Genomic DNA, 55,612 nt, shown 5'->3' with positions numbered 1-55,612 from the left:
AGTACTCCAGGGCGGAGCCGATCCAGCCGCTGGCTGTGGCCTTTCTGGACTGGTGCTTGCCTTGCGGCTCGCCGGGTAATGCAGTGCTGCTCATGGGGTGTCTCCTGTGGCTGGATCGGTCTGCGGGGATGGGGGCTGCTGGGCCTGTGATGCCATGCGTGCGGGCGCGTTGACCGCGCCATACGCGTCGTAGGAAGCGACGCGTTGCACCACCTCGAAGAACAGGCCGTTCTTCTCGAAGCTCTCGGTGTAGATGTGGAGGTAGTCGCCGGCCGGCGAGCGGTCGAACAGCACGCCGGCGGCGCGCATGCGCGCCACCAGGGCGGCGTCGAGGTCGATGCGGGTGGCCAGGTCGTCGTGGTAGTTGCCGGAGATCGGCACGAAGCGCACGCCGTTGGCGCGCAGCCGCGCCACGGTCTCGAAGATGTCCTCGCAGCGCAGCGCGATGTGGTGCACCGCGCCGCCGCCGCCCGCGCGCACCGCCTGCGCGGTGCGGGTGCGCTGGCTCAGCGACACGTTGAGCACCAGGCGCACCGTGCGTTCGGCATTCGCCACGCCGCGGCTGCGGATCAGGCCGAAGGGGTCGGCCAGCTCCAGGCTCTCGCCGGGCTCCAGGCCCAGCACCGCGCGCGAGAACAGCACCCAGGTGTCGAGCTGGTCGACGGCCAGGCCCAGCGCGACGTGGTCGATGGCCTGCAGGCCGGCGTCGTCCTGATCGGTGTCTTCCAGTTCGAAGTCCGCCGCGTAGAGGCCGTGCGCGCCCAGCGCACTGTCCACGAAATGCACCAGGTTGCCGCCCGGCACCACGATGGCCGGCACGGTCGCCTCGCCCGGCCCCGTCGGGCTGTGGTGGCGCTTCGAATGCATGGCGGCGGCCCGCGCCGCGGCCGCTTCGGGCTCGGGCGTGCGCAGGCCCAGCGCGCAGACCGACACGCCATGGGCTTCGAAGCGTTCGCGCGCGAAGGAGTCCGGCTCGGCGTTGACGATGAAATGGATGCCGCCCTGCCGGTAGAGCGTGACGGCCTTGGAGCGGTGCCGGCCGATGCGGCTGAAGCCCAGCTGCCGCAGCAGCGCGCCGAGGCCCTCGGCCGCCGCTTCGTCGACCGCGAACTCGATGAAGGCGATGCCGTCGAGCACCGGCCGCGGCGGCGGGCTGAACAGCGTCACGCCCGGCGGCGGCGCGTCCGCCATGCGCTCGCGCACCTGACTCTCGAGGTACAGCAGCGAGCGCATCGCATCCACCACCGTGCGCCGGTTGGGCGTCTCGCGGAAAACGTCGTTGAAGATCTCCAGCGACAGCGGGCCGGTGTAGCCCGCACGCAGCGTCTGCTCGAAGAAGTTCACCACGTCGAAGTCGCCCTGGCCCGGGAAGGAACGGTGGTGGCGCGCCCACTGCAGCACATCCATCGCCATCAGCGGCGCATCGGCCATCTGCAGGAAGAAGATCTTCTCGCCCGGGATGTCGGCGATGCCGGCCGGATCGTCCTGGAGCGACAGCGTGTGAAAGCTGTCGAGGATCAGCCCCAGCTGGGGATGGTCGGCGCGGCGCACGATGTCCCAGGCCTGGCCGTAGCGCGAGGTCGCGCGGCCCCAGGCCAGCGCCTCGAAGCCCACGCGCAGGCCGCGCCGCGCGGCGCGCTCGGCCAGCGCATGGAGCTGCGCGGCGGCCAGCGCCGGGTCGTCGAGGGTCAGCGGCGAGGTGTTCGAGCAGCACAGCACCAGCGACGCGCCCATGGCCTGCATCAGGTCGAACTTGCGCTCGGCGCGTTCCAGGCTGCGGCGGAACAGCGCCTCGGGCATGCCCTCGAAATCGCGGAAGGGCTGGTACAGGTCCACGGAAAGCCCGAGGTCGGCCGCGATGCGCCCCAGCTCGGCGGCGTCGCCGTTGAACTGGATGAAGTCGCTCTCGAACAGCTCGAAGCCGTCGAAGCCGGCCGCGGCGATGGCTTCCAGCTTCTGGCGCAGCGTTCCGCTGAGCGACACGGTGGCGATCGAGCGGTGCATGTCAGCCTTGGGCGAGGTCCGGGCCGGCGGCGGCCAGGGTGAGAAAGGACGGGTGGGTGTTCATCTGTGGGAGGGACTGTAAGAAGTCGATCGCTCCGCCACAACGGCCCGAGTCGCCAAGGCGATCGATGATCGATCGCATGCGTTCAGAATACGCACGAAACTCGGGTAAGACCTAGGCCATGACCCCCACCGACACCGCCACGCCGCCCATCGACCGCAAGCTGCTCATCGAGGGGCTGGGCAAGGGGCTGCGCGTGATCGAGGCCTTCTCCGACGAGCGCACCCGCATGACGGCCACCGAGGCCGGCGAGCATGCGGGCCTGACGCGCACCGCCGCCCGGCGCTACCTGCTGAGCCTGGTGCACTACGGCTACGCCGAGACCGACGGCAAGCACTACTGGCTGCTGCCGCGCGTGCTGCGCCTGGGCCAGGCCTACCTGGAAGGCGCGCGCGTGCCGCGCCTGGTGCAGCCCTACATCCAGCGCGCGTCGATGCAGTGCGGCGAGACGCTCAACATCGGCACGCTGGACGGCCACGAGGTGGTCTACCTGGCGCGCAGCAACCCGCCGCGCATGGTGTCGATCGGCTTCCATCCGGGCGCCCGGGTGCCGGCCCATGTGGTGTCGCAGGGCTTCGTGCTGCTGTCGACCTTCGACGACGCCGCGCTCGACGCCTGGATCGCCGAGCACAGCTTCGACAGCTTCACCGGCGCGGCACCGGTCGATGCGGCGCGCTTCCGCGACAGCGTGCTCGCGGCACGTCAGCTCGATTTCTGGCAGGCCGAGCGGCACCTCGACGTCGGCCTGTGCGGCCTGGCCGTGGCGCTCAAGGACCGCAAGGGCCGCTGCAAGTACGCGCTGAGCGTGACGGTGCAGCGGCAGCTCTACCCCGACGATCAGCTCACGAAGAAGCTGTTGCCGGTGCTGCGCGAGGTGGCCGAGGCGATGCGCCCGATCATCTGAGGCCTCAATACCGCAGCTGCGCCACGGCGCGCAGCGCCTCCGGCGTGGCGCTGCCGAAGCCGAAGAACTCCAGGTAGGCCGGGATCATCTCGAACAGCATGTCGGTGCCGACCTGCACCGCGCAGCCCTTGGCCTTGGCGGCCTGCAGCAGCGGCGTGTACTCGGACTTCATCACCACCTCGCCGACGAAGGTGCGCGGGTCGATGCGCTCGACGTCGAAAGGCAGCGGGTCGCCCTCCTTCATGCCCAGCGGCGTGGCGTTGACCACCACGTCGAAGCCGGCCGGGTCCTTCGAACCGGTGCGCACGCCCAGCTGCGGGTAGTGCGCGCGCAGCCGCTCGGCCAGCGCCTGCGCCGAGGCCTCGCTGACGTCGAACAACGCGATCTCGGCGGCGCCGGCCGCCGCGATGGAGGCCGCGATGGCCGAGCCCACGCCGCCGGTGCCCGACACCAGCACCCGCGTGCCCTGGAACAGCCGGCCCTTGCGTTCCACGCCGCGCACGAAGCCGGCACCGTCGAACTGGTCGCCCAGCAGCGTGCCGTCGGGCCGCAGCAGGATGGCGTTGCAGGCGCCGGCGATGCGCGCGGTCGGCGTGACCTCGTCGACCAGCGCCATGGTCGCGATCTTGTGCGGCATGGTCACGAGCGCGCCGCGCAGGTTGGTCAGCCGCGCCAGCGAGGCCAGCATGGCTGCATAGTCCTCGGGCTTGACCCCCATCGGCACCACCACCGCGTCGATGCCCTGCTGGTCGAACCAGGGGTTGTAGATCATCGGCGCCTTGAAGGCTTCGGTGGGGTAGCCCAGGTGGGCGATGAGCGTGGTCTTGCCGGAGATCATGGGGGGTCGGAACGAGGAAGTGGAGGGAGGGATTCAGGTCCCGCTGGGGCGCAGGTAGCGCAGCGGCTGGCGGATCTCGGCGTGCATGGCCTCGGGGTAGATGCGCTCGCGCAGGAAGTCCGAATCGGCCGCCAGCGACTGCGCGACCGCTTCGTGGCCGAAGTAGCGCAGGTAGTGAGGCATCTGCTGGATCAGCATCTCGAAGCCCGCCTGCGCGTGCAGGCCGCGGGCCCGCGCCGCCCGCACCACCGGCGTCGGCTGGCCGCGCAGCAGGATGTCGAACAGCGCGGCGTGGCGGTCCATGCGCGTCACGTCCACCGGCAGCGGGTCGTTCGCGTCCAGGCCCAGCGGCGTGGCATTGACGACCAGGTCGTAGCCCTCGGGCGCGTTGCTGTCGACCGCCACCACGTCGGCGTCGAAGAAGGCGTCGAGCTTGGCGGCCACGCCCGCGGCCTTGCCGGCCGAACTGTCGTAGAAGGCGATGTGCGCCGCCCCGCCCATGCCGCCGCCCTCGACCAGCGCCACGCCCACGGCCGAGGCGCTGACGCCCGCGCCCAGGATCAGCACGCGCTTGCCGCGAAACGGGATCGCGTAGTGGTCGAGCGCGCCGATCAGGCCCTCGCCGTCGAACAGGTCGCCTTCGAGGCGGTCCTCCTCGGTGCGGCGCACGATGTTGATCGAACCGGCCACCCGGCCGATCAGGCCGCAGCCGTCGAGCAGGTCGATGGCCAGCGGCTTGTGCGGCGGCGCGATCAGCATGCCGCGCACGTTGCGCGCCAGGAAGGCGGCCGCGAAGAAGACCGCGAAATTGCGCCGCGGCACCTGCATCGGCACCAGCACCGCATCGATCTCGAAGCGCTCGAACACGGCATTGAACATCCGCGGCAGCCGGACGTTGCGCACCGGATCGCCGGGGATGAGGTAGGCCTGTGTGTTGCCAGTGATGCCAGGGGTCATGGATCGGTCCGTCGGGTCAGTGGATCGTCGGTCGCTGCGGGTACAGCCGCAATGTAGGGCGACCGGGGTCGGTGTGTCGAGGCGCAAGGCGGCCACGGCGATCGATCATCGTGCACATCCGATCGCTGATCGAACAGTTCGAGGGTTTGTCCCGCCTCGCCTTCGAGGGCTCACAACGAAAAAACCCGCACGAGGCGGGTTTTTTGCAGGGGAAGCGGGGCTTCAGTTGTTGGCCGTATGGAAGCGCGACTCCGGCACCACCTTGACTTCGCCCGGCAGCGCGCTGATGTAGCCCGCGAGTTCCTTGAGTTCGGCATTGCTGAACTTCTTGGCCTGGCCGCTCATCACGCCGTTCGAACGGCCGACATGGGCCTGGTTCTCGGCCTTGTACGACTTCAGCGCGACGAACAGGTAGTCGGCGTGCTGGCCGGCCAGCTTGGGCACGGTGCCGTCGTTGGGGGTGTTGAAGTTGGCGCCATGGCACTTGGTGCAGGCGTTGTCCTTGTCGCGCGAGATCAGCGCCTGGACGCGTTCGCTCGGCTGCTTGGCGGCGGCGGCCGGCGGCGCATCGCCCGCCTTGACGCCCAGTTGGCTGTAATAGGCCGCGAGGTCGGCCATGTCCTGCTCGGTCAGCGAGTCGGCGATGGCGCGCATCGTCGGGTGCTTGCGGTCACCGGCCTTGTAGGCCGCCAGTGCCGAGCTGATGTACGTCGCGCTCTGGCCCGCGATCATCGGCACCTTGTGGATCTCGGGGAAGCTGGCCTGGTAGCCGACGATGCCGTGGCAACCCACGCACATGGCGGTCTTCTTGGCACCGTTTTCGACGCTGCCGGTGACGGCCTGAGCCTGGGCCGAGAACGTCACGCAAGCGACAGCCAGGGCAAACATCGTGGTCAACAACTTGTTCATTTTGCGCGCACAATCTCGTGGAAATTCGGTTTTTTCAGATCAACATTTGATTATATGCGGGGGCTTTTCACGGCCCCGAGCCAAGGCGACAGTGCCGGCCGGCAACGCATGCTTGAATGGTCGCTTCATCCACCCCCAGCTCGATGTCATCCATGAAATTCAAGGGCTCAGACAATTACGTTGCCACCCAGGACCTGATGCTCGCGGTCAACGCCGCCATCACGCTCAAGCGCCCGCTGCTCGTCAAGGGCGAACCGGGCACCGGCAAGACGATGCTGGCCGAGGAAGTGGCCGCCGCGCTCGACCTGCCGCTGCTGCAGTGGCACATCAAGTCGACCACCAAGGCGCAGCAGGGCCTCTACGAATACGACGCCGTGAGCCGCCTGCGCGACTCGCAGCTGTCCGACGTGGACGGCGGCGAGCGGGTCAAGAACATCGAGAACTACATCGTCAAGGGCGTGCTGTGGCAGGCCTTCACGGCCGACAAGCCGGTGGCGCTGCTGATCGACGAGATCGACAAGGCCGACATCGAATTCCCGAACGACCTGCTGCGCGAAATCGACCGCATGGAGTTCTACTGCTACGAGACGCGCGAACTGATCCGCGCCAAGCACCGGCCGGTGGTGTTCATCACCTCGAACAACGAGAAGGAACTGCCCGACGCCTTCCTGCGCCGCTGCTTCTTCCACTACATCAAGTTCCCCGACGCCGACACCATGCGCAGCATCGTCGACGTGCACTTCCCCGGCCTCAAGCAGGAACTGCTCGCGGCCGCGATGAAGACCTTCTACGACGTGCGCAACCTGCCCGGCCTGAAGAAGAAGCCCTCGACCTCCGAGCTGCTCGACTGGCTCAAGCTGCTGGTGGCCGAGGACATCCCGCTCGAGGCGCTGCAGAGCAAGGACGACAAGGTCGCGGTGCCGCCGCTGGTGGGCGCGCTGCTGAAGAACGAACAGGACGTGACCTTGTTCGAGAAGCTCGTCTTCATGCAGCGCAACAACCGCTGAGGCCGCGACCATGAACGGCACGACCCCGCATCCGCCGCGCCAGCTGCTGATCCTCGGCGTGGCCCAGGCCGTGGGCTTCGTGCTCGGCGCGCTGCTGGGCCGCGGGCTGGGCCTGCTGTTCGGGCTCGACGCCTTCGGCAGCGCGGGCTATGACGGCCCGGGCATGCTGGGCATCGCGCTGATCGGCGCGGGCGGCGGCGGCGGCGTCCAGCTGGGCCGCACGCTGTACCGCCGCAAGTACGGCGACCCGCGGGCCTGAGCCGGAGCACGCGCCATGGCCTTCGTCGAACCCGTCACCCTGAAGTCCCGCGGCATCGCGCTGGTGCCGCTGGCGCTGTCGCATGAAGACGGCCTGCGCGCCGCCGCGGCCGACGGCGAACTGTGGACGCTGCGCGTGACCTCGGTGCCCGAGCCGCAGGACACGCGCGCCTACATCGAGACTGCCTTGCAGATGCGCGAGGCCGGCAACCGCTTCGCCTTTGCCGTGACCGACGAGGCCACCGGCACCGTGCTCGGCTGCACCAGCTTCCACGACATCCTGCCGGCCGTGAAGCGGGTGGAGATCGGCTACACCTGGTACGCCGCGCGCTGCCAGCGCACCCATGTCAACACCACCTGCAAGCTGCTGATGCTCACGCATGCCTTCGACACGCTGGGCTGCCGCACCGTGGGCTGGCGCACCGACAACTTCAACTTCGCCTCGCAGCGCGCCATCGAGCGCCTGGGCGCGAAGAAGGACGGCGTGATCCGCGGCAACGCGCTGCGGCGCGACGGCACGGTGCGCGACACCGTGATGTACAGCCTCGGCGCGGGCGAATGGCCCGAAATCAAGGCGCAGCTGCTGTACCTGCTCGACAGGCCGCGTCCTGCAACCCATACCAAGGAGTGAGCTGCGATGCTGATCGACTTCTTCTACACCCTGCGCGCGGCCAAGCTGCCGGTGTCGGTCAAGGAATACCTGACGCTGCTCGAGGCGCTGCAGTCCGACGTGGTCGGGCCCAACTCCGATGACGCCTACGGCATGGACGACTTCTATTACCTGAGCCGCACGGCGCTGGTGAAGGACGAGAAGCACTACGACAAGTTCGACCGCGCCTTCGCCGGCTACTTCAAGGGCGTGGAGATGCTCACGGACTTCACCAAGGAAGTCCCGCTCGACTGGCTGCGCAAGACGCTGGAGCGCGAGTTCAGCGCCGAAGAGAAGGCCAAGATCGAGAAGATGGGCTGGGACGAGCTCATGGACACCTTGAAGAAGCGCTTCGAGGAGCAGAAGGAACGCCACCAGGGCGGCAACAAGTGGATCGGCACGGGCGGCACCTCGCCCTTCGGCCACGGCGGCTACAACCCGCAAGGCATCCGCATCGGCGGCGCCGGCAAGAACAAGAGCGCGGTCAAGGTCTGGGACCAGCGCGCCTACAAGGACTACGACGACACGCAGGAACTGGGCACGCGCAACATCAAGGTCGCGCTGCGGCGCCTGCGCAAGTTCGCGCGCGAGGGCAACATCGAGGAACTGGACCTCGACGAGACCATTGCCAAGACCGCGGCCAATGCCGGCTACCTCGACATCAAGATGCGGCCCGAGCGCCACAACAACGTCAAGGTGCTGCTGCTGATGGACGTGGGCGGCACCATGGACGAGCACATCCAGCGCGTCGAGGAGCTGTTCTCGGCCGTCAAGACCGAGTTCAAGCACCTGGAGTTCTACTACTTCCACAACTGCGTCTACGACTTCATGTGGAAGAACAACAAGCGCCGCTTCTCGGAGAAGTTCGCGACCTGGGACATCCTGCGCAAGTACAACAAGGACTACAAGCTGATCTTCGTGGGCGACGCGACCATGAGCCCCTACGAGATCCTGCAGCCCGGCGGCAGCGTGGAATACAACAACGAGGAAGCCGGCGCCGAGTGGCTGCAGCGCCTCACGCACAGCTTTCCCAAGTTCGCCTGGATCAATCCCGAGCCGCAGGGCGTGTGGCAGTACCGCCAGAGCATCTCGGTGGTGCAGCAGCTGATGTCCAACCGCATGTACCCGCTGACGCTCAAGGGCCTCGAGGAAGCCATGCGCATGCTGTCCAAGTAGGACGCCGCCCCCTCTTCGCGTACCACCCCCGGCGCGCGCCGGGACGGCCATGGCTTGATGTCAGAATGGGGCCGATGGTCAGGGTGGTCCTCTTCAAAACGCCGGCGCGCATGCCGGCGTTGCTTCTTGCAAGCGTCCTTCTTCTTTTGCAAGGGTGCAGCTTGCTGCCATCCAAAAAAGACGCCACGGAGGACGGCACGCAGGCCGTCACGGCCGACAGCTCGGTTTCGTCCGGCGCAACCGATGCCGCGGAGAAGCGAGAAGCCTTCACGCTGGAAGTGCACGGCCCCGACGCGGTGCGCGACTACCTGGCGCTGCACCTCGAGATCCAGCGTTACACCCGCCTGCCCGACCTCGGTGCCACCGAGCTGTCGCGCCTGATGGTGGCGGCCGAGGCCAACGCGCGCGAGCTGCTGGCCACGTTGGGCTACTTCACGCCGACGCTCACGCTCGAGCTCAAGGAAACCCCCGAAGAGAAGACACCGCGCAAGGTCGTGGTGACGGTCGAGCCGGGCGAGGCCACGCGCGTGAAGGCGGTGGACATCCGCTTCAGCGACGCGATCGCCGCCGACCCGCGCGCCGCGGCGCAGCGCGAGGCGATCCAGTCGGCCTGGACGCTGCAGAGCGGCCAGCTGTTCACCCAGCAGGCCTGGGACAACGCCAAGGCCGTCGGCCTGCGCAGCCTGACGTCCAAACGCTACGCCACGGGCAGCATCGCCAACAGCCGCGCGAACATCGATGCCGACCGCGGCGAGGCGCAGCTGGGCATCACCTACGCCTCGGGCCCGGCCTACCGCTTCGGCCCGGTCGACGTGCGCGGCGCCCAACGCTACGACGCCGACGGCGCGCGCCGCATCGCCCGCGTGCCCACCGGCGCCGACTACGACCAGCAGAAGCTGCTCGACGCCCAGCAGCGGCTGGCCAGCAGCGGCTACTACGACTCGGTCTTCCTCACGCTCGACACCGACGGCACCGACCCGCAGGCCGCGCCCGTCATCGCGCAGGTGCGCGAGGCGCCACTGCAGAAGGTGGTGCTGGGGGCCGGCTTCACCACCGACGGCGGGCCGCGCCTGTCGATCGACCATGTGCACAACCAGATGCCGTTGCTCGGATGGCGCGCGGTGTCCAAGCTGTCGGTCGACCGCGAGACCCAGTCGCTGGGCACCGACTGGAACGGCATCCCCGGCGACGACGGCTGGCGCTGGTTCGGCTCCGGCCTGCTCAAGCGCGAAGTCTCGGGCACCTACGACGTCGACAGCGGACGGCTGCGCGCCGGCCGCGGCCGCACCGGCGACCGCATCGACCGCAGCCTGTTCCTGCAGTACGACTACGCGACCAACCGCGGCGACGGCGCACCGCCCTCGGCCTCGGCCATCAGCGCCAACTGGACCTGGACCGGCCGCTACTTCGACAGCAACGACGCGCCCTCGCGCGGCCAGGGGCTGGCGCTCGAGCTCGGCCTGGGCCAGACGCTGATCGGCGAACGCGCGCCCTTCGTGCGCAGCTATGCGCGCTGGCTCGGCATCCTGCCGCTGGGCAAGGTGCAGGGCACCGACGGCACCCAGGCGCGCAGCAGCCGGCTGCAGTTCCGCGCCGAGGCCGGCGCCGTGGTCGCCAAGGACAGCGCGCAGATCCCGTCCACGCTGATGTTCCTGACCGGCGGCGACACCACGGTGCGCGGCTACAGCTATCGCCAGATCGGCACCGAGCGCGCCGACGGCACCATCGTGGCCGGTCGCTACATGGGCGTGGCCAGCGTCGAATGGCAGCGCCCGATCGTCTGGAACGGCAAGCTCAGCGACTGGGAAAGCGCGGCATTCGTCGATGCCGGTTCGGTGGCCGACCAGGTCGGCGATCTCAAGGCCAAGGTCGGCGTGGGCGTGGGTGCGCGCTGGCGCAGCCCGGTCGGCCCGGTGCAGGCCGACGTGGCCTACGGCGTCGACGTGAAGAAGTTCAGGCTGCACCTGCGGCTGGGCTTCACTTTCTAGGCACATCGTCGGCATGGCATCGAACGCAACTCCCGCACCCACGCCCTCGCCGGTCGTCGCGGCGCCGCCGCGCCGTTCGCGCACGCGCCGCGTGCTGCGCGCCGCGGCCTGGAGCGTCGGCGCGCTGGTCGCCTTGCTGGTGCTGGTCGTCGCGGCCGGCTGGTGGTGGCTGGGCTCCGACCAGTCGCTGGCCTTTGCGATCTCCAAGGCCGCGCGCTACATGCCGGCCGGCCAGACGCTGCAGAGTCGCGAGGTCAGCGGCTCGCTGCGCACCGGCGGGCGCATCGGCTTCCTGCAGTGGCAGAGCCCCACGCTGTCGGTCGAGGTGCACGACGCCACCATCGGCTGGACGCTCAAGCCGCTGTTCCAGCGCAAGGTGCAGCTCGGCGAAGTGCACGCCACGCAGGTGCTGATCGAGCGCCGCGGCCCGCCGCCCGAGAAGACCGATGAACCGCTGCAGCCGCTCGAGCAGCTGGTGCTGCCGGTCGATGTCGACCTGCCCTTCCGCATCGACACCGTGCGCTGGGCCGGCCCGCCCGTGGTGGAGGTCAAGAACCTGGCCGGCCGCTACGGCTACGCCCAGCGCCAGCATGCGCTGACCGTCGACGGCGTGGACGTCGCCGACGGCCACTACAGCGCGCGCGTCGGCCTGCAGGGCGACGCGCCGATGGCCATCGACGCCGCGCTCGAAGGCAAGGTGCGCGCGCCGCTGGCCGAAGACCGCGCCATCGAAGTCCAGGCCCAGGCCAGCGTCAAGGGCACGCTGGCCGGCAGCGCGGCGCGCCTGGCCATCACGGCCGAACTGCAGCCCACCGAACAGGACGAGAAGAACCCGATGCAGGCCCAGCTGCGCGCCAACATCGCGCCCTGGCTGCCGCAGCCGGTGGTCGATGCCGACGCCGACCTGCGCAACGTCGACCTGGCCCGGCTCTGGCCCACCGCCCCCGCCACGCTGCTGAGCGGCACCGTGCAGGCCGGCCCGGGCGCGGCCGGCAGCGACGTGCAATGGCAGGCCAGCGCCGACATCCGCAACGCCCTGCCCGGCCCTTGGGACGAAGGCCGGCTGCCGCTGGAGCAGGTCGAGGCCCGCACCAGTTTCGATGGCAACACCTGGACCGTGCCGGCCGCCACAGTGCGCACCGGCGGTGGCCGCATCGACGCCGAAGGCGAATGGCGCGCCGCGCCCGCGCCCTGGCAGGTGACGGCCACCGTGCGCGGCGTGCAGCCCGGCGGCCTGCACACGCAGCTGGCAGGCGCGCCCGTGGGCGGCCGCATCCAGGTCGAGCAACGCGACGAGGCCTTGCGCTTCGACGTGGCACTGCAGGCCCAGGGCAACGGCGGCAGCCGCGCGCTGCAAGGCCTGCGCCTCGACCGCGTGAACGCCCAAGGACAGTGGAAAGACCAGGTGCTCGACCTGCGCACGCTGCGCATCGAGGCCGCGCAAGCCAGCGTCGCCGGCCAGCTGCAGGCCCGCATCGCCGAGCGCGCCGGCAGCGGTGACCTGAAAGTGGTGCTGCCCGGCGGCCAGGCGCAGGTCAACGGCCGCATGGGCCCGGCACAGGGTCGCGGCGAGCTCACGGCGCAGGTCGACGACGCGGCCGCGCTGCAGCGCTGGGTCGAGAAGCTGCCCGGCCTGTCCACGGTTTTCGCGGGCGCAAGCGCCCAGGGCAACGCCCGCTTCGATGCCCGCTGGAACGGCGGCTGGGAGGCCGTGCAGCGGCGCCTGCAGAACGCGGCCGCGCCGGCGCCACGCGGCAGCGTCGAGCCGACCGTGCAGGCCACGCTGGCCGTGCCGCGGCTCGACCTGCGACTGCCGGCCGCGGCCGTCCCCGCGGGCGCGGTGCCGGCGCCACCCGACGCGCCGATCCAGCTGCGCGGCCTGCGCGCCGAACTGGGCGGCAGCCTGGCGCAGGCCACGCTCTCGGTGCAGGGCGAGGCCCTGCGCGGCACCCAGAAACTCACGCTCGACACCCGCGCCAGCGGCGCGCTCGAAGGCCCGGGCCGCTGGCGCGCGGCGCTGGCGAGCCTGCGCGTGCAGGCCCAGGACAGCACCCGCCCCGGCCCCTGGACCGTGGCGCTCAGCGCGCCGCTCAGCGCCAACGTACGCAGCGTGGCCAGCGGCCTCGAGATCGACACCTCGGCCGGCGGCGCCACACTGCAGGGCCCGGTGGCCGGCACGGTGCGGTTCGACTGGGAGCCGGTGCGCTTCCGCCAGACCGGCAGCGGCACGCAACAGGGCATCCGCGTGCAGACCAAGGGCCGCATGCAGGGCCTGCCGATGGCCTGGGCCGAGGCGCTGGACAACAACAGCTCGCTCGCGAGCCTGGGCCTGAGCGGCGACCTGCTGTTCAACGGCGACTGGGACATCGAGGCCGGCGACGCACTGCGCGCCAGCGTGCGGCTCGCGCGCCAGAGCGGCGACATCCGCGTGCAGGCCGGCGAAGCCGCGCTGGTCACCCGCATCGAGAGCCGCGGCACCGGCACCAAGAGCGAGATCAAGATGGTGTCGGGCAGCACCAACGTCGACAGCCCCAGCACCCCGGCCGGACTGCGGCAGGCCGAGCTGCGCATCGAAGCGCAGGGCGAGGAAGTGCGCGCCGACCTGGTCTGGGACAGCGAACGCGCCGGCAACATCCGCGCCGACGCGCGCACCCGCGTGGCGCAGCGCGACGGCGGCTGGCAATGGGCCGAGGACGCCCCGCTCAACGGCAGCGTCAAGGCCCGCATGCCGAGCCTGGGCGTGTGGTCGATGCTCGCGCCGCCGGGCTGGCGCATCGCCGGCACGCTCGAGGCCGACGCCGCGCTCTCGGGCAACCGCGCCGCGCCGCGCTGGAACGGCACGCTGACAGCCGACCAGCTGGCGCTGCGCGCGCCGGTCGAAGGGCTGGACCTGCGCGACGGCCGGCTGCGTGCCACCTTGGGCGGCGACCGCGTCGACATCACCGACTTCACGCTCAAGGGCGGCCGCGGCAACAGCGCGCGCATCGCCGGGCAGAGCGGCAACCTCAGCACCACCTCGAGCGAGGCCGCACGCGACGGCGGCACGCTCACGGGCCGCGGCGAGATGCGCTGGGGCCAGGCCTCTTCCGCTGGCGGCTCGGGCATCCGGATGGCCATGCAGGCCCAGCTGCGCAGCCTGCGCGTGCTGGTGCGCACCGACCGCCAGGTCACGCTGTCGGGCGACCTGCAGGCGCGCCTGGACGACGGCCAGTTCACGCTGCGCGGCAAGCTCGAGACCGAACGCGCCGTGATCATCCTGCCCGACGAGAGCGCGCCCAGCCTGGGCACCGACGTGGTGGTGCGCTCGGCCGCCAAGGACCGCGAGACGGCGGCCGAAGCGCAGCGCGAGGCTGCGCAGAACAGTGCGCAGGCGGCCAAGCCGCAGACTGCCAAGCCCTTCGACGTGGCCGTGACCTTCGACCTCGGCAAGGACTTCGCGGTGCAGGGTCGCGGCATCACGACCCGGCTCGAAGGCCAGCTCGACATCCGCAGCACCTCGCTGAGCGCCCCCCCGCGCGTGACCGGCGAAGTGCGCACCGTCAAGGGCCAGTACCGCGCCTATGGCCAGCAGCTCGACGTCGAGACCGGTCTCGCACGCTTCAACGGCCCGATGGACAACCCCGCGCTCGACATCCTCGCGATCCGGCCCAACATCTCGCAGCGCGCGGGCGTGCAGGTCTCGGGCACCGCCCAGGTGCCGCGCGTCAAGCTCTACTCGGAGCCCGCGCTGTCGGATGCGGAAACCCTGTCGTGGGTGATCCTGGGCCGTGCCTCGGTGGGCAACGGCGGCGAATCGATCCTGATGCAGCAGGCCGCGCTGGCGCTGCTGGGCGGCCTGGGCAAGGGCGGATCGGGCGGCAGCCTGGCCAGCCGGCTGGGCCTCGACGAGATCGGCTTCAAGGGCCCGGGCAGCGGCGGCGAGCTGCGCGAATCCGCGGTCACGGTGGGCAAGCGGCTGTCGAAGGATTTCTACGTCACCTACGAAAGCAGCCTGACCGGCGTGCTCGGCACCCTCTTCATCTTCTACGACCTGACCCAGCGCCTCACGCTGCGCGGCCAGGCCGGCGTCCAGAGCGGCGTGGACCTGATCTACACGCTCAAGTACGACTGAGTCCCTCTGCTACAGTCGCCGGGCTGCCCACCGTCCTCGTAGTTCAATGGATAGAACGGGGTCCTCCTAAGACTCAGATACAGGTTCGATTCCTGTCGAGGGCACCAGCCAGTGCTTGACTTATTGACGCCGACTGACAACCAGGCCCGCACCGGGACCAACGGAGTTTTCATGGACTTCCGCGACAGTAGGCCTTCCGACACGCGGGCCGATGCCGTTGCCTGCGGCGGAATGACAGCCTTGGCTCACAAGTCAGGGTTGCGATTGCAGTTTCACTGCGGCACCGATCGCGACGGTCGCTACACGCAGCGAAAGCTCAGATCGACCCGCGGGTAGTTTCCAAAGATGTACGGACCCTTGGTCTCTTCATAGCCGACGACCGCGAAGTCTTTCTGCGCGGCCCCGCAATGCGCAGCGGCCTCCTGGAAGGCTTCGGCCTTGAGATTGCCAAGCCCTGGAAAGCCTGTGGCTTGCTGCTTGGTGATCGACAGCAGCCCTCGGCCCATAGGGACCACTCCAGAGTTGGAAGCACAGCCTGCAAGAAGCGCTGCGGCAATGGCCAGAGAGAGTCCGGAGGCCTTCATGTTCAACATCCGCTGTAGTTCTTGCGCCCGCTGGCCGTGATCGTGTAGGTGCCGCCCCTCGGTCCCGTGTAGCAGGTCTGGCTGCCAGTGGCACGAGGCGCTGCGGAGGCCGCCAACGAAGAGGCCTGAGGCGCCGCATACGCCGCTCTTGGAGCGGCGGAGCCGCCGTAGGCCGTGCCAGCGCCGGAGCGCGCTCCGTTCGCCGCACGCAGGCATTCAAGCCGCTTGCTCGCCGGCTCCATGGCATTGCAGGCCTCGAGCAGGATCGAAGGCGTCTGCGCGGCGACGCCGCCCGCAGCGAAAGCAGCAAGGAGCACGGCTGCACCGAGTCCCGACCGCCGCCGTGACGACCGAGCGCCAAAAGACGCCATGGGCATGGCAAGTCTTCGCGTACTCATTGCAATGGCTGCCTGCTCGGCGTTGCCAACAGAACTGCCGACCTTGCTTGAGACGCCATTCCGCAAAGGACGGTCAGGCCCATGTCCGTCGATGCGCGACATCACGTACGCCCCGCGCGCTTATCGGCCCAGCTGGCGCATTTGCCGTTCTTCAAGCGGTAGCCGGGACCGCCTCGGGAGCCGCATCCCGAGTCGGAAGGAGATGAACCAGGGCTGCCGCCATTCGTCGTCCCGTTAGTGACCGTGCCGGTGGTCACTGGAGGCGTGAAGCCACTCTTCTTGCCACTGAAGATCAGGCCGTTGCTGCGCGCGTTGTTCAGCGCTGCGCCATAGAGCATGCCGGAATCCGGGTCGAGGTAGCCGACGCCCCGCACGGTGTCCGTACCGTTGGCGCAGTTGCCGCCTGCGAAAGTGACTGTCAATGCGAAAGCCGATCCTTCAGACTTCGGTGCCACCTGGCCCGTGTAGGCGCAACCTGAAGCGGAGCGGCCAGAGAGACCTCCCGAGATATCGATCGTCAGACGCGCAGACTCGGTGCCCTGCACAACCGCCGCATTGCCGGTGTAATCGCCGGAGAGGGCCTGAAGGGACGTCCGCTTGTCATACGCCGTGTCATACGTCGAGGTGAAGGAGAACTTTGACCCGGTGCCGTAGTACGTGATGCTTCCGTCCAGGCGACTGCGCGGCGCGTAGTTGGCGTTCACCGTCACGTCGCTGATGGACTTCGCTTCAACGCTGAAATCGCGCCCGTTGGTCGATGTGAAGACGCCGTTGTTCGAAGCGGCGTTGCCTTGTACCGCGCCGGCGATCACGGAGGCATCACCCGCTTTCGTATAGAGAACCCAGTAGGTGCCATCGGCCTGCAGCAGGCCCACCATGTCCCGGCCGGTGGACGTGGTGCCCGCCCACATCCCCTCGGAGCTCGTGGCGTTGAAGGCCGGCGAAGGGCTCGGGGTCGCGACAGGCGCCTGGTCCGAGCCGGCGTCGCCGCCCCCTCCGCCACCACAGGCGCTCAGAGAGAGAAGTACCGCCAGGGAAAGGGCCAGTCGAATCTTGTGCTTCATTGTTTCTCCACGCCCTCCATCGGGCGGGAGAAGTTTGCAATTTGCAACCAAATGTGTCTATCGGGTTTGTACGCGCACTTGGCAATTGTTCCAGCGAAATGGTTTTCCAAGTTTGGGGCCGATCGCTCGAGGCCCATGCCTTCTCAACGCCCAGTTGTGGAACGCGCTGTGGCCGCAGTTGTGAAAACTGCGACAAGGAAGGCGACGCGGATTTTTGTCACCCAGGGGAATGGCGCCGCCGCTCAAGCGGGGCCTGGCGTAAGGGCGGTTCCCCCCTCCTGGATATCCGCAGTGCGCCCGCCAGCGTGTCGATCACGTTCTGGATCGCAGGCCATGCATCGCTGACAACACCATCTTTGTGAGCCAGGACACAAAGACGACACAAATTCAATCGCAACAAAATGAAATAATTCCTACTATTCATTGCTTGTTCACCGTGCCTTTTGCGACGCACCGCCAATGAATTCCACCTCGTTTCAAAGACATGCCCCCGGCAGGGGTGTGCGCCAGGGGAATGAGCCGCATCCTTGAAATGGGGGGCGGCGTTCCTCGGTCCGGGGCGCTTGCGCCGTGACGAAGGCCCACCCCACCGATCTCCTCCCCCCTTTGTGAGAGCGGAGGAACACCGTCCACCAGAAACAGAAGGCATACAACAGGTCCCGCGCATGCCGCCATGCCCAATCGAGACAGCCATGCGATGAGCAGCTCTTCACTTGAATACCCCACCGGGCAACCGCAGCCGGAGGCCACCCTTGATGCGACTCGACCGATTGGCCAGCCTTTGGCTCCGATGCACCGTGTGTCGGACCGAAGCGTCGCCACGGCGCCCATGCAGCACGCGGTCGATGCATGGGTCGACTCGATGGCGCAGCCCTGCCGATGCGTGTTCGTCTTCATCGGCAACGCGCCGCATCTGGCCGAGGCATTCAGCGAAGGCCTGGCCAGGGCGACTGGCCACGAAGTCCGGCAGCGCCTGATGGCGGTCGCGGCGGCGGCCACCGGCATACAGGTCTTCGAGATGCGCGAGGACTGTTTTCTTCTCTGGTCGCCCGACGCCGAGGCGGGCGGGCGCTATGGCGGATCGCCGAGCGTGAGCGAGAACATCGAGCAGCTGCTGTCGGAAATCTCCGCCGAGCCGGTGCGTTTCGAGGGCGTGGTGGTCTTGCCCGAGCTGCATGCCGGATGGATCGAGGTCTCGGACCCGCGAACCCTGGATGCGGCCGAGATCGACCTGATCCTGTGGACGGCGCAGCAGTCGCCGACCCTCGAGGAGGTCCGCGCGGAGGATTGGCGCGCCGGCTATCGCGCCGACATGGCCATTGCCGTGCGGGCGTGGGAGGCAGCGCGCGCCGGGCGCCTGCAGACGCGCTGGCAACCCGTGGTGGACGTCTATGCCGGCGCTGCCACGCTGTATCGCGAAGGCCGCGTACACCTCGGCCCGACACCCGAGCACCAGGCCTTCCTGGCGCCTGGCGCCTTCATGCCGAGCCTCGAGCGCTTGCGGCTGACGCGCCCTTTCGATCGATGCGTAGCCCATCAGGTGCTCGCGGCCCTGCGTCAACGTCCAGGCGCGAACATGGGCCTGAACCTGTCGGCGCAGAGCGCAAGGCTCGACCATTGGTGGGCCCTGTTCCTGGAAGTCCTGTCGCGCGAACCGCTTCTGGCGAAACGGCTGGTGATCGAGATCGATTGCGCCCGGGCCCAGCTGCAGGACGCCGAGGCCGTCAGGGATTTCTGCCGCTGCCTGGCGGCCTGCGGCTGCCGGATCGCCATGGATGCCTTCGGCGCCGGAGCGGCAGGCCTGACCTTCGTGCAGGCGTGCAAGCCGGACATCATCAAGCTGGAGGCCGCCTTCGTGCGCAGGGCTTGCGAAAACCCCTTCGGCTTCGAGAGCCTGAAGGACATGCTGGCGCTTTGCGCGCGCCTCGCCCAGCGAACGGTCGTGGACGGCATTGATCGGGAGGCGGACCTGCACGTGGCGATGCGTGCCGGGGCCCAGTGGATGCAGGGCTATTACCTGGGCGGCGCCCAGGCGCCCGCTCGACCTCTCGCCACGGCCCCGCACGCAGCCGCGCTTCGGCGTAGCCTACCGTCGACGGACGACACCGCGGATGGCCCCACGGGCTTGGCGAGCGCCGCCGGCGCGGGCTCGGCCAACCGACCGAGGGCCCATCTCCTCTAACCAGGCATTCGGGACGGGCGCCAAGAAAGGGCGCCACCCGGAGAGAACGAAGTTTTGTCACTCCAACGCGCATTGCTGCAAGACGCATGTATCTGCACCCGTTGACTTCCAGCCTGCCCCAATTCGAGCGCGACGATCTGAAGAAGGTCGTGGAGGTCCGATCCTATAAGCGCAGCCAGTACCTGTTGGCCAGCGGGCAAAGGTCGCAGAGCATCTTCTGCGTCGCCACCGGTCTGCTGCGCGTGGCCCTGCATGGTCAGGGGAACCAGGAGGAAGTGACGACGGACTTCATACGGCCCGACGAGTTCTTCTTGCCCCCATCGCTGCGCAACGACGAATTCGAGAGTCCGGCCACCGTCATCGCGGCCTTGCCGACGGTGGTCTATGCGATCCCGCTGCGGCATGTGCGCCTGCTGTGTGCCAGGTACCCCGATCTGCTGATCGGCCTGATGGAGCACGAGTCGCGCCGCATCGGCATCCTGCGCACGCAGCTGCGCCGCGTCACGACCTCGTCGGTCGAGAAGCTCGTGAGCCGCGTGCTGCATGAACTGACGCAGCTCGCGCCTTCCGAGAACGGCGGCTATGACAAGCGCATCACGCAGGCCCTCATCGCCTCGTACGCCGGGATCTCGCGAGAGATGGTGAACAAGACGATGAAGGACATGGAGCACCGGGGACTGGTCACCAAGGACGACCAGGGCGTCCACGTGCCGCCCAGCTTCGCCTCGACCGATTTCGGTGGTCTCCTGCCGGCGGAGCCGGACCTCACCCGGAAGGAAGCGCCGCCGGTCGATCCGGGCTTCGAGATCGACTTCCTGAAGAAGGCGCCCAAGGACTGACGATGACTTCACCCCTGGCCGGCCTGACGATCTGCACCTTTCCACCTTGTCGCACCGCCTGCGCGGTTTTGTTTTTTTATTTCGTATGAGGCTCGTTGAAGCATGAAGATCCTGAAGGCCGGGTGTGCCTGCCGCCCACCGTCGCTCGAACGCCTGGAGCGCAGCCCCTGGATGCGGCTGCTGCCCGGCCTGAGGGCCTACCACTGTCCGAGTTGCGGGCAGAGCTTCCTGGCGTCCAAGCGAGAGGTCACGGACATCATGGTCTCGCACCGCCAGCGGTTGTTCACCCGCAGCCACGAGGCCGCCGACGCGGCGCGTGCCGCATGAACGGCGCCGCCTCCTCATGGCTCACGCAGCGCCGGCCCCCATGAGCCACAGCGACCCCATCCTGAACATCGTCACCATCGCCAATCATGGCGAGGGCCTGATGACGGCGAGCGAAGCGGTCAGGGTGATCGCCGACCTCATCGACCGACTGGATCCATCGTGCGAAGGCGACGCACAGGAGATGGAAGCGCTGCTGCGGATCGGCGCCACCGTGTGGCACCAGCAGTTGCTGCAGCAGCCGTCCGCCAAGGATCCGCGGCCATGCCTGGGCAGCGCCGCCTCGAAGGCAGCGTCGCCCTGACCTCGGGTCCCCTGGTCTCGATGCCCGCCGCGCTCACGGCCTGCCGCGCAGCGGCAGGATGGGAAGGTAGTCGGAGCACTCGATCTCCGCGGTCTGCAGATGGCTGCAGGCGCAGGAAGCATCGATCATGCACAGCGCAAAGGACCTGAAGGTGCGGGTGCTCCGGACCACCGTGGCGCCATGGACGTCGCGAAGGATCCAGGACCAGTGGCCTCCCGCGGTGCGAATGCCGAGCAGTTCCATGCGTCTCATCCCGCCGCGTGTTCGAGCACGCGTGAGGCCTGGGGGGCCGCCACGCCGCGCCGCCCGTCCAGGGACGCGTGCTCCTGGAGGGCGCGGCCCTTCTGCACGGGCGGGTTCCCGTTCTTCTGTGCAATGAGCGCACGCAACGCGTCCACCGAAGCGGGCCGGCCGAACAGCCAGCCCTGCGCGAACTGGACGCCGCTGTCGATCAGGAAATCGGCCTGTGCCTGTGTCTCGACGCCCTCGGCGACCATTTCCAGGTCCAGCGACCGGGCCAATCCGATGATCGCGGCGGCCACTTCCGCAGCCTGGCCGGTCTGCGCCACGGACTGCACGAAGCTGCGGTCGATCTTCAGCAGGTCCACCTCGATGCTGGCCAGCGTGCCGAGGTTGGCATAGCCGGTGCCGAAATCGTCGATGGCCACCCGGAAGCCCAGCGCGCGGATCCGGTCGATGGTTTGGCTCACCTGGGCCTCGAAACTGGTCTCGGTGATCTCGATCCAGAAACTGGTGGCAGGCAGACCGGTCACCCGGAGCAGGCCGGTGAGCAAATCGACGGCATGGTCGGAGCGCAGGTCCGTGGCCGAGAAATTGATGCTCACGTGCAGTTCGGGATGCGTCCGGAGCAGGTCGGCGATGTCCAGCGCCACGAGCTGGACGATGCGGCGTGTCACCACCGGCATGATGCCGGCGCGCTCGGCGGCGACGATGAAGCGCTGGGGCGACACCAGGCCGCCGCCGCGCTTCCAGCGCACCAGCGCTTCGGCACCAATGCAGCGGCCGGTGCGCAGATCGACGATCGGCTGGTACGCCATGTAGACGCGGTCCGTGTAGAGCGCGCGGGTCAGCGACGCGGCGACCGAACTCAGGTTTCGATACGACACGAACAGCAGCAACGCGAGCGACAGGCCCAGCACGGCCCCCAGCGGCAGCAGCGACGCCCTGGCGTCGTCGATGCTGGCCTGTACCCGTGCGGCGGGAAAGTCGATGAACGCGACGTACTCCGAATTCGGCGAGGCGCTGAGCCCCAGCAGCCGGTGGCCATCGAAGGCCGCGGACGCGCCGCCACGCTCGAGGGCCCTGAGCGCACCGAGGTCAAAGGCGCCGCGGCCGAACAGGAGCGGCCCACCATCGCGGATGTAGGCGCCCAGGGAGGCGTCCTGCAGTGTGGCCAGGATCGTCGCGGCCACGCTGCGATGCACGAACACGGCCAGGCCTGCCTCGGACACGACGAAGTACTCCACGCCGTCGACCGCCGGGATCACCACGCGCCGGTGCACCCGCCGGGAGCCTCGCCGGATGACATCGTCGGCAGGCCCGAGCAGCAGGCCGTCCGCGTCGGGGCCGAAGGTCGAGCACAGGATCCGATCGCCGGCCGGGTTCAGGCGCGCGATGGCACCGATGTCGCTGTAGCGCGCGTGAACGGACTGCAGGCGCGAAAGGTCGGCGCTGCCGCAGCTTGTCGTGCTGGCGATGCCGCGGCTGCCTTGCGCCATGGCCGCATCGATCTGCGCGCCGATGCGCTCGGCGCCGCCGCGCACCCCGGCCGCCAGTTCCGCCGCGCGTCGCTCCGCGCGTTGCAGGCCCTGCCGCGACGCCAGCCAGGCCGAGCCGCCCATGCACGCCAGGAAGAGTGCCAGGCAGGCCATGACGATGGGCGCGGGCGCCACGTGACGCAGGCGCAACCAGAGCACCGCGAACTTGCGCGAGCTCTTGCCCCGGGCCAGCCGGCCCGCGTCAGGCGCCGGGATCGAGGCCGATGGCATGGTTCAGTGGAACGAAGGAGGAGAGGAACATGCGAGGCCGCTGCTGCAATGACAAGGACGCCCCGCCAGGCGGGTCGGCATCGGCGAAAGAGGCCGTTCGTCGGGTGGTGTGCACGCGCGTGCGTACGGGCCCGTCTTGCGCCTGGCTTTCAAGAAGATGTCTCAGACCCGGTCCCGACTGCAGTGGGGCGCGCTGCTGTGGCAGGCCGCGCGGGACGGTGCCGCATCCCGCGCATGGCGGTCCCGCACCGTCGCCCGGTCCCTGCGGTCTCGCGGCCGGTGCCGCATGTCACGCCAGCAGGAAGGCTGCGCGCAGGAAGCCGTCGGTGCGACCGTGAAAGGCGAACGGGAGATGACAAGGTGGGCTCCGTACTGGTTGTGGCGGGGAGCGATCCGTCATCGTGGATGTGCGCCCCAAGGCACCGTGCGGCGCTGCGAACCACTGTACGTCTCGCGGCAGCCGAACCTGAGCGACAGACTTTGCAATCCAGTGACGCCGTTCACATCCAGGAACACATCGATGGCGACCCGAAGACAGCGGCCGCTGTCAGGCCGAGACCTGGGCCTCGTACGTCACGCGTTGGTCCGGCCCTGGCAAGACCGCCAGCGCAGGGTCAGGGCGCCGCCGGGCGCCAGCGCAGCACGCACCGGTCCCCGCTCGCGCGGCGCGCGATGGTGACCGCACACAACAGCGGCAGCGTGGGTTGAAGCTGGCGGCGGATGAAGCCGCAGAGGTTCTCGAGCGTCGCGGGCCCCAGGTCGGCGATGTCGTCCAGGAAGCGATGGTCGAGCAGCTCGCGCACCCGGGCCACCTCCTGGCGCACCAGGCCCAGGTCCACGAGCATGCCCGTGGCCGCGTCCGGCACGCCGGCGATCGTGATTTCCGCTTCGTAGGTATGGCCGTGGATGCGCCGGCTGCCGGCGGTTTCCAGCGCGCGGTGCAGGGTGTGCGCGGCTTCGAAGAAGAAGCGCTGCGACAGCTCGCAGCGGGCGTCGTCGAAGGCGGAAGGAATCGTCGTCATCGGATGTCCAGGACCTTGTGCACCTGCACCGACAGGCGCCACTCGGGATGGGCCTGGCAGTACGCGATCGCCGCCCGGGTGTTCTGGCGCTGGAGCGGCCCGTCCATGGGCTGCAGGAGCTGGTGGTCGAAATCGAAGTCGGCCACGTGGTCGGGCAGCAAGCCGGGTTGCGGAAACACCAGCTTGAGCTCGTGGCCCCTGCGCTGCACCCAGTCGGCACCCGCCTTCGGGCTCACGCAGATCCAGTCGATGCCCGGCGGCGCCACGACGGTGCCATTGGTTTCCACCGCGATCTCGAACCCCTGGGCGTGCAGCGCATCGATCAGCGCGGCGTCCACCTGCAGCAACGGTTCGCCGCCGGTCAGCACCACATAGCGGTGGGCGTGGCCCGCCGGCCAGAGGGCCGCGATCCGATCCGCCAGGATCGCGGCATGCGTGAACTTGCCGCCGAGCGTTCCGTCCGTTCCCACGAAATCGGTGTCGCAGAACCGGCAGGTCGCACTTGCGCGATCTTCTTCGCGGCCGTTCCACAGGTTGCATCCGGCAAAGCGACAGAAGACCGCGGGCCTCCCCGAACGCAAGCCCTCGCCTTGCAAGGTGTAGAAAATCTCTTTTACGCTGTACGTCATGGCGTCGGATGCGGATCGCACTCGCCTCGTCTGAATCCCTGATCCGCGAATCCTACGGCACGGCCGCGCAGGCGATCAAAACCCGTGCAACCGAACGTGCACCGCTCACACGGCACAATGGCCTGATGACAGCGATCAGTGAATTGAGTGACGATGATTTGGCGCTTTACGCGCAAGAGTGGCGGCAAAGAGCCCTGAGAGGCGAGAAGACAGCCCGCGGCGTGGCCCATACCCTGGAAGCCGAACTGCGCCAGCGCAGCGGCAGCACGCCCGCCAGTGCCGAAACGCTGGACACGCGGCCAGCCGCCGTGCGTCAGCAGACGCGCCCCTGGTGGAAGTTCTGGTAGCCCGGGCCGACGGACGTCGGACCTGAAGCATCAGCCCCGAACGCTCACTCCTCTTCGACCGCCGCGCCGGGCATGCCGCCCGCGACGCTGACCATGGCCGCGGTCGCGGCCTCACGATCGGAAAAAGTGTTTGCGCTCCTGGCGACGACCTTGCCTTCGGCATCCTTGAGCCCCCAGCTGAAAACCCCGGGGGCGTCCTCTGCAACAAAAAACTCCAATTGATCACTCCGTAGATCCGTGCGTCCGCGCGCTGCGCGGTATCGCTTTCTAAAAAACAGGCGTCCCGGTCTTCCAGGTCCGCCCTCCCTTGCTTTTCAAGCATTCCGGCACATCCGAGGCTGCGTGCGAGCGGCGGCGCGACGATCTGCGTCGGCACGCGAGCAGATTCAGTCAAGCCACCGACTCGAGCCGTCAGCCGTGCGCGCATGCACCCGTCCGCCGAGATCGGTTCAGGCGACGTCACGCCTCTACGTCGAACCTGCCGTTCTGGATGCAGTGTGCGATGAGTTCTTTGTGCCGAACGGTCAAAAATTCGTAACCATCTGCACCAGGTTCCGGCAACGGTGTGCGGCAGAATGAATCCCGATGCGGCCGTGGCCTCGGGCCTGCCGGGCTGCCCGCAGCCCTTCCCGCTTCCTTCACGCCATGCCGACGCGCCCGATGAAAAGCTCCGCAGTCCTTCTGTTGCCCGTCCTGTCGCTCCTGATGCTGACCGGCTGCGCCCTGCCCGCTTCCACCGGCGTGATACGCCTCGGCGACGGCGTGTTGCAGGCTCAGAATCCGGAAGAAGCCGAAACCTTCTGCAGGACGACCGGCGACCCGATCCGCCTGCTCGAGCTTCCCGGCACGCCGGCGCACAGGGTCCGCTTCCGATGCGACTGAACGGCATGCCGCGGATGCACCACGCGGTGCATGCCGCCCCACCATGGCGCTGAAAGGCCTGTTGTTCGCCGTGGCCGGGCAGATCTGCGGGCTCGGCATGATCGTGAGCGTGGCACGCCCGCAATGGTTTCGCATCAACGGTGCCGTTCCCTCGCGCTGGAAGATCGGCGGCGCCTGGTTTGCATTGGCCCTGGTCTGCGCCATCGGCGCGCTGGCCAACGGCTTCGAGCCGGAGCCGGCACCGACCGAGTGGGTGGAGACCACGACGGTCGAGCCCGCCTCCATGGACATCGCGCTGCCCGTCGAGATCGACCCCTCGCCCGGCATCCAGGATGCAAGCCGCCCTGCCGAGCCCGAACCCGTGGACCCGCCACCGCCGCCACCCCCACCGCCGCCGCGTCGGGCGATCCGGCACTGACACAGGCGCATCACGCGCCGGTGTCGCTCAGGCGCGATGGCTGTGCGCTGACACGGCACACGGTCCGCAGACACGATGCTCCCGCGCATGACCACCTTCTTCGCCACCGTCCTCGCCGCGCTTGCCGCGGCGGTCGTCTTCACGCTGGCGATTCCGGCCGATGCGGCGACGGCGGACTGGGAACTCCCCTTCGCGAGCACGCGCTGAGCGTGGCCATGGCACCGGCCCGCTGTAGGCAGCGGACCACGCGCCCGACCTGACTTTTCTCGCAATGTCCGCCAGCACGCAGCCCCTACGCTGAAGCTTCACTGACTCAACTGGGAGACCGTCATGAAAAGCATCATTCTTTGGCTCTGCGGTGTGCCGATCGTGGCGATCATTGCCCTGAAGATTTTTGGAATTCTTTGAACCGATCCGTATCCAATTTCCGGATCCTCCTCGCGGCGCCCGAAAGGCGCCGTTCTACAGCGCCCTTCGGGGCGCTTTTTTTGCGCCTCGCCAGGGCGTCGATGTGTAGTCTAGCGAACGCTGCGACCGCCGGTCTGTTCGAACACCAGCACCGCCGCCGCCAGATCCTCGAGCGCGGTGCCGACCGACTTGAAGACCGTGCGGCCTGCGCCGTCGCCGCGACCCGGCACCGTGCCGCGCGTCAGGTCGGCCAGCGTGCCGGCGACATCGGCCGCCGCGAAGACCCCGCGCGCCATCGGCCCCAGCAGTTCGCCGCTTTTCTGCAGCGCCTCGGGCGTGTCGACATAGAGCTGCGCACCGTCGCCGAAGCAGGCGTCGTCGGCCTCGCGCATGGCCGGCGTGAAGCTGCCGATCAGGTCGAGATGGGCATGCGGCGCCAGCCAGGCGCCCTGCACCACCGGCGCGGTGGCCAGCGTGGCGCAACTCACGATGTCGGCCTGCGCCACGGCCGCGGGCAGGTCGTCCGCGACCTCGGCATCGATGCCCTGGGCGCGCCAACGCGCGACCAGCGCGGTGGCCTGGGCAGCGTTGCGGGCCCACACCCGGACCGCCTCCAGCGGCCGCACGGCGCGATAGGCCGCAGGCAACAGCTCGGCCACGCGGCCCGCACCGATCACCAGCAGGTGCCGCGCGTCGGGCGGCGCCAGGTACGACGCGGCCAGCGCCGACGCGGCGGCGGTCCGGCGCGAGGTGATCTCGTCGCCATCGATCTGCGCCAGCGGCACACCGGTCTGTGCGTCGTAGAGCACATAGGTCGAATGCAGCCCCGGCAGGCCGCGCGCCGCATTGCCCGGGAAGATGGCGACGGTCTTGATGCCGAGGTAGGCGCCGGTCTGCCAGGCCGGCATGATCAGCACGGTGCCCGCGCTCTCGCCCTGGGGCCCGGGCAGCGCGTGCACGTGGCGCGACGGCACCTCGCAGCCGTTGGCGAACATGGCCGCGAGCGCCGGCACCAGTCGCTCGAAGGACAGTGCCTCGCGCGTGGCGGCGGCGTCGATGAAGCGCATGGCGTTCTCCTGCGTGTCGGAATCGAACTCGGGCCGGCGACCTAGCGCGCCGGCGGCATCGCGTCGCGCAGCGCGACCACGTCGGCATGCAACGACTCGGCCCAGCGGCGCCGGTCGCGCCCGGTCGACGATTGCACCTCGCCGAAACGCACGATGGCCCGCAAGGGCGGCGCCCTGAGGGTGTTCCACAAGGAGTCCACGAGGCTGTCGTCGTCGATGTAGCGCGGCGCCTGACTGATCGCTCCGGTGGCGTCGTCGACGAAGCGCAGCGCGGCCGGCTGCACCGACGCACCGGACACGATGGCCGCCTGCAGCAGGTTGGCATGGAAGGGCAGCACGCCGCGGCCGTCGCTGGTCGTGCCCTCGGGGAAGACCGCGATCAGGTCGCCGTCGCGCAGCGCCTCGGTCATGTGGTGCACCACGCGCAGCGCGTCGCGCCGGCTTTCGCGCTCGATGTAGAGCGTGCCCGCGCCGGTGGCCAGCATGCCGATCAGCGGCCAGCGGTGCACGCCGGCCTTCGACACGAAACGCACATGGCGCGCCGCATGGATGGTCACGATGTCGAGCCAGGACAGGTGGTTGCAGACCAGCAGCAGCGGCCCCTGCGCGGGCACCGTGCCCTCGACCACCAGCCGCACGCCCATGAGTTCGAGCATGCGCGCGGCCCATTGCTGCACGCGCAGGTTGCGCTGGTCCGGCGCGAGCTTCGGGAACACGAAACGGATGGTCCACCAGCCACCCAGCGCATGCGCGATGGCACGCAGCAGTTTCCAGCAGGCGGTGAGCGATCGCATGTGGCGTCTCAGGCCGGGTGCACGATCCGGCCGCCGACCAGCGTGAAGCGCGCCTGGCCGCGCAGCGCATAGCCGGCAAAGGGCGTGTGCTTGCCCTGGCTGCGCAGCGCGTCGGCTTGCACCTGCCACTCCACCGACGGGTCGATCACGCAAAGGTCGGCCGGGCCGCCCGCTGCGAGGCGGCCGATGCCCGGCGCACCGATGCGCTGCGCCGGCGCGGCGCTCACCACCTCGAGTGCGCGCATCAGGCCGGCGCCGCTCCGCTCGCCCCACTGCAGCGCCAGCGGCAGCAGCAGTTCGAGGCCGGTCGCGCCGGGCTCGCTCTCGGCGAAGGGCAGGGTCTTGGCATCGGCTTCGACCGGCGTGTGATCGGACACCAGCGCGTCGATGGTGCCGTCGGCCAGGCCGGCCGAGAGCGCATCGCGGTCGCGCTGCTGGCGCAGCGGCGGGTTGAGGCGGGCGCGGCTGTCGAAGTAGCCGATGTCGTTCTCGGTCAGGTGCAGCGAGTTGATGCTGACGTCGCAGCTCACGGGCAGGCCTTCGGCCTTGGCCGCGCGCACCAGCGCCACGCCCGCCGCGCTCGACAGGCGGCACAGGTGCACGCGCGCGCCGCTGCTCTTCATGAGCTCGAAGATGGTGAACAGCGCGATGGTCTCGGCCGCCACCGGAACCCCGGACAGGCCCAGCCGCGTGGCCAGCGCCCCGCTGGCCGCCACGCCCTGGCCCAGGTCGCGGTCCTGGGGCCGCAGCCAGACCGTGTAGCCGAAGGTCGCGGCATAGGACAGCGCGCGCTGCAGCACCTGCGTGTTGGTCAGGGGCACGTCGGCCTGGCTGAAGCCGACACAGCCGGCCTCGGTCAGCGCCACCATCTCGGTCAGCACCTCGCCGGCCAGGCCACGCGTGACCGCACCCAGCGGGAACAGCCGCGCGCGCTGCAGTTTCTCGGCGCGGAACTTGAGCATCTCGACCAGGCCGGGCTCGTCGAGCACCGGGTCGGTGTCGGGCGGGCAGACCAGGCTGGTCACACCGCCGGCCACGGCCGCGGCCATTTCGCTGTCGAGCATGCCCTCGTGCTCGTAGCCCGGCTCGCGCAGGCGCGCGGCCAGGTCGACCAGGCCGGGGGCGACGATGCAGCCCGAGGCGTCGAGCGTGCGCTCGGCCCGGAAGCCGGCGGGCGCGGCGCCGATGGAGACGATCCTGCCGTCGGCGATGGCGACATCGGCCAGCTGGTCGAGGCCGGAGGCCGGATCGACGACACGGCCATTCGAAATGAGGACGTTCATGATTCGTTGCCCGCCACGATGCTCATGACCGCCATCCGCACCGCGATCCCGAAAGTGACCTGCGGCAGGATCACGCTCTGCCGGCCGTCGACCACGGCCGAGTCGATCTCGACGCCGCGGTTGATCGGGCCCGGGTGCATCACGATGCAGTCGGGCTTGGCCAGCTGCAGCTTCTCGGGCGTGAGGCCGTAGGTCTTGAAGAACTCCTGGCTCGAGGGCAGCAGCGCGCCGCTCATGCGCTCGTTCTGCAGGCGCAGCATGATGACGACGTCGCAGTCCTTGATGCCTTCCTCGAGCGTGTGGCACACGCGCACGCCCATGCCGGCCATGTCGGCGGGCACCAGCGTCTTGGGGCCGACCACGCGCACCTCGGCGCAGCCCAGCGTGGTGAGCGCATGGATGTCGGAGCGCGCCACGCGCGAGTGCAACACGTCGCCCACGATCGCGACCGTGAGGTTGGCGAAGTCCTTCTTGTAGTGGCGGATCGTGAACATGTCGAGCAGCCCCTGCGTCGGATGCGCGTGGCGGCCGTCGCCGGCATTCACCACGTGCACATGCGGCGCGACATGCTGCGCGATCAGGTAGGGCGCGCCCGACTCGCTGTGGCGCACGACGAAGATGTCGGCCGCCATCGCCGACAGGTTGGCGATGGTGTCGAGCAGCGACTCGCCCTTGCTCGCCGACGAACGCGCGATGTCGAGGTTGAGCACGTCGGCCGACAGCCGCTTGGCCGCGATCTCGAAGGTGGTGCGGGTGCGCGTGCTGTTCTCGAAGAACAGGTTGAACACGCTCTTGCCGCGCAGCAGGGGCACCTTCTTGACTTCACGGTCGCTCACGCTGGTGAAGTTTGCCGCGGTGTCGAGGATGTGCGTGAGGATGCTCTTGGGCAGGCCTTCGATCGACAGCAGGTGGATCAGCTCGCCGTGCTTGTTGAGCTGCGGATTGCGCTTGTAGAGCACTTCAGGATTCCTTGACGTCGAAGCTGAACACGCCCGCCTCGCTGCGCGCCAGCGCCAGCGACTGCGTGTCGGCCAGCGTGAGCCGCGCGGCCGCGAAGTCCGCCGCCACCGGCAGCTCGCGCCCGCCGCGGTCGACCAGCACCGCCAGCCGCACGCAGGCCGGGCGGCCGAAATCGAACAGTTCGTTGAGCACCGCGCGGATGGTGCGGCCGGTGTAGAGCACGTCGTCGAGCAGCAGCACGTCGGCGCCGTTCACGTCGAAGGGCAGCGCGGTCTGGGCGCTGGCCGACAGGCCGCGGCGCGCGAAGTCGTCGCGGTGCATGGCCGAGGAGATCACGCCGGGCGCGCCCGCCAGGCCCAGATCCTTCTGCAGGCGCTCGACCAGCCAGGCGCCGCCCGAGGTGATGCCGACCAGCCGGGTCTGGGGCCGCCGCAGCGCCTGGACGCCGCGCAGCAGGTCGCCGTACAGCGCCTCGGCTTCGGGGATGGAGGTCAAGGGAGATTCCTCAGGAACTGCTCGAGGATGATGCAGGCCGACGCGGCGTCGGCATCGCGCGCGCCGGAGGACAGGGCCTCGGTCGTGCTGTAGCGCTCGTCGACCTCGTAGACCGTCAGGTTGAAGCGACCGCGCAGCTGGCGCGCGAACTTCTGCGCGGCGCGCGTGTTGTCGTGGGCCGCGCCGTCGGGGTGGAAAGGCACGCCGATCACCAGCGCATCGGGCTGCCACTCCTTGATCCGGGCCGCCACCTGCACGAAGCGCGCGTCGCCCTCGGCCTTGATCGTGGCCTGCGGCGAGGCGCTGCGCAGCAGCCGGTTGCCGGTCGCGACGCCGGTGCGCTTCTGGCCGTAGTCGAAGGCGAGGAAGCTCTGGAAATGTGCGGGGACCGGGGCCGAAGCCGCCAGGCCGGCAGTGGGCGCCGGCGCGCCCTCAGCGTTCATGCGTGCCCCGCATCGGGCGACAAGGTCCAGGCCTCGAGGCCCAGCAGCATCAGGGCGCGGTCGTAGCGTTCGGCGATCGGCGTGTCGAAGATCACGGCCGGGTCGGCGCCCACGGTGAGCCAGCTGTTCTCGGCCAGCTCGCTCTCGAGCTGGCCCTCGCCCCAGGCCGAATAGCCGAGCGACACCAGGACCTTGCGCGGGCCGGCGCCGGTGGCCAGGGCCTCCAGCACGTCCTTCGAGGTGGTCATTTCCAGCCCGCCGGGGATGCTCATGGTCGAGGCATAGACCGATTCCTCGGGCTTGTCGGCATCGGCGAAGACCGGCTCGTGCAGCACGAAGCCGCGCTCGGTCTGGACCGGCCCCCCCTGGAACACCGGCGCCTGGCCCAGCTCGGGGCGCGACAGGTGCAGCTCGATCTTCTCGAACAGCACCTTGAGGTTGATGTCGCTGGGTTTGTTGATCACCAGGCCGAGCGCGCCGCGCGCGCTGTGCTCGCACAGGTAGACGACGCTGCGGTTGAAGACCTGGTCCTCCAGCCCCGGCATCGCGATCAGAAAATGATGCGTGAGGTTCATCGGGGCAGAATCGGAAGACATATGCCTCCGATTTTACTGGCCGTCGACAAAATCTATCCCAAGGGTCTCGTGTGGTTCCGTCGGGACTTGCGCGTGGACGACAACGCAGCGCTCTGGCAGGCCCTGCGCACCTGCCGCGAAGTGCTGTGCGTGTTCGTCTTCGACAAGCCCCTGCTCGACCCCCTGCCCCGCATCGACCGCCGGGTCGAATTCATCCGCGAGTCGCTGGTCGCGCTCGATGCCGAGTTGCGCGCCCTGGGCGGCGGCCTGATCGTGCGCCACGCGGTGGCCGAGGAGGACATTCCCGAACTGGCGCACACGCTCGACGTGCAGGCCGTGTTCGCCAACCGCGACTACGAGCCGGAGGCGATGGCGCGCGACGCGCGGGTGTTCGGCGCGCTGGCCAACGCCGGTATCACCTTCGTGACGGCCAAGGACCAGGCGGTGTTCGAACGCGACGAGCTGCTGACCAAGGTCGGCCAGCCCTACACCGTGTTCACGCCCTACAAGCGCGCCTGGCTGGCCAAGGTGGACGCCTTCTATCTCAAGGCCTACCCCTCGCGCGGCCATGCCGATGCGCTGATCGCGCCGCCCGCACGCCACGACGCGCCGGTGCCCGCGCTGGCCGCGCTCGGCTTCGCGCCCACCAACCTGTCGACGCTCGAGATCCCCACCGGCGCCCAGGGCGGCGCCGCGCTGTTCGAGGATTTCTTCGACCGCATCGACCGCTACGACGAAGCCCGCAACTACCCGGCGGTGCGCGGCCCGAGCTACCTGGGCGTGCACCTGCGCTTCGGCACGGTGTCGATCCGCGGCCTGGCGAGCGTGGCGCACCAGCTCGCGCTGCAGGGCAATGCGGGCGCCGCGACCTGGCTCAGCGAGCTGATCTGGCGCGACTTCTACTTCCAGGTGCTGGTGCACAACCCGCAGGTGGCGCAGGGCAAGAGCTTCCGGCCCGAGTACGACCGGATCATCTGGCATCACGGCAAGCATGCCGACGGCCTGTTCGCGGCCTGGTGCGAGGGCCGCACCGGCTACCCGCTGATCGACGCGGCCATGGCGCAGATCAACCAGAGCGGCTACATGCACAACCGGCTGCGCATGGTGGTGGCGAGCTTCCTGTGCAAGGACCTGGGGCTGGACTGGCGCCGCGGCGAGGCCTACTTCGCGACGCACCTCAACGACTTCGAGTTGTCGTCGAACAACGGCGGCTGGCAGTGGGCCAGTTCGAGCGGCTGCGATGCGCAGCCCTACTTCCGGATCTTCAACCCGGTCACGCAGAGCGAGCGCTTCGACCCCGAGGGCAAGTTCATCCGGCGCTACCTGCCGCAACTCGCCGGCCTGTCGAACAAGGTGATCCATGCGCCCTGGACCGCCTCGCCGGTCGAGCTCGCGGCCGCCGGGCTCACGCTGGGCGAGCATTACCCGCAACCCGTGGTCGACCACGCCGAGGCGCGCGAGCGCACGCTGCAGCGCTACGGCGTGGTGCGCGGCCCCAAGGCCAAGGCCGCCGACTGATCAGAGCGCCGGCGGCGGCTCGACCTGTGCGTAGGTGCGCACCAGCCGGATCAGTTCCTCTTCCGAATAGGGCTTGCCCAGGTAGTGGTTCACGCCCAGCTGGGTCGCGTGCTCGCGGTGCTTCTCGGCGATGCGCGAGGTGATCATGATGATCGGCAGGTCGGCCAGCGCGGGGTCGACGCGGATGTTGCGCGCCAGGTCGAAGCCGTCCATGCGCGGCATCTCGATGTCCGACAGCACCACCGCGGGCCGCTCGACCTGCAGCCGTTCGAGCGCCTGCAGGCCATCGGCGGCCAGCGACACACGGTAGCCCTCGCGCTGCAGCATGCGCTGCGTGACGCGCCGCACGGTGATGGAGTCGTCGACCACCAGGATCAGCGGTGCCTCCGGCACCACGGGCTCGGCCACGGGCGTGGCGCCAGCGCCGCCGCGCGCACCGGCGTGCTGCAGCGCACGCGCCTGGTCGCCGTGCACCGCGGCGAGCGCCACCGGGTTGTAGATCAGCACCACCGCGCCCGAGGCCAGCACCGAGATGCCGGCCATGCCGGGCAGACGCGAGAGCTGGGGACCGAGGTTCTTGACCACCACTTCCTGGTTGCCCAGCACCTCGTCCACGTGCAGCGCCACGCGTTGCGCCGCGCTGCGCACCACGATCACCGAATGGGTCTTGCTGCTGGAGGCCTCGCTGCGGGCCGAGGACTGGAGCAGCGCACCGCCCCAGTAGAAGGGCACCGCCTCGTCGGCGAAGGGGTAGTGCTGCGCGGCATAGGCCGTGTCGAGCTCGGCCAGGCTCACGCGCTGCACCAGTTCGACCAGGTTGGACGGCACGCCGATCGACGTGCTGCCCGTGCGCAGCATCACCACGTGCGTCACCGCGGTGGTCAGCGGCAGCACCAGCTTGAAGCGCGTGCCCTGCCCGGGCGTGCTGATCGTCTCGATGCGCCCGCCGAGCGCCGCCACTTCGGCGCGCACCACGTCCATGCCGATGCCGCGGCCGGCCAGCTCGGACACCTGGGCGGCGGTCGAGAAGCCGGGCCTGAAGATCAGTTCGGCCGCAGCCTCGGGCGTGAGCGGCGCGGGGCCGTCGATCAGGCCCAGTGCGCGCGCACGCTGCTCGATGCGCGCCAGGTCGAGACCCGCGCCGTCGTCGCCGAAGCTCACCGACACGTCGTTGCCTTCGTGCTGGAGGTCGATGGTGATCAGGCCGGTCGCGTCCTTGCCCACGCGCTCGCGCAGCGCGGCGTCCTCGATGCCGTGCGCCACGCTGTTGCGCAGCAGGTGCTCGAAGGCCGGCGTCATGCGCTCGAGCACGCCGCGGTCCATCTCGATCGAGCCGCCGACGATGTCCAGGCGCACCGGCTTGCCGGTGTCCTTGGAGGCCTGGCGCACCACGCGGTAGAGGCGGTCGGAGATGCCCTCGAACTCCACCATGCGCGTGCGCAGCAGGCCGCGCTGGAGCTCGCGCGTCTGGCGCGCCTGGGCCGACAGATCGTCTTCGGTGGCCTGCACCGTCTTCTGCAGCGTGCGCTGCACGGTGGCCACGTCGTTGACCGACTCGGCCATCATGCGGGTGAGTTCCTGCACGCGCGTGAAGCGGTCGAACTCGAGCGGGTCGAAGCCCTGCTGCGAGTCCTTGGCCTGCGCCAGGCGCGACTGCATCTGGCTCTCGGCCTGCACCTCGATGTCGCGCAATTGCTGGCGCAGGCGGTCGAGGTTGCCCGTGAGGTCGCCCAGCGACCCGCGCAGCTGCTGGAGTTCGACCTCGAGCCGCGAGCGCGTGATGATCACCTCGCCGGCCTGGGCCACGAGGCGGTCGAGCAACTGGGTGCGGATGCGCACGGCCTGCTGCGAGCTGCTGCCGCGCAAGGGCGTGAGCCGCGACGGCAGCGGCTTGGCCACGCGGCCGGTCGGCACCGCGGGGATTGCCGGCGCGGCCAGCGCGACGGGCACGGCCGGCACGGACGGCGCCGCAGGAACGGCCGGCGCCACCTCCACCGCGGTCACCGGCGCCTCGGCCTGTGCGTCGGCGAGCGCGCCGCTGCGCAGCTGGTCGAAGGTGGATTGCAGTGCGTCGAAGCGCACCAGCAAGGCCTCGACCGCGGCCCGGTCGGCCCCCTGGGCGCCGAACGATTCGATTTCCGACTCCATGCGGTGGGCCCGTTCGCCCAGTCGCATCGCTCCGGCCAGCCGGGCACTGCCCTTGAGCGTGTGCAGCGCGCGCAGCACGGCGGCGCGCGGCGCATCGCTTTCGGGCTGGTGCAGCCACTCGCGCAGGGCGCCGCCCAGCGTCGGCAGCAGCTCGACCGCCTCGTCCTCGAAGATCGGGAACAGCTCGCGATCGATGGCATCGGCCAGGTCCACGCCGTCGTCCGAATCGTCGAGCGACACGTCGACCTGCGCCGGCTCGCGCTCGAGCGGTGCGTTGCCGCTGTCCTGTGCCTCGAAGGGCAGCTGCGAGGCGGCGACCTCGCGCAGGGCCTGCAGCGTGGCCTCGACCGGTTCGCGCAGGAAGCCGGCGGCGAACTGGTGCAGCAGGCGCCGCACTTCTTCGGCGGCGGCGACCAGCACCCGCCCCTGTTCCGGCGTGCCGCGGCCCTGGCGCTGCAGATGCTGCAACGCAGCCTCGAACAGGCGCGCCATGCCCGAGAGGCCCTGGAACCCGACGGTGGCCGAACTGCCGGCCAGTGAATGGGCCAGCGCGAGGGTGGAATCGCCCACCCGCAGATGCGATTCGAGCGCCCACTCGCCGACCTCGATGGCCAGCTGGCGCGACCACTCGTCGGCCTCGTTGAGGTAGACGTTGTAGAGCGCGATGCCGATGCGCAGCGGACCGATCGCCTTGATCGGATCGTCCGCGCTCGGCGGCGGCACGGTGTCGGCCGTGACCAGGGTCAGGCGCGGGGGCGCGACCGGCGGAGGGGCCACAGGCGCTTCGGCTTCAGGTTCCGGTTCCGGCGCCATGGCTGCAACGGACGCTTCTTCGACGGCGTCGTGCGATACCGGGGCCGATTGCGGCTCCGGCTCCGGCTCCGGCTCCTGCACTGCATCCGTCGGTTCAGCCTCGGCCTCGGGCTCGGCCGGGGCCTCCGCCGGTACGGCAGGGTCCCACGGCATCCCGCTCGGCCGCGCCAGCAGGCTTGCGAGCACCGCGAGGTCGTCCTGCGCCTCCTGGGGATCGGACGCGGGCGTCTCGGGTGCCACGGCCGGAGGCGGCGGCGGTTCGGCATCGGGCCCCGGCGTCGGCAACGCCGGGGGCTGCATCCAGCTGGCGTCGATCGACGCATGGGCGGTCTCGAAGAAATCGATGTCCTCGCCCTGGGGCAGGTGCTGCGGCGGGGGCGCCACCGCGGGCGCCGGCGTGTCGTCCAGCGCGCGCAGGTCGAAGTCCAGGAAGTCGGTCGACGCGAAGTCGTCGTCCATCTCGCTGTCGCGGCGCGCGTGCGCACGCTCCGTCTCGGCCAGGCGCGACGAGGTCTCCAACGCGTGATGCCCGGCGATGTCGGGCGCTGCCGGCTCAGGCTCGGCGCGCGACGGCGCCTCGATCGGCGCGGGCACAGGCGGCTCGGCCGCGATGTGGCGCGCCGCGACCGCCAGCACATCGGGGTCGCTCAGGCGCGTGGGCGGCAACGGCGCGCCGCTGCGCAGGGCCTCGGCCAGACGGCCGAAGTCGTCGTCCTGCGCGTCGTGCGGCCGGCCGGCCGCGATGGCCTCGACCCAGGCGGCGAAATCCTTGAGCGCGCGACCGGTGGCCTCGCGCAGTTCGGGCGTGGCGGGACGCTGGTCGGCCAGCCAGAGGTTGACCACCTGCTCGAAGGACCAGGCGGCGTCGCCGAAGTCGGTCAGGCCGACCATGCGCGAGCTGCCCTTGAGCGTGTGGAAGGCGCGGCGCAGCACCGTGAGCGCGCCCATGTCCGTGGCATCGTGCCCGAGCGTCTCGAGCGCCGCCTGGCCGTTGACCAGCACCTCGCGCGCCTCGTCCAGGAAGATGTTGCGCAGGTCGTCTTCCTCGAGCTCCGTCACCTCGGTGTCGGGCAGGGACATCGGGCCGACGATCCTGGCGGTCCAGCTGTCGGCGGCGCGGCTGAATTCCTCGATGGGCGAGACGGGCTTGCGGTGCGGCGTGGCCAGGGCGGCGAGCTTGGCGGCGATCTGGGCATCGACCTCCTCCACGCTGAGCACGGCGTCGGCACCCGACGCGGCGGCCAGGGCCTCGTCGGCGGCGACGGCGCCAACCTCGGCGGTGCGGCCCATCAGCGGCTTGAGCTCGCCCGCTTCGGCATCGAACACGAACAGGCGTTTGGCCAGCGCCGGCTGGTAGGCCAGCATGTCGATCAGGAAACCCAACGCCCCCAGGTTGTTGCCCAGCGAATCGAAATCGCGCGTCTCGTCGGCCGGCGACGCGGCGGCCGTCAGATGGTCGACGTTGTCGCGCATGCGCTGCACCGTCTGGGCGGCCTGATCGAGCCCCAGCACCGAGAACACGCCGCGCATCTGCAGCAGCTGCGTGGGCACGGTGCGCAGCAGCGACGGGTCCTGCGGCCGGCGGAAGAACTGGTCGAGCGACTTCTCGAGCTCGCTCAGGTTGGCGCGCAGCTCGTCGACCACCGTGCCCATCGACTGGCGGTCGCTCACGCGGCGGTAGAGCTCCTCCATCCAGGGCTCGAGCGGCTCGGCCCGGCCGCCCTCGCGCACCCCGTCGATGCGCCCGGCGAGCTGGACGGTGCGCGCCGTGAGCTGACGGTCCTGCGGATCGAGGTCTTCGAAGGCGGCCTCGAGGTAGAGCACCGAGGTCGCGACCTCCATGCCGAGCTCGGTGCCGGGCGGCTGGCCCGAACGCAGCGAGGCCTCGACCGCCTGGTCGAGCGCCTGCGCCATCGGCAGGCTGGCCGGATGCAGCTTCTGCAGCGACTCGCCGAGCTGGGTGAACGCATCGACGGCCTGGCGGATGCGCGACAGGTCGCCGCCGGACAGCGCCGACCACATCTCCTTGGCGGCCTCGATGCGCTTGCGGGCCTGGGCCAGCGCCTGCGGGTCGAAGCGGCCGAACTGCTCGACCGCGTAGTCGACCCGCGCCTCGTCCTGGATGCCCCACGCGCGCCGCACCCGGCGCAGCGTGAGCACCTCCTCGCCACGGGCCGGCGCGGCCTGGGCGCAGAAGAAAAGCAGGTCCTGCGCCAGCCGCTCCGACATGGCGGCATCGCCCCCCCGTGCCAGCGTGGCGTATTGCAGCAGCACGCGCGAGGCGGCGCGCTTCACGTAGAGGTCGACCGGCAGCAGCGACAGGCTCAGGGCCTCGAAGAAGCCCGCGGCCAGCATCCAGAAGCTGACCACGCGCGGCGCCGAGGAGCCCCGCGCCAGCCCGAGGCACAGCGCATGCAGCCGGCGCGCGGCCTGGTCGTCGCCGTCCTGGACGATCTTGAGCACTTCGCGGTCGAGCTTGGAGCGCACGGCCGGGTCGTAGACCAGCGCCACCTGGGTCGGCGAGGGGCGGATCTCGGCCCAGCGCCAGGGATGGGTCCAGAGGTCGGCCGGATGCACCCGGTCGCTGCTGGCCATCTGGAGCACGTCGCGGTATTGCGGGAACAGGCCGACCGACGAGACCGGCTTGCCGCCCAGCAGGGCCTGCAGGTAGTCGATCACCGCGAAGCCGGCGCGCTCGATCTTGTGCACCTCGGCTTCGGTACAGCGCGCCGGTTCATCGGCAAAGCGCTGCACCGCGAACTCCATCGCACCCACCACCAGCGCCGGCGCCTTGTGGCCGACCATCGTGAGCGCGCCCACGGCCTGGTGCAGATGCTGGCGGGCCAGCCGCAGCGGGCCGGCGTCGGGCGCCGAGCCCACGTCGCGCGCGAAGCGACGCAGCGACTTGCCCGTGCCCTCGAGCGTCTTCTGGACTTCGCCGATCACCCAGGCCAGCGGCCCCAGGTCGTGGCTGTCGGATGCGGCGCCGGTCGGCGCAGCCATGGCGGACAAGGGGGTCGACACGTTCGGCGCCCGGGGTTCAGACGATCTTGAAGCGGGCCACCGACTGGCGCAGCTCCTCGGCCATGTGCGACAGCTCGCGCACCTGCTGCGCCGTGGTGCGGGTGCCGTCACCGGTCTGCTCGGTCACCGCGAAGATGTGCTGGATGTTGGCCGCCACCACGTTGGCCGAGTCGGCCTCGCGCGACGCCGACTGCGAAATCTGCTCGATCAGGTCGGCCAGCCGGCGCGACACGCGGTCGATCTCCGACAGTGCGGTACCGGCGTTGTCGGACAGCTTGGCGCCTTCGACCACGCCCTGCGTGGAGCGCTCCATGGCGCCCACCGCATCCTGGGTGTCGGTCTGGATCGCCTTCACCAGCGCCGCGATCTGGCGCGTGGCGTCGGCCGAGCGCTCGGCCAGGCGCTGCACTTCCTCGGCCACCACCGAGAAGCCGCGACCGGCTTCGCCCGCGGACGCGGCCTGGATGGCGGCGTTGAGCGCCAGCACGTTGGTCTGCTCGGTGATGTCCGAGATCAGCTCGGTGATTTCGCCGATCTCCTGCGACGATTCGCCCAGCCGCTTGATGCGCTTGGAGGTTTCCTGGATCTGGTCGCGGATCGAGTTCATGCCGCCGATCGCGTTCTGCACCGCCTGCAGGCCCGACGAGGCGGCCTTGAGCGACTGGCGCGCCACCGTGGCCGATTCCTGCGCCTGCGAGGACACGCCGTTGATGCGCTCGGCCATGGTCAGCACCGACTGGCCGGTCTCGCGGATCTCGCGCAGCTGCTCGGTCGAGGCGGCCAGCAGCTCGGTCGAGGTGCTTTCCACCAGCGAGGTGGTGTGGGCCACGCGCGCGGCCGTGTTCTGCACGTTGCCCACCAGCAGGCGCAGTTCTTCCACCGTGTAGTTCACCGAGTCGGCGATGGCGCCGGTGATGTCCTCGGTCACGGTGGCTTCCTGGGTCAGGTCGCCTTCGGCCACCGTCTGCAGTTCGTTCATGAGCCGCAGGATCGCCGCCTGGTTGGCGCTGTTCACGCGGCTGGCGTCCTCGCTCAGGCGCTCGGCCTCGATCCGGTCCTTCTCGGCCGCGGCCGCGCGCTCGCGGCCCTCGCGCACCTGCACGAAGCCCATGCCGCCGGCCAGCGCCAGCGCCGCCAGCGACAGCACGACCAGCATGGCCAGCGTGCCGGCGCCCAGGCCGGTGCGATCCGACAGCTTGGACTGCAGGTCGCCCAGGGCCAGGCGCAGCGGCTCGCTGTCGGCCAGGACGGTGGCCTGGCCTTCGCGCGCCGACACCAGGCCCTGCAGGTTGCCCAGGATGGCGCCGGCCTGCGTGCGGGTCTGCTCGTAGGTCTTGAGGATGAGTTCGAGCTGCTGGCGGCTCTGCGCGTCGCGCGCGCCGGGCAGGCGCTGCTGGGCATTGCCGTCGAGCAGGCCGCGGGCGAGCTCCTGGAAGGTGTTCAGGTCCTTGCCCAACAGGAACACCGCGTCCGGGCTCACGCCTTCGACGGTCAGGAATTCGTTGGCCGACTTGCCGATGCGCTGCGTCAGCATCACCAGCTGGCCGGCCGCCGAGATCTCGGGAATGGAGGCGCCCTGCTGCGTCTTGATGGCGGTCAGCGTCTCGGCCATTTCCAGCAGGTCGGACGACTGCCGGTTGATGTCGCGCAGCGCGGCGCCCACCTGCGTCAGGATCTTCTGCTGCGCGAGCACGGCCTTGGCGCTTTTGTCGGCCCGCTCGACCAGCGGCGTGATCCTGGCGAGTTCGGGGTCGTACTGGCCGCCCACGCGCTCCAGCTTGAGGGATTCGTCGCCGCTGGCCAGGCCCTGCACGCGGCGCGTCAGGTCGTCCGAGCTTTCGCGCACTTCGGTGAAGGCGCCGCCGTTGCCCACCAGCGCCTGCGACACCGACTTGGCCAGCCGCTGCGACTGCATCAGCGCCTGGCCGGTCGAGGCCACCTGTTGGGCCAGGCGGTCGGCGCGCAGGATGGCCGAACCGGCCACCAGCAGCAGCAGCAGGATCACCACCGCCAGCGCGATCGCGAAGATGCGCAGCTGGCGCGCGGGATGCACGCGCAGCGCCGCCGCCACGGCCTGGGCCGCGCCGCCACCGCCTTGCGCCGCGGCCGGCGCGCTCGACGCAGCGGCGTACGCCGGCTCGGCGGCCTGGAAAGGCTCGTACGACGGCGCCGCCGCCGGGACGTGCGGCGATGCCGGCTCTTCCGGCGGCGGCTGCATGGTCTCGATGTTGTCCAGCGTCAGCGTGGCGGCGCTGCCGGTGCCATGCATGCGCTCGTTCGCGCTCTCCTCGTTGGCGGGCAGGTACTTCTTCAGCTTGTCGGCGATCGAACTCACGGTCGGTCCTTCACTTGGATGTCAAAGCCCGGCCCGCCATTCAGGCACCGATGCTCAGGAAATGGGGTTGCTGCGACAACGCCTGCAGGCTGATCTCCTGCCAGGATTCGCCATCGGCGTCCTGGTAGGTGTGGCCGAACCAGGCCGGGGCATCGTCGCCCGGGTGCCGTGAATCGGTGAAGGCCTCGACGCCACGCAGGCCGACCAGCCGGTCGACCAGCAGCGCGCAATTGACTTCCAGCAACTCGTTGAGCGCCACCAGGCGCGACTGCGCGCGTGTCCCCTCGCCCGTCGGCGCGGGCGTGTCCGGCAGGTGGCCGGTCAGGAAGGTCGACAACTGCACCACGCCATAGAGGCCGCCGCGCAGATTGGCCACGCCCAGATACCAGGGCGCGGTGTAGGGCACCGCCTGGGGCGGGGTCCAGGGGAAGATCTCGCCGGCGTGGCCGAGCGGAAACAGGTAGCGGCCTTCGCCGGCCTCGACCGCCAGCCACGACGCGGACACGTCCGAGGTGCGCGCCGCCTGAAGGCGCGCCGCCAGCCGGGACTGAAAGGCACGCAGGGCGTCGCGATTGGCCATGGGCGGATCGCGGGGCTCAGGCCAGCGCGCTGATCTTCGCCATCAACTCGGCGGCGTTGACCGGCTTCACGATGTAGTCGCGCGCGCCCTGGCGCATGCCCCAGACGCGATCGGTTTCCTGGTTCTTGCTCGTGCACAGGATGATGGGCACGTTGGCGTACTGCGGATTGCGCGCGATCGCGCGGGTCAGCTGGAAGCCGTTCTGGCCGGGCATGACCACATCCATGAGGATCAGATCGGGCAGCTCTTCCTCGATGCGGCGCATCGCGTCGTCGGCGTTCTCCGCGGTCTTGACCGAGAAGCCGTTCTTCTGGAGCAGATCGGTCAGGAAGAACAGCTCGGTCTTGGAGTCGTCGACCACGAGCACTTTGTGGATGGGCATTACAGCGCCTCTTTCTTCTGTGCGGTGCCGAACTGCTGCACGGCCTGCAGCAGCTGGTCCTTGGTGAAAGGCTTGGTGAGATAGTCCTGGGAGCCGACCATGCGGCCGCGTGCCTTGTCGAATACCCCGTCTTTGGACGACAGCATCACGACCGGCACGTTGGAGAAATCGGCATTGCGCTTGATGATGGCGCAGGTCTGATAGCCGTCGAGACGCGGCATCAGGATGTCGCAGAAGATCAGGTGCGGCTTGTGGTCGTTGACCTTGGACAGCGCGTCGAAGCCGTCCTCGGCCAGCAGGACCTCATGTCCGCCCTGCTTGAGGAAGATCTCGGCACTGCGCCGAATGGTGTTGCTGTCGTCGATGACGAGCACCTTGTAACCGGACCCATTCGTGCTCATTGGCACCCGCTCCTCGTATGAGACTGCCTCGACTACCGCCTCTGCGCCGCACCGGGGACGTCACCCTATGCCATGCTTCAGATCTCAACCATTTCGAAGTCTTCCTTGCGTGCGCCACACTCGGGGCATGTCCAGTTCATCGGGACATCGGCCCAGGCCGTGTTGGCGGCAATGCCGTCTTCCGGCACACCCGCCGCTTCGTCGTAGATCCACCCGCAAATCAGGCACATCCAGGTTTTCGTGTTCATCGCAGCTTAAAGTCCCTGTACATAGAATGCAACGATTGTATCTAGACGTATCATCAAAATACCCGACGACCGTCGCACATACGCCACCATGGCGTGGGCGTCCGATGGCGTATGTAAACTTACCTACTACCGCTTTGCAGCGGTCGCGGCATGGCTGATCTTAACGACCCCTCCGCAGACGACCTGACCGAGCTGGACGTCGACCTCAATCCCCCGTGCGTGCTGGTCTTCAATGCCAGCGACCCGAGCGGTGCCGGCGGCCTGGGCGGCGACGCGCTGGCCATGGCGTCCGTCGGCGCACACATGTTGCCGGTGGTCACAGGCGCGTACGCCCGCGACACCGCCGAGATCTTCGACCACTTCGCCTTCGACGAGGAGGCCGTGGCCGAGCAGACCCGCGCGATCCTCGAGGACGTGGAAGTGCAGCTGATCAAGGTCGGCTTCGCGGGCTCGCCGGAGATTCTCAGCACCATCGCCGAGACCGCCACCGACTACCCCGACGTGCCGCTGGTCGCCTACATGCCCAACCTGTCGTGGTGGGACGAGAACCAGATCGAGGCCTACCTCGATGCCTTCCGCGAGCTGGTGCTGCCGCAGACCACGGTGCTGGTCGGCAACCACAGCACGCTGTGGCGCTGGCTGCTGCCCGACTGGAGCGGCGACAAGCCGCCGACCGCGCGCGACATCGCCCGCGCCGCCGGCGAACTGGGCACGCCCTACACGCTGGTCACAGGCATCATGCTGCCCGAGCAGTTCATCGACAACGTGCTGGCCTCGCCGCAGGCCGTGCTGGCCAGCGAGAAGTACGAGCGGCTCGAAGCCGTGTTCGCCGGCGCCGGCGACACGCTCTCGGCCGCCCTGGCCGCGCTGCTGGCCAGCGGCACCGACCTGGTGGCCGCCACCTCGGAGGCGCTGAGCTACATGGACCGCTGCCTCGACGCGGGCTTCCGGCCCGGCATGGGCCATGTGCTGCCCGACCGGCTGTTCTGGGCCCAGCCCGAGGACGATGACGACGACGAGGACGACGGCCCGGCCGATCCCGCCGACTTCGCGCTCCCGCCCCACGACACCCGGCATTGACCCACCCACCCCCGAAGCGCCTGCGGCGCTTCCCCTCCAGGGGGCGATACCAGCGGCCCGGCACAGCCGGTTCCACCGTGTCCCCGGCCACGGGCCCCCATCGAACCTTAGGCAAGACATGACCACCGACAACAACCAGACCCTCTTCGAACGCGCCAGCGCCGTGATCCCCGGCGGCGTGAACTCGCCGGTGCGCGCCTTCAAGGCCGTGGGCGGCACGCCGCGCTTTATCCAGCGCGCGCAGGGCGCCTACTTCTGGGACGCCAACGGCAAGCGCTACATCGACTACATCGGTTCCTGGGGCCCGATGATCCTGGGCCACGGCCACCCGGCGGTGGTCGAGGCGGTGCAGAAGGCCGTGCTCGAAGGTTTCTCCTACGGCGCACCGACCGAGCGCGAGATCGAGCTGGCCGAGGCCATCCTCGCGCTGGTGCCGTCGATGGAGATGGTGCGGCTCGTGAGCTCGGGCACCGAGGCCGCGATGAGCGCGCTGCGCCTGGCGCGCGGCGCCACCGGCCGCAAGCACATCATCAAGTTCGAGGGCTGCTACCACGGCCATGCCGATGCGCTGCTGGTCAAGGCCGGCTCGGGCCTGGCCACCTTCGGCCACCCGACCTCGGGCGGCGTACCGCCCGAAGCGGTGCAACACACGATCGTGCTCGAGTACAACAACATCGCCCAGCTCGAGGAAGCCTTCGCGCTGCACGGCAAGGACATGGCCTGCCTGATGATCGAAGCGATCGCGGGCAACATGAACTTCGTGCGCGCCACGCCCGAATTCGCCCGGCGCTGCCGCGAGCTCTGCACGCAGCACGGCGCGCTGCTGGTGTTCGACGAAGTGATGACCGGCTTCCGTGTGGGCCTGCACGGCGCGCAGGGCGTGCTGGGCATCACGCCCGACCTCACGGTGCTGGGCAAGGTGATCGGCGGCGGCATGCCGCTGGCGGCCTTCGGCGGACCGCGCGCCATCATGGAACAGCTCGCGCCGCTGGGCCCGGTCTACCAGGCCGGCACGCTGTCGGGCAACCCGGTGGCCACGGCCTGCGGCCTGGCGACGCTCAAGGAGATCGCCAAGCCCGGCTTCTACGAGGCGCTGTCGGCCAAGACGCGCACGCTGGTCGAAGGCCTGAAAGCCGCGGCGGATGCCGAAGGCGTGGCCTTCAACGTCGACAGCGAAGGCGGCATGTTCGGCTTCTACCTGATGAAGGACAAGCCACAAAACTATGGCACCGTGATGACCACCGACAACGCGAAATTCAACGCGCTGTTTCACGGATTGCTCGATCGCGGCGTGTACATTGCACCGGCGCTCTACGAGGCCGGCTTCGTGAGCGCTGCCCACAGCGACGAGGACATCGCTGCCACCATCGAAGCTGCACGCCAGATCTTCAGCCACATTTCCTGACCATGAATCCCCTGCGCATGTTCCCGGTGTCGAGTGCTCTCCTCGGGGCCTTGCTCCTGCCCGGCCTGGCATGTGCGCAGTCCTTCGACCCGAAGGAGATCTGGATCAACCCGGGCTTCTACTCGGCGCACTTCGACAGCAACAAGGGCCTGGAGAATTCCAACTACGGCCTGGGCTTCGAGTACCCGCTGAGCGACGTCTACCGGCTCACGGCCGGCACCTTCCACAACAGCGACCGCCGGCAGTCGAACTACCTGGGCCTGTACGTGCTGCCCTTCGAGGTCTACGGCGTGCGGCTGGGCGCCGTGGTCGGCGGCTTCGACGGCTACCCCAACTACCGCAACGGCAACTGGTTCCCGGCCCTGATCCCCACCGCGGCGATCGAGGGCAAGAACTGGGGGCTGAACATCGCCTACGTGCCGACGATCAAGAACCGGCTGTACGGCGCGCTGACCTTCCAGCTCAAGTACCGTTTCAAGGACTGAGCCTGCACCGGCCGCTTGCGCGCCGAGGCGCGCAAGCGTTCAGTGCCGGAAGTGGCGCACGCCCGAGAGCACCATCACCACGCCGCGCTCGTCCGCGGCATCGATGACTTCCTGGTCGCGCATCGAGCCGCCCGGCTGGATCACGCAGCTCGCGCCCGCGTCCACCACCACGTCGAGGCCGTCGCGGAACGGGAAGAAGGCGTCGCTGGCCACGGCCGTGTTCTTCAGCGACAGGCCGGCGTGCTCGGCCTTGATGCTCGCGATGCGCGCCGAGTCGAGGCGGCTCATCTGGCCCGCGCCCACGCCCATGGTCATGCCGTCGGCACAGAACACGATGGCGTTGCTCTTGACGTACTTCGCGACCTTCCAGGCGAACAGCAGGTCTTCGAGCTGCTGGGGGGTGGGCTGCTTCTTGCTGACCACCTTGAGCTCGCTGGCCGCGAGTTCGTGGTTGTCGGCGGTCTGGATCAACAGGCCCGAGCCGACGCGCTTGACGTCCATCGCGTTGCGGCCGTTGTCCCAGTCGCTCGTGCCGCCCTGGGGCAGCGCGATTTCCAGCACGCGCACGTTGAGCTTGGCCTTGGTGGCCTGAAACACTTCCAGCGCCTCGGGCGTGTAGCCCGGCGCCATCAGCACTTCGACGAACTGCTTGGCGATGGCCTGGGCGGTGTCGCCGTCGACCGGACGGTTGAAGGCGATGATGCCGCCGAAGGCCGAGGTCGGGTCGGTCTTGAAAGCCTTGCCATAGGCTTCGGCCGCGTCCTTGCCGATGGCCACGCCGCAGGGGTTGGCGTGCTTGACGATCACGCAGGCCGGCACGTCGAAGCTCTTGACGCATTCCCACGCGGCGTCGGCATCGGCGATGTTGTTGTAGCTCAGTTCCTTGCCCTGCAGCTGCCTGGCCGAGACCAGCGAGCCGGGCGCCGGATGCAGGTCGCGGTAGAAGGCGGCCTGCTGGTGCGGGTTCTCGCCGTAGCGCAGGTCCTGCACCTTGACGAAGCGGCCGTTGCTCTGCGCCGGGAACAGCGAGCGCGTCGGAGCGGGCTGACCGATGCTGGCGTCGAAGTCGATGGCCGAGAGGTAGTCGCTGATCGCGCCGTCGTAGTCGGCGATGCGGTTGAAGGCGGCCACCGAGAACGCGAACTTGGTCTTGTCGCTGAGCTGGCCGTCGGCCTTCAGTTCGGCCAGCGCCACCGCGTACTGCGAGGCGTCGGTCAGCACGCCCACGTCCTTCCAGTTCTTGGCCGCGCTGCGCACCATGGCCGGGCCGCCGATGTCGATGTTCTCGATCGCATCCTCCAGCGTGCAGCCGGCCTTGGCCACGGTGGCTTCGAAGGGATAGAGGTTGACGATCAGCAGATCGATGGGGTCGATGCCGTGCGCCTGGATCGCCGCCACGTGTTCGGGCAGGTCGCGGCGCGCCAGCAGGCCGCCATGGATCTTCGGATGCAGCGTCTTCACGCGGCCGTCGAGCATCTCGGGGAAGCCGGTGTGCTCGGCCACTTCGGTCACCGGCAGGCCGGCATCGGCCAGCAGCTTGGCGGTGCCGCCGGTGGACAGCAGCTTGGTGCCCAGCGCATGCAGCGCCTGGGCGAATTCGAGGACGCCGGTCTTGTCGGAGACGGAAATCAGTGCGGTCAGTGCCATATGGTTCTCAGGTGCTACGGTGCAGTTTCAATTCCAGGAACACCGCGGAACCGGCTTTGCCGGGCCGCTGGTGTTGCCCCCTTGGGGGGGGTGGGCATCGCGACACGCAGTGCGCGATGCCTTCGGGGGTGGGGGCATCTACTTGATGAGTTTGTGCTCGACCAGCTTCTTGCGCAGCGTGTTGCGGTTGAGCCCCAGCCACTGGGCGGCCTTGGACTGGTTGCCCTCCGCGCGGGTCATCACCACGTCGAGCAGCGGTTTCTCCACCACCCGCACCAGCATGTCGTACATGCCGTCGGGCTCGATGCCCCGCAGGTCGCGGAAATAGCTGTCGAGGCTGTTCCTCACGCATTCGTCGATGTTCTTCTTGCTCATGGTCTTCTCTTGTGTTCTCAATGCGCGGCCGAAGCCGCTCCCTCGTCCTCGGCGCCCTCTTCGTCGGCCTCCTCGACAGCCTCCCGGTGCACGGGAATGCGTTCCATCCCCGCGGCCAGCTGCTCGAAATAGTCGGACACCGCGCGCAGCTGCTGCGCGCAGTCCTCGATGCCGTTCATGCGGCCGCGGAATTCCTCGCCGCCGGGCAGTTCCCGCACGTACCAGCCGATGTGCTTGCGCGCCGTGCGCACGCCGCTGTACTCGCCGTAGAGGCCGTAGTGCTCCTGCAGGTGATCCAGCAGCAGGCGGCGCACCTCGGCGACCAGCGGAGGTGCAAGGTGCGTGCCCGTCGCGAGGAAATGCGCGATCTCGCGGAAGATCCAGGGCCGGCCCTGCGCCGCGCGGCCGATCATCACGGCGTCGGCACCGGTCGCGGCCAGCACCTCGCGCGCCTTCTCGGGGCTGGTGACGTCGCCGTTGGCCACCACCGGCACGCGCACCGCGGCCTTGACGGCGGCGATGGTGTCGTACTCGGCCGACCCCTTGTAGCCCTGCTCGCGCGTGCGGCCGTGCACGGTCAGCATCTGCACGCCGGCGGACTCGAAGTCGCGCGCCAGCTTGACGGCGTTGCGGTGGTCGGCACTCCAGCCGGTGCGCATCTTGAGCGTCACCGGCACGCCGTGCGGCGCTGCCGCGTCGACCACCGCGCGCGCGATCTCCAGCGCCAGCGGCTCGTCGCGCATCAGCGCCGAACCGGCCCACTTGTTGCAGACCTTCTTGGCCGGGCAACCCATGTTGATGTCGATGATCTGCGCGCCGCGGTCGATGTTGTACTGCGCCGCCTCGGCCATCATGGCCGCATCGGTGCCCGCGATCTGCACCGCGATGGGGCCCGGCTCGCCCGCATGGTCGGCGCGGCGCGAGGTCTTGAGCGTGTTCCACAGCTCCTTGCGCGAAGTCACCATCTCGCTCACCGCATAGCCCGCGCCGAGGGCGCGGCACAGCATGCGGAACGGCCGGTCGGTCACGCCAGCCATGGGCGCGACGAACAGGCGGTTTTCCAGCGCGATAGGGCCGATCTGCATGGTGGTCAAGGAGGGGGGAGCGAGCGCGGGGCTGCTGAAAAATGAGGCACGATTGTAGCCAAGCCCCATTTCAGGGGCTGAAACGTTTGGACTAACGCTTCCCCTCTTGCGCAGGCCGCGCGGCGCGCGCTCCCACACGACGGCGTGGGGCGCCTTCCTATACTCCGTGGCAATGGAAGCCTGGCTCGACTCTCTCCTGACCCTTCTGGCGCTGCCGCAGTACGGGCTGTCGACGCTGTTCTTCGCCGCCTTCGTCTCCGCGACGCTGGTGCCCGTGGGTTCCGAACCCATCCTGTTCGGCCTGCTGCGCCTCAACCCCGACATGTTCTGGTCGGCCATCGCGGTGGCGACGGTGGGCAACACGCTGGGCGGCGCGGTCGACTGGTGGATGGGCTACGGCGCCCACAAGGTGGCCGACAAGTACTCGAACTCCAGGCACCACGTCCGGGTGCTGGGCTGGCTCGAGCGATTGGGGCCCAAGGCCTGCCTGCTGAGCTGGCTGCCGCTGGTCGGCGACCCGCTGTGCGCGGTGGCCGGCTGGCTCAAGCTGCCCTTCTGGCCCTGCGTGTTCTACATGGCCATCGGCAAGTTCGCGCGCTACGTGACGATGACCGTGGCGCTGCTCTACATCTGGCCCACGCACTGACGCGCGGCGGGGTTTTCCCTCAGGACAACAGGCCGTAGGGCCCACCGCGCTCCAGCGCGCGCCGGTAGGCCGGCCGCGCATGGATGCGTTCGAGCCAGGCCATCAGCCGGGGCCGGCTGGCATCCAGCCCGCCGCGGGCCTTGGCGGCCTCGACCGGAAAACTCATCTGAATGTCGGCGCCCGTGAAGTCAGGCCCGGCGAACCATTCGCCCTTGCCGAGTTCGCCTTCCATGAAGTCCAGGTGAGTCTTGAGGTTGGGCGTCACGAAACCGGCCTTGGCCTTGCCCGCGATCATCCGGGCCACGGGCTTCACGAAGAAGGGCATCTTGCTGCTCTCGATGCGGTCGAAGATCAGCTTGAGCAATAGCGGCGGCATGGCCGATCCCTCGGCATAGTGCAGCCAGTAGCGGTAGCGCAGCGCGTCCGCACTGCCCGCGGCGGGCGCGAGCCGGCCCTGGCCGTGGCGCTCCACCAGCGTCTCGACGATGGCCCCCGATTCGGCCAGCACCAGCCCCTCGTCGGTCGTCACCACCGGCGACTTGCCCAGCGGATGGATCTTGCGCAGCGCCGGCGGCGCCAGCATCGTCTTGGGATCGCGCTCGTAGCGCACGATCTCGTAGGGCAGCTCGAGCTCCTCGAGCAGCCAGAGCACACGCTGCGAGCGGGAGTTGTTCAGGTGGTGGACGGTGATCATGGTGGTAGTGAGGGCTGCTGCCCATGTGGGATAAAGCTGTCGATCCAAACCGCCCTGCGTCTTGGCGAAGGATGGCGTGGGCGAGTTACCTTGAATCGGCTGCGGCAGACCACACGCCCCGAGAAACCATCGCATGCCGCGTCGAACTCGACAAGCGGCCAATCAAGACGGTTCGAATTGAAATGGCATCGTCATGGCTTTTTTCTCTCTTCGGGCATGTGCTTTCTTCGTGGCGAATCGAGCTGCCGCGCCGTCTGTTCGAGCGCGCGCACCGCATCGGATTCGCCCTGCGATTCGCGCTCACTCCGGCGCTCCATGGCAAAGCGCTCGTATTGGGCCTGCGCATGCGCGTCTGCCGTTTTCTTGCTCACCTGTCCTGCATCGGGAAGCACCTCTCGGTCGTTGAAGCGCAGGAACTCGTCAAGCTTGGTCTGCCAGTCGTTCAAGAAAACCTGCTTTCGGCGCGTTGCCTGGTCTTCGGCGAAATCCAGCCACATCACGACGACGCGGTTCAGTTCTGCGATCTCGGCCTCTCGCAAGTAGTTCTTGGCGATGGTCACGTCTGCCTTGCGCACCGCGCCTGCCTGCATGGCCGTCAGCCCCATCTGCGGCTGACGGTGGTCAGCCCGCTCGGCGATGAGTTCGGCGGCCGTCTTGCCCGTGACCGCAAAGTGCAGCTTGTTCTGGATGATGCGAAAGAACTGCGTGGTTTCTGGAAGACTGGGCTCGTAGTCAGCCGCCAGTGCAAAGATTTCCCGCACCCGCAGGTACATGCGGCGCTCACTCGCACGAATGTCGCGCACGCGCGCAAGCAGTTCGCCAAAGTAATCCGGCGGCGCGACGCCAGCGGCCGGCGGGTTCTTGAGCCGCTCGTCGTCCATCGTGAAGCCCTTGAGCAGGTATTCGCCCAATCGCTCCGTCGCCCAACGTCGAAACTGCGTACCCCGCACCGAGCGCACGCGGTAGCCGACGGCCAGAATCGCGTCGAGACTGTAGTGCGCGACCCGGTAGGTCTTGCCATCGGCGGCAGTTGTCAACCACTGGTTGACAACTGAATCGACGCTCAGTTCACCCTCCGCAAAGATGGCCTTCAGATGCTTGGCGACATTCTGTTTGCTGGTCTGGAACAGCGACGCCATGCCCGCCTGCGAAAGCCACAAGGTCTGGTCGGAGAAGCGGCACTCCACACGCGTGCGGCCATCCTCGGTTTGATAGAGCAGAAACTCGCCGGCGCTCACTGCAGCCTCCGAAAGGTGACCGGGTCGACGCGGCTCTGCACCTGTGCTGGCGCCAGGCTGGCCAACGCACCATCCGCCCCGATATTCTTGACGAGCCGCATAGGCGCCCCCCTTTCAGGCGGAGCATGCCAGAAGACGGCCCGGCTCAACCGTCTTCAGGCAGCACTGGCGCCCATTTGGCGCAGCGTCAAGGCTCAGGAACTGAACAGGAAGTTCATCACGTCGCCATCCTTGACGACGTAGTCCTTGCCTTCGGCGCGCATCTTGCCCGCGTCCTTGGCGCCCTGCTCGCCCTTGAAGGCGATGTAGTCGTCGAAGGCGATGGTCTGGGCGCGGATGTAGCCCTTCTCGAAGTCGCCGTGGATCACGCCGGCGGCCTGCGGGCCGGTGTCGCCGATGTGGATGGTCCAGGCGCGCACTTCCTTCACGCCGGCGGTGAAGTAGGTCTGCAGGCCCAGCAGCGAGTAGGCGGCGCGGATCAGGCGGTTCAGGCCCGGCTCGTCCTGGCCGATCTCGGCCAGGAACATGGTCTTGTCCTCGTCGTCCATCTCGGACAGCTCGGCTTCGATCTTGGCGCAGATCGCCACCACGGGCGCGTTCTGCTTGGCGGCGTACTCGCGCAGCCGGTCGAGGTAAGGGTTGTTCTCGAAGCCGGTCTCCGACACGTTGCCCACGAACATCGCGGGCTTGGCGGTGATCAGCGTGAAGCTCTTGACCAGCGGCTGCTCTTCCTTGGTGAACTCCAGTGCGCGCACCGGGATGTTCTCGTTGAGCGCCTTCTGGCAGCGCTCGAGCAGGCCGACCAGCTTCTGCGCGTCCTTGTCGCCCGAACGCGCGACCTTGGTGTGGCGGTGCAGCGCCTTCTCGACCGTGGCCAGGTCGGCCAGGCAGAGCTCGGTCTGGATCACCTCGATGTCGGAGATCGGGTCGACGCGGCCGGCCACGTGGATCACGTTGTCGTCGTCGAAGCAGCGCACCACGTTCACCGTGGCGTCGGTCTCGCGGATGTGCGCGAGGAACTTGTTGCCCAGGCCTTCGCCCGTGCTGGCGCCGGCCACCAGGCCCGCGATGTCGACGAACTCGACGATCGCCGGGACGATGCGCTCGGGGTTCACGATCTGGCTGAGCTGGGCCAGCCGCGGATCGGGCACCTCGACCACGCCGGTGTTGGGCTCGATCGTGCAGAAGGGGTAGTTCTCCGCAGCGATACCGGCCTTGGTCAACGCATTGAAAAGGGTGGATTTACCGACGTTGGGCAGGCCGACGATGCCGCATTGCAAACTCATGGGAGGTCCTCTTGGGTAACCCACGATTTTAGGCGGTCCCGCGTGTCCCCCGGGTGGCACGCCCTTCGGCGCACCGCGCACGCCCCTGCGGAACGCCTGTCGCATAGGGGTTTGACCCGATAAGCAAACGTTTGCGCAAACGTTTTCGTCCACTAAGATCGCGACCCCGGCCAAGACCGGTGGCCCCTCGCCGCTCACCCAACCCTGGAGACATCGACCATGAAGTTCACCCGCCGTACCCTGCAAAGCGCTGCCGCCCTGACGCTCCTGGGCGCCATCGCCGGAACGCCCGCCTTCGCCCAGGACAAGCCCAAGGTGGCACTGGTCATGAAGTCGCTGGCCAACGAGTTCTTCCGCACCATGGAAGACGGCGCCAAGGCGCACCAGAAGGCGCATGCCGCCGAGTACACGCTGGTCGCCAACGGCATCAAGGACGAAACCGACACCGCGGCCCAGATCAAGATGGTCGAGCAGATGGTGGCGCAGAAGATCAACGCGCTGGTGATCGCCCCGGCCGATTCGAAGGCGCTGGTGCCGGTGATCAAGGCCGCCATCGACAAGGGCATCCTGGTGGTCAACATCGACAACCAGCTCGACGCCGCGGCGCTCAAGGAAAAGGGCATCCAGGTGCCCTTCGTCGGCCCCGACAACCGTGCCGGCTCCAAGCTGGTGGGCGATGCGCTGGCCAAGGAACTCAAGGCCGGCGACAAGGTCGGCATCATCGAAGGCGTGTCGACCACCTTCAATGCGCAACAGCGCACGCTGGGCTACCAGGACGCGATGAAGGCCGCCGGCGTGACGGTGGTGGGCGTGCAGTCGGGCCAGTGGGAGATCGACAAGGCCAACACGGTGGCCGCCGGCATGCTGCGCGAGCACCCCGACCTCAAGGCCCTGCTGGCCGGCAACGACAGCATGGCGCTGGGCGCGGTCGCGGCGGTCAAGGCCGCGGGCAAGACCGGCAAGGTGCTGGTGGTGGGCTACGACAACATCGGCGCCATCAAGCCGATGCTGAAAGACGGCCGCGTGCTCGCCACCGCCGACCAGTTCGCCGCCAAGCAGGCCGTGTTCGGCATCGAGACCGCGCTCAAGGCCATCGCCGACAAGAAGAAGCAGGCGGACATGCCGGCCGCGGTGAAGACCGACGTGGTGCTGGTCACCAAGGACAGCAAGTAGGCCGCCAGGCCCGCCGACCGGACGCCCACACCTTGACTTCCTCCCCCGCCGCCCCGACGGCCACCCCGGTGCTGGCGCTGAGCGCGCTCGGCAAGGACTATGCGGCGCCGGTGCTCGACGACGTCTCGCTGGTGCTGAACGCCGGCGAGGTGCTGGCCCTCACGGGCGAGAACGGCGCCGGCAAGAGCACGCTGTCGAAGATGGTCTGCGGCCTGGTGCAGCCCACGCGCGGCCGCATGCTGCTCGACGGCCAGCCCTTCGCGCCCGGCTCGCGCCGCGAGGCCGAGCGCCTGGGCGTGCGCATGGTGATGCAGGAGCTGGGCCTGGTCACCACGCTGTCGGTGGCCGAGAACCTGCTGCTCGACCGCCTGCCGCACCAGGCCGGCTGGGTCCGGCGCGGCCGGCTGCACGAACTGGCCGCGCTGCAGCTGGCCAAGATCGGCATGGCGCACATCGACCCGGCCACGCCGGTGGCCCGGCTGGGCATCGGCCAGCAGCAGATGGTCGAGATCGCGCGCAACCTGCAGGACGACACGCGCGTGCTGGTGCTCGACGAGCCCACCGCGATGCTCACGCCGCGCGAGACGTCGCACCTGTTCGAGCAGATCGACCGGCTCAAGGCGCGCGGCGTGGCGATCGTCTACGTGTCGCACCGGCTCGAAGAGTTGCAGCGCATCGCCGACCGCGTGGCGGTGCTGCGCGACGGCCGGCTGGTCGACGTGCGGCCCATGGCCGGCGTGCGCGAAGCCGAGCTGGTCCAGCGCATGGTCGGGCGCGCGGTGCACGAACACGAAGGCCGCGCGCGCCGCGTCGCCGGGCCGGTGCTGCTGAGCGCCCGTGGCCTGGGCCGGGCCCAGGCGGTGCGCGATGTGGACCTCGACCTGCATGCCGGCGAGGTGATGGGCCTGGCCGGCCTGGTCGGCTCGGGCCGGACCGAGCTCGTGCGCCTGCTGTTCGGCGCCGACCGCGCGGACCGCGGCGGGATCACGCTGTACGAGAACGGCCAGGCGACGCAGCCGGCGCGCCAGGGCTGGCGCTCGCCGATGCAGGCGATCCGCGCGGGCATCGGCCTGGTCACCGAAGACCGCAAGTCGCAGGGCCTGCTGCTCACCCAGTCGATCCGCGTCAATGCCACGCTGAGCGACCTGGGCGCGATCTCG

At 69.0% G+C, this 55,612-nt stretch carries 52 protein-coding genes and 1 tRNA gene (2 of these 53 only partly in view); 22 read left to right on the top strand and 31 right to left on the bottom strand.

The features are described 5' to 3' along the window. Together K0H49_RS14800 and K0H49_RS14795 are read right to left on the bottom strand one after the other, a co-directional pair. On the bottom strand, positions 1–94 hold the start of the coding sequence (locus K0H49_RS14800) for an MFS transporter (protein WP_219213839.1). 1,322 nt of this gene lie to the left of the window's left edge; the window shows 94 of its 1,416 coding nt (coding positions 1–94); the start codon lies at positions 92–94; its stop codon lies beyond the left edge, outside the window. After that, on the bottom strand, positions 91–2,004 hold the full coding sequence (locus K0H49_RS14795) for a bifunctional sugar phosphate isomerase/epimerase/4-hydroxyphenylpyruvate dioxygenase family protein (protein ID WP_219213836.1): 1,914 nt from the start codon (positions 2,002–2,004) through the stop codon (positions 91–93). The genes K0H49_RS14800 and K0H49_RS14795 overlap by 4 nt, the downstream gene beginning before the upstream one ends. Positions 2,005–2,186: 182 nt before the next feature. Between K0H49_RS14795 and K0H49_RS14790 the strand changes: the two genes are divergently transcribed. Next, positions 2,187–2,969: an IclR family transcriptional regulator domain-containing protein gene (locus K0H49_RS14790; RefSeq protein WP_219213833.1), complete on the top strand. Its 783-nt coding sequence runs from the start codon at positions 2,187–2,189 to the stop codon at positions 2,967–2,969. A gap of 4 nt (positions 2,970–2,973) precedes the next feature. On the opposite strand, the gene K0H49_RS14785 is transcribed toward K0H49_RS14790, so the two are convergent. From K0H49_RS14785 to K0H49_RS14775, 3 genes are all read right to left on the bottom strand, one after another. Continuing rightward, complete coding sequence (locus K0H49_RS14785; protein ID WP_219213830.1) at positions 2,974–3,807, bottom strand: shikimate dehydrogenase family protein; 834 nt, start codon at positions 3,805–3,807, stop codon at positions 2,974–2,976. 33 nt (positions 3,808–3,840) lie between these two features. Continuing rightward, positions 3,841–4,764, bottom strand: coding sequence for a shikimate dehydrogenase family protein (locus K0H49_RS14780; RefSeq protein ID WP_219213828.1), 924 nt, complete (start codon positions 4,762–4,764; stop codon positions 3,841–3,843). 222 nt (positions 4,765–4,986) lie between these two features. After that, entirely contained in the window at positions 4,987–5,673 is a 687-nt protein-coding gene (locus tag K0H49_RS14775) for a c-type cytochrome (protein WP_219213825.1), read from the bottom strand. 152 nt (positions 5,674–5,825) lie between these two features. Between K0H49_RS14775 and K0H49_RS14770 the strand changes: the two genes are divergently transcribed. The 7 genes from K0H49_RS14770 (at position 5,826) to K0H49_RS14740 (ending at position 14,969) form a co-directional block, all read left to right on the top strand. Beyond that, positions 5,826–6,680, top strand: a complete 855-nt coding sequence (locus K0H49_RS14770) for an AAA family ATPase (RefSeq protein ID WP_183027260.1) — start codon at positions 5,826–5,828, stop codon at positions 6,678–6,680. 10 nt (positions 6,681–6,690) lie between these two features. After that, positions 6,691–6,939 carry a hypothetical protein gene (locus K0H49_RS14765; RefSeq protein WP_183027091.1) on the top strand — a complete coding sequence of 83 codons (249 nt, stop codon included), beginning with the start codon at positions 6,691–6,693 and terminating at the stop codon, positions 6,937–6,939. Positions 6,940–6,954: 15 nt separating this feature from the next. After that, on the top strand, positions 6,955–7,569 hold the full coding sequence (locus K0H49_RS14760; protein ID WP_219213821.1) for a GNAT family N-acetyltransferase: 615 nt from the start codon (positions 6,955–6,957) through the stop codon (positions 7,567–7,569). A 6-nt stretch (positions 7,570–7,575) separates the two neighbouring features. Then, entirely contained in the window at positions 7,576–8,763 is a 1,188-nt protein-coding gene (locus K0H49_RS14755; protein WP_219213817.1) for a vWA domain-containing protein, read from the top strand. A 74-nt stretch (positions 8,764–8,837) separates the two neighbouring features. After that, positions 8,838–10,751 carry an autotransporter assembly complex protein TamA gene (locus tag K0H49_RS14750; RefSeq protein ID WP_219213814.1) on the top strand — a complete coding sequence of 638 codons (1,914 nt, stop codon included), beginning with the start codon at positions 8,838–8,840 and terminating at the stop codon, positions 10,749–10,751. Between the two features lie 13 nt (positions 10,752–10,764). Beyond that, positions 10,765–14,862 carry a translocation/assembly module TamB domain-containing protein gene (locus K0H49_RS14745; RefSeq protein ID WP_219213813.1) on the top strand — a complete coding sequence of 1,366 codons (4,098 nt, stop codon included), beginning with the start codon at positions 10,765–10,767 and terminating at the stop codon, positions 14,860–14,862. A 32-nt stretch (positions 14,863–14,894) separates the two neighbouring features. Beyond that, a tRNA-Arg gene (locus K0H49_RS14740) sits at positions 14,895–14,969 on the top strand. 192 nt (positions 14,970–15,161) lie between these two features. On the opposite strand, the gene K0H49_RS14735 is transcribed toward K0H49_RS14740, so the two are convergent. Both K0H49_RS14735 and K0H49_RS14730 read right to left on the bottom strand, forming a co-directional pair. Then, on the bottom strand, positions 15,162–15,446 hold the full coding sequence (locus K0H49_RS14735; protein WP_219213809.1) for a hypothetical protein: 285 nt from the start codon (positions 15,444–15,446) through the stop codon (positions 15,162–15,164). A 499-nt stretch (positions 15,447–15,945) separates the two neighbouring features. Beyond that, positions 15,946–16,908 (bottom strand): hypothetical protein, encoded by a 963-nt coding sequence (locus K0H49_RS14730; protein ID WP_219213807.1) that lies wholly within the window; start codon positions 16,906–16,908, stop codon positions 15,946–15,948. 697 nt (positions 16,909–17,605) lie between these two features. Here K0H49_RS14730 and K0H49_RS14725 point away from each other — a divergent pair. The 4 genes from K0H49_RS14725 to K0H49_RS14710 all read left to right on the top strand — a co-directional run bounded on the left by K0H49_RS14725 (position 17,606) and on the right by K0H49_RS14710 (position 20,557). Further along, on the top strand, positions 17,606–19,090 hold the full coding sequence (locus tag K0H49_RS14725; protein WP_257624869.1) for an EAL domain-containing protein: 1,485 nt from the start codon (positions 17,606–17,608) through the stop codon (positions 19,088–19,090). Between the two features lie 101 nt (positions 19,091–19,191). Further along, positions 19,192–19,929: a Crp/Fnr family transcriptional regulator gene (locus K0H49_RS14720; protein WP_257624868.1), complete on the top strand. Its 738-nt coding sequence runs from the start codon at positions 19,192–19,194 to the stop codon at positions 19,927–19,929. A 102-nt stretch (positions 19,930–20,031) separates the two neighbouring features. Beyond that, a complete protein-coding gene (locus tag K0H49_RS14715) occupies positions 20,032–20,256 on the top strand; it encodes a hypothetical protein (RefSeq protein ID WP_219213803.1) in 225 nt (74 codons plus the stop codon). A gap of 40 nt (positions 20,257–20,296) precedes the next feature. Beyond that, positions 20,297–20,557, top strand: a complete 261-nt coding sequence (locus tag K0H49_RS14710; protein ID WP_219213801.1) for a hypothetical protein — start codon at positions 20,297–20,299, stop codon at positions 20,555–20,557. Between the two features lie 33 nt (positions 20,558–20,590). Here K0H49_RS14710 and K0H49_RS14705 read toward each other — a convergent pair whose 3' ends face one another. The 4 genes from K0H49_RS14705 to queE form a co-directional block, all read right to left on the bottom strand. Next, positions 20,591–20,800, bottom strand: a complete 210-nt coding sequence (locus K0H49_RS14705; protein ID WP_219213799.1) for a hypothetical protein — start codon at positions 20,798–20,800, stop codon at positions 20,591–20,593. A gap of 5 nt (positions 20,801–20,805) precedes the next feature. Continuing rightward, positions 20,806–22,470: an EAL domain-containing protein gene (locus K0H49_RS14700; RefSeq protein ID WP_219213797.1), complete on the bottom strand. Its 1,665-nt coding sequence runs from the start codon at positions 22,468–22,470 to the stop codon at positions 20,806–20,808. Positions 22,471–23,180: 710 nt separating this feature from the next. After that, positions 23,181–23,588 (bottom strand): 6-carboxytetrahydropterin synthase, encoded by a 408-nt coding sequence (locus tag K0H49_RS14695; protein ID WP_219213795.1) that lies wholly within the window; start codon positions 23,586–23,588, stop codon positions 23,181–23,183. Beyond that, positions 23,585–24,217, bottom strand: a complete 633-nt coding sequence (gene queE / locus K0H49_RS14690; protein ID WP_219213791.1) for a 7-carboxy-7-deazaguanine synthase — start codon at positions 24,215–24,217, stop codon at positions 23,585–23,587. The genes K0H49_RS14695 and queE overlap by 4 nt, the downstream gene beginning before the upstream one ends. A gap of 8 nt (positions 24,218–24,225) precedes the next feature. Between queE and K0H49_RS14685 the strand changes: the two genes are divergently transcribed. Continuing rightward, positions 24,226–24,564 (top strand): hypothetical protein, encoded by a 339-nt coding sequence (locus K0H49_RS14685; protein WP_219213788.1) that lies wholly within the window; start codon positions 24,226–24,228, stop codon positions 24,562–24,564. Between the two features lie 44 nt (positions 24,565–24,608). Here K0H49_RS14685 and K0H49_RS14680 read toward each other — a convergent pair whose 3' ends face one another. Beyond that, positions 24,609–24,782 (bottom strand): DUF1508 domain-containing protein, encoded by a 174-nt coding sequence (locus tag K0H49_RS14680; RefSeq protein WP_219213785.1) that lies wholly within the window; start codon positions 24,780–24,782, stop codon positions 24,609–24,611. Positions 24,783–25,224: 442 nt separating this feature from the next. Here K0H49_RS14680 and K0H49_RS14675 point away from each other — a divergent pair, with 442 nt between their 5' ends. Both K0H49_RS14675 and K0H49_RS14670 read left to right on the top strand, forming a co-directional pair. Continuing rightward, the gene (locus K0H49_RS14675; protein WP_219213782.1) at positions 25,225–25,446 is read left to right on the top strand and encodes a hypothetical protein; all 222 of its coding nucleotides are present in this window, start codon (positions 25,225–25,227) and stop codon (positions 25,444–25,446) included. 43 nt (positions 25,447–25,489) lie between these two features. Next, positions 25,490–25,864 (top strand): hypothetical protein, encoded by a 375-nt coding sequence (locus K0H49_RS14670; RefSeq protein ID WP_219213779.1) that lies wholly within the window; start codon positions 25,490–25,492, stop codon positions 25,862–25,864. 518 nt (positions 25,865–26,382) lie between these two features. Here K0H49_RS14670 and K0H49_RS14665 read toward each other — a convergent pair. From K0H49_RS14665 to K0H49_RS14635, 7 genes are read right to left on the bottom strand one after another with little or no spacing between them, the layout of a single operon-like run. Continuing rightward, positions 26,383–27,339 carry an ornithine cyclodeaminase family protein gene (locus K0H49_RS14665; protein WP_219213776.1) on the bottom strand — a complete coding sequence of 319 codons (957 nt, stop codon included), beginning with the start codon at positions 27,337–27,339 and terminating at the stop codon, positions 26,383–26,385. A gap of 41 nt (positions 27,340–27,380) precedes the next feature. After that, a complete protein-coding gene (locus tag K0H49_RS14660) occupies positions 27,381–28,133 on the bottom strand; it encodes a lysophospholipid acyltransferase family protein (protein ID WP_219213773.1) in 753 nt (250 codons plus the stop codon). Between the two features lie 8 nt (positions 28,134–28,141). Continuing rightward, positions 28,142–29,416, bottom strand: coding sequence for a dihydroorotase (locus tag K0H49_RS14655; RefSeq protein WP_219213771.1), 1,275 nt, complete (start codon positions 29,414–29,416; stop codon positions 28,142–28,144). Further along, entirely contained in the window at positions 29,413–30,375 is a 963-nt protein-coding gene (locus K0H49_RS14650; protein ID WP_219213770.1) for an aspartate carbamoyltransferase catalytic subunit, read from the bottom strand. Before K0H49_RS14650 ends, K0H49_RS14655 begins: the two co-directional genes overlap by 4 nt. Position 30,376: 1 nt before the next feature. Further along, positions 30,377–30,871 carry a bifunctional pyr operon transcriptional regulator/uracil phosphoribosyltransferase PyrR gene (pyrR, locus tag K0H49_RS14645; protein WP_219213766.1) on the bottom strand — a complete coding sequence of 165 codons (495 nt, stop codon included), beginning with the start codon at positions 30,869–30,871 and terminating at the stop codon, positions 30,377–30,379. Next, entirely contained in the window at positions 30,868–31,314 is a 447-nt protein-coding gene (gene ruvX / locus K0H49_RS14640) for a Holliday junction resolvase RuvX (protein ID WP_219213764.1), read from the bottom strand. The genes pyrR and ruvX overlap by 4 nt, the downstream gene beginning before the upstream one ends. After that, the gene (locus K0H49_RS14635) at positions 31,311–31,910 is read right to left on the bottom strand and encodes a YqgE/AlgH family protein (RefSeq protein ID WP_219213761.1); all 600 of its coding nucleotides are present in this window, start codon (positions 31,908–31,910) and stop codon (positions 31,311–31,313) included. The genes ruvX and K0H49_RS14635 overlap by 4 nt, the downstream gene beginning before the upstream one ends. Here K0H49_RS14635 and K0H49_RS14630 point away from each other — a divergent pair, their 5' ends adjacent. Next, entirely contained in the window at positions 31,911–33,407 is a 1,497-nt protein-coding gene (locus tag K0H49_RS14630) for a cryptochrome/photolyase family protein (protein ID WP_219213757.1), read from the top strand. Here the strand turns inward: K0H49_RS14630 and K0H49_RS14625 are convergent, their stop codons facing one another. The 6 genes from K0H49_RS14625 to K0H49_RS14600 all read right to left on the bottom strand — a co-directional run bounded on the left by K0H49_RS14625 (position 33,408) and on the right by K0H49_RS14600 (position 43,338). Further along, the gene (locus K0H49_RS14625) at positions 33,408–39,371 is read right to left on the bottom strand and encodes a hybrid sensor histidine kinase/response regulator (RefSeq protein WP_219213754.1); all 5,964 of its coding nucleotides are present in this window, start codon (positions 39,369–39,371) and stop codon (positions 33,408–33,410) included. It abuts the gene before it with no gap. Positions 39,372–39,408: 37 nt separating this feature from the next. Further along, complete coding sequence (locus K0H49_RS14620) at positions 39,409–41,610, bottom strand: methyl-accepting chemotaxis protein (protein WP_257624886.1); 2,202 nt, start codon at positions 41,608–41,610, stop codon at positions 39,409–39,411. 157 nt (positions 41,611–41,767) lie between these two features. Next, complete coding sequence (locus K0H49_RS14615) at positions 41,768–42,307, bottom strand: chemotaxis protein CheW (RefSeq protein ID WP_219213748.1); 540 nt, start codon at positions 42,305–42,307, stop codon at positions 41,768–41,770. Between the two features lie 16 nt (positions 42,308–42,323). Continuing rightward, positions 42,324–42,689 (bottom strand): response regulator transcription factor, encoded by a 366-nt coding sequence (locus tag K0H49_RS14610; RefSeq protein WP_219213746.1) that lies wholly within the window; start codon positions 42,687–42,689, stop codon positions 42,324–42,326. Next, positions 42,689–43,090, bottom strand: a complete 402-nt coding sequence (locus K0H49_RS14605) for a response regulator (protein WP_219213743.1) — start codon at positions 43,088–43,090, stop codon at positions 42,689–42,691. Before K0H49_RS14605 ends, K0H49_RS14610 begins: the two co-directional genes overlap by 1 nt. A gap of 77 nt (positions 43,091–43,167) precedes the next feature. Beyond that, complete coding sequence (locus K0H49_RS14600) at positions 43,168–43,338, bottom strand: rubredoxin (RefSeq protein ID WP_183023681.1); 171 nt, start codon at positions 43,336–43,338, stop codon at positions 43,168–43,170. A 150-nt stretch (positions 43,339–43,488) separates the two neighbouring features. On the opposite strand from K0H49_RS14600, the gene thiD reads away from it, so the two are divergent. The 3 genes from thiD to K0H49_RS14585 all read left to right on the top strand — a co-directional run bounded on the left by thiD (position 43,489) and on the right by K0H49_RS14585 (position 46,308). Beyond that, entirely contained in the window at positions 43,489–44,418 is a 930-nt protein-coding gene (gene thiD, locus K0H49_RS14595; protein ID WP_219213741.1) for a bifunctional hydroxymethylpyrimidine kinase/phosphomethylpyrimidine kinase, read from the top strand. 118 nt (positions 44,419–44,536) lie between these two features. After that, positions 44,537–45,823, top strand: coding sequence for a glutamate-1-semialdehyde 2,1-aminomutase (hemL, locus tag K0H49_RS14590; RefSeq protein WP_219213739.1), 1,287 nt, complete (start codon positions 44,537–44,539; stop codon positions 45,821–45,823). 2 nt (positions 45,824–45,825) lie between these two features. Next, positions 45,826–46,308 (top strand): hypothetical protein, encoded by a 483-nt coding sequence (locus K0H49_RS14585; RefSeq protein ID WP_219213737.1) that lies wholly within the window; start codon positions 45,826–45,828, stop codon positions 46,306–46,308. A gap of 39 nt (positions 46,309–46,347) precedes the next feature. Here K0H49_RS14585 and purH read toward each other — a convergent pair whose 3' ends face one another. The 3 genes from purH to dusB all read right to left on the bottom strand — a co-directional run bounded on the left by purH (position 46,348) and on the right by dusB (position 49,415). Continuing rightward, the gene (gene purH / locus K0H49_RS14580) at positions 46,348–47,955 is read right to left on the bottom strand and encodes a bifunctional phosphoribosylaminoimidazolecarboxamide formyltransferase/IMP cyclohydrolase (RefSeq protein ID WP_219213735.1); all 1,608 of its coding nucleotides are present in this window, start codon (positions 47,953–47,955) and stop codon (positions 46,348–46,350) included. A gap of 138 nt (positions 47,956–48,093) precedes the next feature. Further along, the gene (locus K0H49_RS14575) at positions 48,094–48,330 is read right to left on the bottom strand and encodes a Fis family transcriptional regulator (RefSeq protein WP_183027280.1); all 237 of its coding nucleotides are present in this window, start codon (positions 48,328–48,330) and stop codon (positions 48,094–48,096) included. A gap of 17 nt (positions 48,331–48,347) precedes the next feature. Beyond that, positions 48,348–49,415 (bottom strand): tRNA dihydrouridine synthase DusB, encoded by a 1,068-nt coding sequence (gene dusB, locus K0H49_RS14570; RefSeq protein WP_219213733.1) that lies wholly within the window; start codon positions 49,413–49,415, stop codon positions 48,348–48,350. A gap of 172 nt (positions 49,416–49,587) precedes the next feature. On the opposite strand from dusB, the gene K0H49_RS14565 reads away from it, so the two are divergent. After that, positions 49,588–50,061, top strand: a complete 474-nt coding sequence (locus tag K0H49_RS14565; RefSeq protein WP_219213731.1) for a YqaA family protein — start codon at positions 49,588–49,590, stop codon at positions 50,059–50,061. Positions 50,062–50,080: 19 nt separating this feature from the next. On the opposite strand, the gene K0H49_RS14560 is transcribed toward K0H49_RS14565, so the two are convergent. The 3 genes from K0H49_RS14560 to ychF all read right to left on the bottom strand — a co-directional run bounded on the left by K0H49_RS14560 (position 50,081) and on the right by ychF (position 53,279). Beyond that, the gene (locus tag K0H49_RS14560; RefSeq protein WP_219213729.1) at positions 50,081–50,755 is read right to left on the bottom strand and encodes a glutathione S-transferase; all 675 of its coding nucleotides are present in this window, start codon (positions 50,753–50,755) and stop codon (positions 50,081–50,083) included. A 191-nt stretch (positions 50,756–50,946) separates the two neighbouring features. Continuing rightward, positions 50,947–51,993, bottom strand: a complete 1,047-nt coding sequence (locus tag K0H49_RS14555; RefSeq protein WP_374122360.1) for a virulence RhuM family protein — start codon at positions 51,991–51,993, stop codon at positions 50,947–50,949. Between the two features lie 194 nt (positions 51,994–52,187). Continuing rightward, positions 52,188–53,279, bottom strand: coding sequence for a redox-regulated ATPase YchF (gene ychF / locus K0H49_RS14550; protein WP_219213727.1), 1,092 nt, complete (start codon positions 53,277–53,279; stop codon positions 52,188–52,190). A 219-nt stretch (positions 53,280–53,498) separates the two neighbouring features. Between ychF and K0H49_RS14545 the strand changes: the two genes are divergently transcribed. Both K0H49_RS14545 and K0H49_RS14540 read left to right on the top strand, forming a co-directional pair. Continuing rightward, the gene (locus K0H49_RS14545; RefSeq protein WP_219213725.1) at positions 53,499–54,452 is read left to right on the top strand and encodes a sugar ABC transporter substrate-binding protein; all 954 of its coding nucleotides are present in this window, start codon (positions 53,499–53,501) and stop codon (positions 54,450–54,452) included. Between the two features lie 32 nt (positions 54,453–54,484). Next, positions 54,485–55,612, top strand: partial view of a sugar ABC transporter ATP-binding protein gene (locus K0H49_RS14540; RefSeq protein ID WP_219213721.1) — the 5' portion only. The gene runs 453 nt beyond the window's last position; only the first 1,128 of its 1,581 coding nucleotides appear in the window; its start codon is at positions 54,485–54,487; its stop codon lies beyond the right edge, outside the window.

It is taken from the genome of Variovorax boronicumulans, from assembly GCF_019352895.1.
GTDB classification, from domain to species: domain Bacteria; phylum Pseudomonadota; class Gammaproteobacteria; order Burkholderiales; family Burkholderiaceae_C; genus Variovorax; species Variovorax boronicumulans_A.
The sequence above is the reverse complement of the archived record's forward strand: the minus strand, read 5'-3'. Positions and strand labels throughout refer to the sequence as shown.

Coding starts and splice junctions, on each gene's coding strand:
- K0H49_RS14750 (WP_219213814.1), top strand. CDS start 8,838: ATGGTCAGGGTGGTCCTCTTCAAAACGCCGGCGCGCATGCCGGCGTTG.
- K0H49_RS14565 (WP_219213731.1), top strand. CDS start 49,588: ATGGAAGCCTGGCTCGACTCTCTCCTGACCCTTCTGGCGCTGCCGCAG.
- K0H49_RS14600 (WP_183023681.1), bottom strand. CDS start 43,338: ATGAACACGAAAACCTGGATGTGCCTGATTTGCGGGTGGATCTACGAC.
- K0H49_RS14575 (WP_183027280.1), bottom strand. CDS start 48,330: ATGAGCAAGAAGAACATCGACGAATGCGTGAGGAACAGCCTCGACAGC.
- K0H49_RS14770 (WP_183027260.1), top strand. CDS start 5,826: ATGAAATTCAAGGGCTCAGACAATTACGTTGCCACCCAGGACCTGATG.
- ychF (WP_219213727.1), bottom strand. CDS start 53,279: ATGAGTTTGCAATGCGGCATCGTCGGCCTGCCCAACGTCGGTAAATCC.
- K0H49_RS14560 (WP_219213729.1), bottom strand. CDS start 50,755: ATGATCACCGTCCACCACCTGAACAACTCCCGCTCGCAGCGTGTGCTC.
- K0H49_RS14545 (WP_219213725.1), top strand. CDS start 53,499: ATGAAGTTCACCCGCCGTACCCTGCAAAGCGCTGCCGCCCTGACGCTC.
- K0H49_RS14775 (WP_219213825.1), bottom strand. CDS start 5,673: ATGAACAAGTTGTTGACCACGATGTTTGCCCTGGCTGTCGCTTGCGTG.
- K0H49_RS14655 (WP_219213771.1), bottom strand. CDS start 29,416: ATGAACGTCCTCATTTCGAATGGCCGTGTCGTCGATCCGGCCTCCGGC.
- K0H49_RS14670 (WP_219213779.1), top strand. CDS start 25,490: ATGGCGCTGAAAGGCCTGTTGTTCGCCGTGGCCGGGCAGATCTGCGGG.
- dusB (WP_219213733.1), bottom strand. CDS start 49,415: ATGCAGATCGGCCCTATCGCGCTGGAAAACCGCCTGTTCGTCGCGCCC.
- K0H49_RS14730 (WP_219213807.1), bottom strand. CDS start 16,908: ATGAAGCACAAGATTCGACTGGCCCTTTCCCTGGCGGTACTTCTCTCT.
- K0H49_RS14790 (WP_219213833.1), top strand. CDS start 2,187: ATGACCCCCACCGACACCGCCACGCCGCCCATCGACCGCAAGCTGCTC.
- K0H49_RS14630 (WP_219213757.1), top strand. CDS start 31,911: ATGCCTCCGATTTTACTGGCCGTCGACAAAATCTATCCCAAGGGTCTC.
- K0H49_RS14615 (WP_219213748.1), bottom strand. CDS start 42,307: ATGGCCAATCGCGACGCCCTGCGTGCCTTTCAGTCCCGGCTGGCGGCG.
- K0H49_RS14625 (WP_219213754.1), bottom strand. CDS start 39,371: ATGGCTGCGCCGACCGGCGCCGCATCCGACAGCCACGACCTGGGGCCG.
- K0H49_RS14765 (WP_183027091.1), top strand. CDS start 6,691: ATGAACGGCACGACCCCGCATCCGCCGCGCCAGCTGCTGATCCTCGGC.
- K0H49_RS14710 (WP_219213801.1), top strand. CDS start 20,297: ATGAGCCACAGCGACCCCATCCTGAACATCGTCACCATCGCCAATCAT.
- K0H49_RS14705 (WP_219213799.1), bottom strand. CDS start 20,800: ATGGAACTGCTCGGCATTCGCACCGCGGGAGGCCACTGGTCCTGGATC.
- K0H49_RS14755 (WP_219213817.1), top strand. CDS start 7,576: ATGCTGATCGACTTCTTCTACACCCTGCGCGCGGCCAAGCTGCCGGTG.
- K0H49_RS14665 (WP_219213776.1), bottom strand. CDS start 27,339: ATGCGCTTCATCGACGCCGCCGCCACGCGCGAGGCACTGTCCTTCGAG.
- K0H49_RS14735 (WP_219213809.1), bottom strand. CDS start 15,446: ATGAAGGCCTCCGGACTCTCTCTGGCCATTGCCGCAGCGCTTCTTGCA.
- K0H49_RS14620 (WP_257624886.1), bottom strand. CDS start 41,610: ATGCAGCCGCCGCCGGAAGAGCCGGCATCGCCGCACGTCCCGGCGGCG.
- K0H49_RS14605 (WP_219213743.1), bottom strand. CDS start 43,090: ATGAGCACGAATGGGTCCGGTTACAAGGTGCTCGTCATCGACGACAGC.
- K0H49_RS14635 (WP_219213761.1), bottom strand. CDS start 31,910: ATGTCTTCCGATTCTGCCCCGATGAACCTCACGCATCATTTTCTGATC.
- K0H49_RS14725 (WP_257624869.1), top strand. CDS start 17,606: ATGAGCAGCTCTTCACTTGAATACCCCACCGGGCAACCGCAGCCGGAG.
- K0H49_RS14715 (WP_219213803.1), top strand. CDS start 20,032: ATGAAGATCCTGAAGGCCGGGTGTGCCTGCCGCCCACCGTCGCTCGAA.
- queE (WP_219213791.1), bottom strand. CDS start 24,217: ATGACGTACAGCGTAAAAGAGATTTTCTACACCTTGCAAGGCGAGGGC.
- K0H49_RS14660 (WP_219213773.1), bottom strand. CDS start 28,133: ATGCGATCGCTCACCGCCTGCTGGAAACTGCTGCGTGCCATCGCGCAT.
- K0H49_RS14745 (WP_219213813.1), top strand. CDS start 10,765: ATGGCATCGAACGCAACTCCCGCACCCACGCCCTCGCCGGTCGTCGCG.
- ruvX (WP_219213764.1), bottom strand. CDS start 31,314: ATGAACGCTGAGGGCGCGCCGGCGCCCACTGCCGGCCTGGCGGCTTCG.
- K0H49_RS14685 (WP_219213788.1), top strand. CDS start 24,226: ATGCGGATCGCACTCGCCTCGTCTGAATCCCTGATCCGCGAATCCTAC.
- hemL (WP_219213739.1), top strand. CDS start 44,537: ATGACCACCGACAACAACCAGACCCTCTTCGAACGCGCCAGCGCCGTG.
- K0H49_RS14695 (WP_219213795.1), bottom strand. CDS start 23,588: ATGACGACGATTCCTTCCGCCTTCGACGACGCCCGCTGCGAGCTGTCG.
- K0H49_RS14785 (WP_219213830.1), bottom strand. CDS start 3,807: ATGATCTCCGGCAAGACCACGCTCATCGCCCACCTGGGCTACCCCACC.
- thiD (WP_219213741.1), top strand. CDS start 43,489: ATGGCTGATCTTAACGACCCCTCCGCAGACGACCTGACCGAGCTGGAC.
- K0H49_RS14675 (WP_219213782.1), top strand. CDS start 25,225: ATGAAAAGCTCCGCAGTCCTTCTGTTGCCCGTCCTGTCGCTCCTGATG.
- purH (WP_219213735.1), bottom strand. CDS start 47,955: ATGGCACTGACCGCACTGATTTCCGTCTCCGACAAGACCGGCGTCCTC.
- K0H49_RS14795 (WP_219213836.1), bottom strand. CDS start 2,004: ATGCACCGCTCGATCGCCACCGTGTCGCTCAGCGGAACGCTGCGCCAG.
- K0H49_RS14760 (WP_219213821.1), top strand. CDS start 6,955: ATGGCCTTCGTCGAACCCGTCACCCTGAAGTCCCGCGGCATCGCGCTG.
- K0H49_RS14610 (WP_219213746.1), bottom strand. CDS start 42,689: ATGCCCATCCACAAAGTGCTCGTGGTCGACGACTCCAAGACCGAGCTG.
- K0H49_RS14780 (WP_219213828.1), bottom strand. CDS start 4,764: ATGACCCCTGGCATCACTGGCAACACACAGGCCTACCTCATCCCCGGC.
- K0H49_RS14585 (WP_219213737.1), top strand. CDS start 45,826: ATGAATCCCCTGCGCATGTTCCCGGTGTCGAGTGCTCTCCTCGGGGCC.